The following is a 57,671-nucleotide window of genomic DNA, read 5'->3' on the forward strand; positions in this document are numbered from 1 at the left end:
TAACAAGATAATATTACCGTCGGCATCGGTACGGGCATACCGTCTGGATTCATGCAGCAACATTAAGGCTAACAGCCCCATAACTTCTGAGTCGGGCAATAACGATAAAACTAAGCGGGCAAGGCGAATAGCTTCATTAGACAGGTCGACACGTAACAGCGAGTCGCCATTTGACGCTGCATAGCCTTCGTTAAAGACTAAATAGATCACCAATAAAACCCCTTCGAGTCGCTCTGGCAATTCAGTAATCTCCGGAATAACAAAAGGTATTTTCGCTTTCTGAATTTTATTTTTCCCTCTGACAATACGTTGTGCCATTGTAGAAGGCGATACCAGGTATGCGCTGGCAATTTCTTCTGTAGATAAGCCGCACACTTCACGTAAGGTCAAAGGGATTTGAATTTTCGGATCTATAGCCGGATGACAACATGTAAAGATCATACGCAATTGATCGTCTTCAATCTCTTGTGTGCTGACTTCGTGATTGTATTCTTCAAGCTCGTTGATTAATCGTTGCACGTCAGCTTCTAGTTCACTAAAACGTTTGTTGCGTCTGAAGGTATCTATGGCTTTAAAACGAGCAGTTGAGATTAACCAGGGGGTAGGGTTGGCCGGTATTCCCTTATTACCCCAAGAATCGAGGGCGACTGAAAACGCTTCGTGCATGGCTTCTTCGGCTAGCTCAAAATCACCGAGCAAGCGCACTAACGTGGCAAGTACTTTACCAGATTGCTCTTTGTATAGCTGAGATAGCTGCTGATTAATTGCGGTATTTACTGGCTTCAATTTTGAGTGACAACTAAAAGGCCTGAGCTTATTTGAGCAACTATCTACCCAACAATCAAGCAGTTGGTAAGCAGTAATATTGGGTTGGGGCGTAATACCAAGGTTCGGTTCTTTAGTCCGGCACCTTAAAAATTACCAAGGCCCAGATACAACACTATTTTGTCTGGGACAAAATAGGACCGCTTTAGCTGGCTTGCGAAGCAAGTGAGTATCAAGGACGATACGAACAAAACCCGCGCTTTTTTAATTTCCAGGCACAAATAAAACGACATAGCGTCGGTCTAATATGCTCTTGTAAAGAGATGGCACCAGAGGCCGGAGCACGATTGTCTGGAACAATCGTCAACATGCATAGCATGGTCCGAAGGGTGAAATAGCTGGATGTATTTGATACCTGAACCGGCACAGTATTGCTACCGGCGGATTTTGAAAAACTTGTGTCTTTGTTAGTTTAATTAAATCAACAGGTTATAAATGCGAAAAGAGACTTTGCAAATTCTTTGCACATCTAAAATTCCATTTTCCGCTTTACTGCTCTGCATGATGATGACTAACAGACTCATGTGCCAACGCATTTGTCCTTAATTTAATAATCCAATAAATCATTGTACCGAGCACAAAAACCACGGGTGCCAGTAAATATCCAATGTTCTGTAATACCTCAGGAAGATGTCGTGCCTGGCCTAGGAAAAAAGCGGCAGTGGACATTAATAAAGGGAAAAACATACGCCAAAAATGTCTGACTAATCGACTCTTTCCATTTAGTCCACCACGCTTCAAATAGCCAGCATCACCAATACAACAAAAGAGCATGACGCTGCCGAAAACCAGATAAGCTTGAATACCAAATCCGCCCAACTGCCCTCCTTCTACCTCACTTGCCTGATAGGCAAACCAAGCAAACCCCGACGTTATCAGAAGAACAAAAGCGAATAGTATTTTATCCCAAACATTGGTGTTTCCTGGAGGTTGCCACATGAGATTTAGGGCGGACAACACGAAGTAACAAAGTACCAATCCATTCAGAATTGATAGAGGTACTTCTCTCGAAACTGCGATGAATGTACCGGTCAAACCAAGTGCAAGCATTGCGATCACATAGCTCCTGCCTAGGTATTTGTGAGCGGTTCCTCCTTTCTTAATTACAATCACTGAATACCCAGCTAAAAGAGCTACGGCCCCCGAAAATATATGAAATATGAGTAGCGAGGAAAACATAAATTGAGACCTTTCGTCCTAGCTAAATTGTTCGGTATTGTTTGTGCTACTTACTTGAATACTTCGAAATCCGAAAAGGATTAAGTAAATAGGAACAATAAGCTGAGTAAGAGCAAGGGGAGCCTGAATAATATTGGGAATCGATAATGCAAAGAAAGTGTGGCTTACCGCAATAAGCTGCAACACTACTGCCATCAAAGCAAAGCCGGCCAGAAGAGATGGAAGCATTTTGGCTCTCAGCATCAAGCCATAGAAAAAAATCAAACTGAAGCTAGAGATAAATATGGAAATGAAGTGCGCTTCATTTCGCCCCGTGGCAAGCATTTCTTTTAAGGGCGTTAACGTCGGATCATTTGATGCGTCATTGATAAAATCGGTAGATGTTAAGAAGGTTACATATTCTGCGAGCCTGGCGTACTCAACGGCACAAAGTGTAATCCCAGCGGTAGCAAAAACAATGATAGGGACAAATATCTCAGTATGTTCAATCACCCTCTCTTTTGGCAGCAGCAGAGCGAAAATCAAATTAATTGAGCTTATAAGTAAAGCTACTAACGTCGCACAACCCAAAATGAAATTTAGTTCTTCAGAAGTAGCTGAACCGTCAAAACGCAATATTGGTTTAAGAAAGTGAAAGTTCAAAATCAGGCCCATGGCCATTTGAATCAGCATTAGGCTGGCTAATATTTTTGCTGCGCGATTATCTGAAAAGTAGTTTGTAGTTGACATAGAAAGCTCCAATCAATTAATTTCAAATCGATCATACTTTCTTCTCCTACCTTGTTGGGTAACATAGTGTAACAATCAGCTGTAATGGTTTGTTTTTACTTTTTTGATGATGGAGTATTACATCAAGCAAATGTATTAATCGTTTTGTATGACTAAGATATTTATGATTGATGACGACGAAGAACTTACAGCCAACTTACGCGTGTTCTTCAAAAATCATCATTTCGAACTTTGTTTTGCCAATGATCCTCTTGAAGGTCTTGCGAAGTTAGAAAAGGAGGAGCCTCGACTCCTGCTGCTGGACGTCATGATGCCAAAAGTAGATGGCTTTTCTTTATGCAAACAAATCAGAGAAAAATACTCTTTGCCCATCATTATGCTTACTGCAAGAGGTAGGTTGGAAGACAAAGTCCACGGCTTTGAAATAGGAGTAGACGACTATTTACCAAAGCCATTTGAGCCCCTGGAATTATTAGCGAGAGTTCAGGCCTTACTGCGCCGAACCGAGAGTGAAGAAAAGGCAGAATCTAATGTAAATGAACACATTCAGTTTTCTGGCTTGGACATTTATCCAGCACAGCAGTTGGTGAAAGTAGATGGTGCCGAGATATCACTTTCTGGAATGGAATTTCTTTTGCTTCATACTCTGGCAACAAATCCAGGAAAAGTATTTAATCGAGAACAAATTACGGGCGCTCTCAAAGGTGTGGAGGTAGATCTTTTCGGACGTGCCGTCGACATCCTACTTAGTCGACTCAGGCAGAAGCTAGAAGACTCCGCATCATCCCCTAGATTTATTAAGACCATCAGGGGTATTGGATACACCTTTATCGCGACTCCCATATGACCCTACCCAACCTAAACCTGTACACCAGATTTTTCTTACTATTCACTTTCACAACTATTTTGTTGGTCATGTTAGTGGTGCTTGGTTGTTTTGCTTTATCTGAAGAAGAGGCACAAAAAATTGTTGAAGATCGCAATGAAACGCTGCATGAAATGATGGCAAAACTGGTCTCTGGTCCAATTGATATCGAGTACCTCAAAATAGAAGCAAAAAGTAATCGCGTTGCCATACAAATACATCGCGGAAATGAGGTCTGGAAAACAGGCGAGTCTCTTCCGGAGCCATCTGAATTGATGGAAAACGCCATACCTCTGGGTAAATTGTTTTTTTCAAAAGTTGGCTCGAAATACTTCATATTTACATCATCAAACGAAACAACAATTGCCGTAACTTCACAGATAGCGAATTTAATTATTTATCCCAACTGGCTGGTATTCTGGCCCTGGTTAGGAGTCCTGTGCGTGCTGGTGGTCAGCTACAAGATGTTGAATGCTCAATTGAGTCCAATAAAAAGTGCCATCGACAGTGCGACACACATCAGTCGCGGTAATCTCAAGTATCGTATTGTTCGTCATCCTCGAAATGATTTAGGTAAACTGACGCACGGCTTAAATAAAATGGCGGAAAATCTAGAGGAGCTTTTTGCTTCCAAGAATGAATTATTGCTCTCCGTAAGCCACGAATTGAGATCACCTATGGCCAGAATGAAAGTGTTGCTTGCATTACTGAGCAAAGATGAGACTGTTTCAAAGCTCAATCGTGAAATTAATAAAATGGATGACATTGTAGAGCAATTACTTGAGAGTGAACGCCTGCGAGACTCCCAAAAACTTCTAAATCTGGAAACCTACTTCTTTCCCAATGTTTTAATGGACATCATTGGGAGCTTTGATAATGCCGAGAACATTAGTTTGGAAGGTTCAATCCCTGAAATAACCATAGATATTGACATTGGTCGTTTTAAGTTTTTGATCCGGAATTTGATTGAAAATGCGCTCAAACATTCAGACACTGCAAGTCCGGTATTAATTAGGTGTAGACGAGAACAGGCCAAACTTTTCATTGTCGTACGAGACTTTGGTTCCGGGATCGATGCCAACTTTTTGTCAAAGATCTTCGAGCCTTTTTCTCAGTCAGATGATATCAATAACAGAGGAAACCAAGGTATTGGTTTGGGGTTGTTCTTATGCAAGCGGATCGCACTGGCTCATAACGGAGCTCTAACGGTAAAAAGCGAATCAGGTAAAGGCAGTGAGTTCACCTTTTGGTTGCCAGTGACCAGCTTGGATTGAAAAACAGGGATATGAACAGACTCAGGCAACCCTTGTGGGCTGCATGGCTCATGCCAGACGTAAGTTCATGGAAGCAAAACAGTCACAGGTAAAAGGGAAATCTGGCAAGGCTGATATGGCCCTTGAATCAGATACAACAGCTTTATGCCATTGAAAGACGCATCAAAGACAAAATCCCGGAGGAAAAGCAGTCAATACGGATGGAAAAGGCCGTGCCGCTGCTGAATAAATTCCGCACCTGGCTGTAGAAGTCATCATTGCAGCTGCCCCTCAAATCCAAAATGGGGGAAGCCGTAAGTTACAGCCTGAACCAGTGGGAGAAGCTTCTCCGTTACACTGAGGATGGCCGACTCAGCATTGACAACAACCGCGCAGAAAGAGCAATTAAACCCTTCGTCATCGGGCGGAAAGACTGGTTGTTCAGCAACACCGCCAGTGGTGCCAGAGCCAGTGCTACACTCTACAGCATAATCGAAACTGCCAAAGCCAACGGTCTGGTACCGTTCGATTATCTGGATCTGCTATTTAAAGAGTTACCGAAAAGAAAATCAGGCAACGATCTGGCAGATCTCCTACCGTGGGAGATCTTACCAAACGAAACTAAACCCGTTTAGGCGTAATTCACCGGACGCTTACAAAGAATGGTACCAGAGGCCGAACTTGAACCGGCACAGTATTGCTACCGGCGGATTTTGAAAAGTTTGTGTCTATTTTAATTTATATAAATCAATAGTTTAAAAATCGAGAAAGACACTTTGCAATTTCTTTGCGTGGCCAGCAAAGTATTCAACTCGGTCTCTTAGTCAACAAGCTTAATAAAAGTGCGATGTTCACATCATAATTTTAAATTAGAAAAATTGTCATAATGTGCGCATAATATAAGCATATAATGTGGAGGTGTTTATGAATGTTACTCTTGGTTCAGAATTTGAAAAACGCATAAATGAGAAGGTTGCCTCTGGCCTTTATACATCTGCCAGCGAAGTAATCAGAGATGGTTTGAGATTGCTTTTTGAAAAAGATGTATCAAAGCAACAACAACTAGAAATATTACGTGAAGAAGTTGGCAAAGGCTTTCAGCAGTTGTCTAACGGGCAAACTTCCGATAAGTCTGCACTGGATATTTTTGCTGATGTGAGCAAGGAACTCGATGGCAAGCTATAAACTTTCTGAGTTTGCAGAAGAAGACTTGCGACTCATCTCTGCAAGAACCATTGAAGATTGGGGTAGACCCCAGGCAGAAAAATATGTGTTGCTTCTTCATGAAGCAATGACAAAAATCGCCAATACTCCTTCTATTGGTAAAAACAGGCCTGAAATATTTCCTGAGGCGAAGAGTTTTCCTGCGCAAAAACATATTGTCTATTATTGGAAGTCTGATGTAGGGATAGAAGTTGCGAGGATTTTGCACCAAAGAATGGACCCACTTTCAGCTTTCGAATGAGTTCAATTAGCGAACAATTACAAGCTATAGAGGAAGAACTCGCTGACCTTGAGAGTCGAAAGCAAGTTTTAATAGTGCGTAAAGCTAGCCTTGAGAAAACCTACCAATCACAGAATCCTTCAAGCACCGACAAAATATCTGCTGAAGAAAGAATATCTATATTTACGGATCTGTTCACGGGAAGGAGTGATGTTTTTGCTTTAAAGTGGGAGAACCTGAAAAGTGGAAAGTCTGGTTATTCTCCAGCGTGTCATAATGAGTGGATACAAGGGATTTGTAACAAGCCCTATACCAAATGTACAGATTGCAAAAATCAAAACTTTAAAGAGCTAAACGAGCAGGAAATCTATAAACATCTCACCGGAATGCAGGTGATTGGAACCTATGCTCTCGGACATTCAGGTGCGTGTAGGTTTTTGGCAATTGATTTTGATAAATCCGATTGGCAACTCGCGGTTAAATCGACAGCTCAGGCTGCAATTACCCTGGAAATTCCGCATGCTGTCGAAATCTCACAATCCGGTAACGGTGCCCACCTATGGGTATTCTTCAGCGAAAATGTTCCAGCAAAGCTTGCCCGTCGCCTTGGTTTCTTGCTCTTAGATAAAGCAATGGAATTGTGTTCAAGCTTAACGTTTGATTCTTATGATCGCCTGTTCCCCAACCAAGATTTATTGCCAGAAGGCGGATTTGGGAATTTGATTGGTTTGCCTTTACAACAAAAGCGCAGAAAAAGTGGCTTCACTGAATTTGTTACAGCCAATTTGGCTCAAATAGAAGATCAATGGCAGTTCTTAAAACATTTGCCGAGAATGAGCCATTTAGAAGTTGCTCAGATGGTCAAATCAGAATCTGATGATAAACACATGGATGAGCTGCCGTGGGAAAGGCAATCGGTATCAACAGTAATAATTCCAGACTGCCCTCAGGAATTAACGATTGTGAGAGCAAATCGGTTGTTTATTTCAGTAGCGAGTTTACCTTCCAAGTTGGTTAGTTGCATTCGAAGAATAGCCAGTTTCTCCAATCCTGAATTTTTCAAAAAACAGGCGTTACGGTTTTCTACTTACGACACACCAAGATTTATCAGTCTGGCCCGAATAGAAGGAGACTACCTTTCAATACCTCGCGGCTGCGAGGATGACTTGATTGATTTGCTACGGTCCCAAAACATTAAGCCACATTTCGATACAAAAACAGTAAAGGGGAACAGGCTAACCAAAATCAAGATGACTTGCAGGTTGAGGAAGGAGCAAGCCAAAGCCGTTAATAAGATTTTAAAGCACGACATTGGTATCTTGCATGCTCCTACAGCTTTTGGCAAAACGGTCACTGCTATAGGTATCATCGAAAAGCGAAAAACCAATACCTTGGTTCTTGTCCACAACAAACAATTAATCGATCAATGGCGGGAGCGTATAACCACCTTTACTAATGGCATTCAATGTGGAGTGCATATGGGCACTAAGAAGTCTTTATCGAATGAAGTGGATATCGCGACCTACCAGAGCTTGATAAATCGGAAAGACAACAAGGTAAATTCAATACTACATAACTATGGACAAATCATCATAGACGAATGCCACCATGTTCCAGCGGCAAGTTTCGAGCTGGTTCTTTCTGAAACTTCTGCAAGGTACATTGTTGGACTAACCGCAACGCCCAACAGGCAAGATGGCTTGCAGAAAATCATGTTTATGTTAGCGGGCAAAGTGAGGCATCGCGTTTTAGATGAAGCTGATAAAAGCTTCACACAGACAGTGTTTGTCAAAACTAGAAGTGCTGAGTTTGCTAGGTCAAACGAGGACGATTCGAAGCTGCATATCAGCGAAATTTACCAATGGCTGAGTGAGGATGAACAGCGCAATGTCATGATTATTGATGATGTTATTGCCTCAGCAAATGAAGGCCGCTATTGTCTTCTGTTAAGCGAAAGGCGTGGTCATGCAGAAAAACTGTTGAATATGTTGGTTGAACAGGGTTTGAGGTGTGTTTTATTAACAGGTGGCATGAGCGCCAGGCAAAGAAAGGAAGCAAATGAAAGACTGCCCAACTCACAAGTGTTGGTTGCAACCGGAAAATACATAGGTGAAGGTTTTGATTTTCCCCGACTGGACACTCTTTTTATTACATTACCGATTTCGTGGAAAGGCACACTTGCTCAATACGCTGGTCGTATTCATCGTACTTTTGATGATAAAGAAGAAGTTCGCATTTATGATTATGCAGAAATCAACGAGCCAATGTTAAATCGTATGTATCAAAAGAGAGAAAAAGGGTATTTGGCGTTAGGCTACGAAATTAATAAAGCTTGACTATTTGAAGCCCAAAACACGGCTAAATACGGTTCTTTAGGTCAGCTAAAATTACTAAGGCCCAGATACAACAAAACCCGCTAAAAAGCAGGTTTGAAGTATGGTACCAGAGGCCGGACTTGAACCGGCACAGTATTGCTACCGGCGGATTTTGAAAAGTTTGTGTTTACTTTGGGCTTTTATTTACAGTACCTGTAGCTGTGCGCTAGCCACTTTGCAAAAACTTTGCAAAAAGATCTTAGATTTTCAATTGCTAAAATCATGAAAATTAGAAGCAGCTCGACACCGGACTGCCTTAACAATGCCGTCCATTCATAGGACCTGACATTGCGCTTCGCGAGTGTGTGTAACTGCCTACAGTCATTAACGGTGGGTCGATGCGAAGTAGAACTAATATACTTCGTCGCTTTGTTTTGAGTCAAGTTCCTCAGCGAAGCTGAAGTCTTTCCATTTCGTAAACCAATTGTCCCTCAAAGCCATAATCTCGCTTTGTAGTTTTCTTTTTCCTATTCCAAAATGCTTAAGTAATGTGCGTTTGAAGTTATCTTCCAAGTACGGACAACTAATACAATCCATTAGAAGAAGAAACGCCTCGGTGTCTTTTCGTATTGAGATACCAGGTGCGGTCAACTTCGTTTTGATGATTCTCTTTATCCCCTTTCTGGCCCTGTCATATCTTTTCTTATTCTTCATATAAAAGAGGATAACTGTTATTGAGAAGTAATTGAGGCTACCATCAAATGATATTGTTCTCTTTGTCTCATACCTGCCACCAAAATACTTCACTAAGGTAGGCTCTGTTAGCCAATAGTCTTTTCCGAGTTCGGATATGACTGTCAACAAGTAAAGCGTTTCAACTTGCGTATAGTTTTGTGTTTCGTATTTGTGAATCACAAATGATACGTTATCTGAGATGCTTTTAAATACGTGATGCATCTCATCGATCTCAACAAGTCTACTCTTGCAGAACTCAATAATCTGTTTAAGTACACGGCTCAGTTTAATTGTTGTGTTAGCTCTTGGGGCGACGTTGTATATGAAGAAGCAAAACTCTATGCAAGCATCAATTGCATCTAATAAGTCTCTCTGAGTTTTGTATTCATATTCTATTTCTGAATATTTTTTGAAAATTGATTTTAACTTTGACTCAACAATCGTCAATGTATAGTTAATGACACTTTTATATTCGGTTCCGCTTTCAGATAGTATTGATTTGTATGACGTAATAAGAGTTTTCCCGTGAATAAAAATCTTACCAGTCTTAATTGGTCTACCTTGGTCATCGAAACGATCGTCAACTGTCTCAACTTCAATCTTTATCTTGTCATTTAGCAATTCAGAAATTTTTCTCTTTGCAATAGTTATCTCTGTGATGATTGGTTTCGAATATATTAGTTCCTTTTCTGTGTTAAGACCCAACTTATAACTTGAAAGACAATCCACAAGTGAATCAACAATGACCTTGTAGACCTTTTTATCATTGAAGAAGACAAAGTAATCGTCAACATACCTAAAAATAGAATAATGTACATCTCTATAGATTGATGATTTTCCTAAAGTTCCCTCAAGATTGAAATCAACTTTCTGAAGAATCAACTCTGCAAAAATCCTAGAAATCTCTGGTCCAATTAATATTCCATTCGTCTCATTATAGTTTTGCTTTTGCATCAATAAATCAAACTCGCTTGCAAAACTATTATTCAAAGACTTAATACCTGAATTGGCCAATTCATCTTTAACAACAACTTTACCTAGTGTTGCCCATGCTATTGAGTGAGTGTAAATTGAGTCAAAACACTTTGAAACATCAAGTTGAGCCATTGAGTTATAACGTTTTTCGCACTGATGGTAAGTTGATGACTCAAAAAACTCGTGGATATTTCGTATTTTTTGATACCCAAAAAATGACTTAATATGTTTATTCTTATAGGCAATACTTTTATCGAATTGATTTGACAGAATTACAGATGCACTCTTTCTCTCATCATCGAATAGTCTTGTGTTAGCTATTCTAGAGGGGTGTCTCAGACTAAAGTTGGATCTAATCGAGTAGTACAAGATTAGCTCTTTGAATTTATCATAGAATTCTATGACTTGAAGTTGGTTCCGAGGGTGCGGAACAGAAAGCTTTCTATAACTATCTTCTTTGTGACTGATTCCATACTGGAACGGCACAGTTATTGGTGTTCCATTTTTTATTTCAAAGCTTCTAAATTCACCATCTTCTGCAATGTCATTTTTTTCCTCTTCACTGAGTCCAAATAGTAGATGAATTACCGCATCATTAGCATCATCCAACTTTTTCCAAGCAACTTTTCCATTTATGCAGCCCAGACTATTACCAACAATAAAATCATAAAAAAAGCGGTTTGAAAAAGTAATAGGAGTTTCATAAGGAAGTGTGTCAGAAAGTATTGCTCTTTCTTTTTTTAGTTTTATTCGCAGTACCTTTTTCACTACGACCACACCTTTGTAATTGTAGAGAAATCGGCAGCAGTAAAGTTTGCAAACAATCGCTGATCAAATCCCTTTTTAAATGAATATTTAGAAATTCTTGCTTTCAAGCTTGGGCTAGCTAAAGAACGCGAAAGACCTATTAGCTTTTGATCTAATACTTCTAAACAATCTGAGTTCGTTATCCATTGATTTGAGTTGTAGATCCCTACAACTGCATTGCCTTTGTTATTCGAAAGCTTGGTGTTGTAAGTTAAAAACTTTAGACGCAACAACAACTCTCTTCTTGCCTTTTTAGGTTGCTTGCGAAAATTCCGTTTGTATGCATTTATCACGTCTAAGATTCTTTTTTGGTATTTAGTTATTTTCTTACTCGAAAGTTCTAGCCTGATTCTGCCGCCTGAGTAGTTAAACCTATAGCCCAAATAATCAAATGAATAATTTGCATACCCATTGCTCAAATCAATAACTTTAGTTTTATCTCCATCTTGATTAATTTCCAGGCACTCCTTTCTCAATTGTGACTCAATATTAGTCAAAAAATCTTGAGCCACACTTCCAGCTTGAGGAGTTAGCACCAGAACTATATCGTCAACATATCTAGCGTAGTAAATGAGGTTTGGTAGGCTTCCCATCTCTAAATCAAACCGTTTTAAATATAGCTCTGACAAGTATGCACTTACACCTACGCCTCTCGGTATACCTTGAGCGGCTCCTGAGACTGATTCATATGACTTGAAGAGCCTAGCAATAAGTTTTCTTGTTGTAAGACTTAATATAGGACTTTCATTCAATTTTTTTAAAAGAACATCCCTATCAATACTTTCATAAAATGATTTAATATCTGTCTTAATAATGATCTTTGGAAAAGAATCATCCAAAACTGAACGAAGCTGCGGAATAATTAGATCTCTATCAGCTTGTTTCACACCGTAAGTGTACTTAATATTTCTTTGTATTTGCTTTTCGGAAAAGAACGAATCAGCAGACGAGCCGGTGACATAAACATCTTTTCCATTTACTTTATTGGGTGATTTTGAAATAACAAAGTTGAAGCTTCTATTAGAGATATTATTAGAAATTATCTTTAAATATTGTCTAACCGCATGTTTTTTGCGTTCTTTAAAATGACGTAGCAATCGATATAGAAACAAAATCCTATTCTCAAAGAAGCTTCTCGAATAGAAACGTTTTCTAGTATAAGTTCGTCGTATTAGCTTTCTGACCCGGTTGATATATCCATATTCAACGCTTACATTTTGGAAAAATCTGTCAGCAAGATTATTGCCCTTATTATTTTCTGATGAATATATTTTAAATAAGTTTTGTTCTGAAAAAGACTGGTCAAACATAATCATCCCTAATTGAGTACACTACGTGTTGATTTTGGCGCACTAACTGTCACGATGTACCAAATTACGCCTCATTTCAAGGGATTTGGGAAGACTTGAAGTTTAAATGCATCCTCTACGTTTATAGTTTGAACTCCACTCTTTTGCTCGTTTGGTGTAAGTGGCTACTGCTCTCTCATTCGACAATGCGAACCTATTTTTGACCTGTTTGATCTCGTCCATCTCAATGCCTGACAATTGGTTACCAAACATCTTCGGGATAACATGGCTGTAGTGCTGCTCTATCATTGATATTGATGTACCACACTGCTTAGCTAGTATTTCCATACTTACACGTTGAGCCATTAGCTCCCATGTAATGTAACTATGACGGAGTGAGTACATTGTACGAGTACCATGTGGCGATTCCTTAATCCCCAGTTCATCGAGGACTGCCGTGAATGTCCTTCCAAGCTCTTTGGTTGTCTGACCATTTTTCAAACGGAAGATAAGATCAGTTGGTTTGCGTTTAGGAAAATCTTGAGTTAACAGCCATATAGCATCATAGATATTTGCATTGCACACCACTTCACGAGTGCCCGTAAATTTAGTGGTTTTACCTTTTCTTACGGTGATATAGAAACGAGCCATATGCTCTTGGGTTTGGATGTGAAGATCACCCCATGTTAATTGGTCTAATTCAGACCCGGGCCGTAGACCAGTATTGATGGCGAACTCTATGTAGAAGAAAAGACATCGCCGGATCTGAGCTGTCACTTCCTTTCTGGCATTCTTTTCCATCTCCAAAAGCTTGTCACAGATACGCTCGTATTCTTCTGGTGTAAACGAAGCTCGTCTCGTTCCTGCTTTACCGACGTTGTTTAAGTTGGGAACTTGTATCGGTGCCATCCACTGATTGTCTAAAGCAATCTTGAAGACCATATTTAATGCAGCATTGTGATTGAGGATGGTGGATTTAGATAAATCTTTCTTTGCTATTTCCTTACGCCTGACATTAAAGTCTCTAAGTTTATCTTGGTCGATTGAAGTGATATAGGTTCGATCAAAAATCGGTATGTGGTATTTGGTAAGTGCGCTTATGTAATCCTTGTAAGCGACCTTTCCTGTCCCCATTTCAAGTTCATGTTCCATATTCTTGATAGCTTTCTCAGCAACATCACGGAACCGCTTGCTCGTCGATAGCGTTCCAGTTTCTATTTTGATTTTGTATTCGGTACGTAAGTAACGGGCAGTTGCCTTAGCTTCTTCTAAGTCCTTTTGCTTGGTTGATTTGCAGTACCATTTACCGAACAGCTGGAATCGGGCATACCAGCGCAAACTATTGTCCTGTAAAAAAACATATAAAGTATCGTCTATATCGTGTCGCTCAAGCTGCGTTGTCATTAGCGCCTACTACCATGCAAAGAAAAATAACGTGCCTACTTGCATGTTACGCGAATAGCTGGCAGTAGCAATCGAAAGTTTGGAGAGAATAAATCACGTTAATAACTATTAACACTACCTACTCGGCTCTTGTATAAATCACCTCCAACCAAAAGTAGCTATTTTTATGTAATTTGCTATTATGATTACTTAAAGGAGACCACTATGAACAATCAAGCTATTGCTCACAATCTAAAGCGATTGCGCTCCAATGCGCGATACAATCAGTCAGATCTAGCTGAAAAAGCTGGAATGTCTCTCAGTGGTTATCAAAAGCTAGAACGAGGCAAAGCTACTCCAAGAGCTGACTCAATCCGTTCTCTAGCAATTGCATTACGAGTACCAATTCAAGAAATTTTGGCAGAAGTTAAGCCCCTAAAGCACATTCGATTTAGATCACTTAAAAGGCTTAAAACTAGAGAGCAGATCATCTCCGATGTGGTTACTTGGTTGTATGACTTTAATTCTCTCGAAGAGCTAACTGAGGACAAACAGGTAGCAGACTTACATGAATTTTATGCCTACAAAGGAAGTAACTCCGTCAGTATTCCTGACCTTGCAAGCTACTGTAGAGACAAGTTTGGATTAGGTTCCAAAGAGCCGGTTTTGGACATCTGCGGACTACTTGAGGCAAGAGGAATTAAAGTTCGTTCCATTGAAGTGGAAACCGACTCTTTTTTAGGTTTATCAGTTAGCGAACAAGAGGAAGGGGGACCAGCCGTAATAGTCAATACCTGGAAAAGGCTGCCGGTGGAAACTTGGATATTTAGTGCCGCTCATGAACTTGGTCACCTTCTAATGCATCTCAATGCATATGATATTGACCAAACTACCGAAATTGATGAGCAAGAATCAGAGGCTGATCAGTTTGCATCACACTTTCTTATGCCACAAGAAGCTTTTGAAAGAGAATGGAATGAAGCGGCGGGTTTGAGCTTTGTTGATCGAGTATTGAAGGTCAAAAAAGTTTTTAAAGTCAGTTGGAGGACTGTTCTTTACCGGTATGCTGAAAATATGCCATCAGATAAGAAAAATAAGCTTTGGATGAATTTCAATATCGAGTTTAAAACCCGTTACGGGAAATCTCTTCAGAAGCATACTGAACCGGTCGGCATTGAAAGCGACAATTATAGAATTAACCATAGGTATACCACTGCAAGTGAGCCCTTCAATCTTGATGTATTTGATTTTAGGGAAGATCGTTTACCATTCCTTGTCAGAAAGGCAGTCGAGAATGGGAATATTTCACTATCTCGCGGAGCAGAAATATTAAGATTGCAAAACAAAGAAATGCGTCAGTTGGCGTCTTCTTGGGTTGGTTGATTCAGGATTAAACCGTGCCAGTAATAACAGATGCAAACGTCCTAATAGACTATGCCGACGCTGATATAACGATGCTGGCATTGTATTCAGAAAAAATTGAAAGGGTGATTATACCTTCGGTTATTCTGGATGAGGTAGACCAACTTACCCATGATGACTGTTTACAATATGGTTTTGAAATAATTGATGAGGAACTTGAGATCCTATCAGAAGCTTCAAACGCTCAACATGGTCCATTATCCTTCCAAGACAAAGTTTGCTTATACTTGGCCAAAAGCATCGGCGGTGTCACTTGTATAACGAATGAAAAAGCACTCTTAAAATTTTGCGAGGAAGACAACATACCAACAAAGAGAGGATTGAGGTTATTACTTGAACTAGCCGAACACAGCCATATTTCCAGAGATGATGCTATTGGGATGGTCTACGCTATAAATGAGTACAATCCTCTCCACATACATCAGGGGGTCATTGACGACTTCATTCAGCTCCTTGATCAATACAATATATGAGTGGTGTTAGGTGTGGTGGCTCATTCCAGAGTTGAACTGGAACCCTCCCCTTCAAGAAAACTCATTGTTCAAAAGCCCTCTTGAAGGGGGATGCTCTACCGTTAAGCTAATGAGCCAGTACTTTCAACGCTCTGCTATGATCAATTCCATATTCATTCTTAAGAAAACCTAATGCAGCATTTTGTTTCCTTGATTCATTGTAGTTCGGCCAATTTTCAAAAGGAATTAATGACTTAAGCTTTTTGTCACCCGGATCTAAAGTAGCATCAAATTCGGGAAGAAGATCTAAAAGGGTTCTCGCAAAAAGCTTAACATCATGAAAATCTAGCTCTTCATAGCTATTTGGTGCGCCAGTCATCCCGTAGTAAGACTTGACTTCGAACATACTGTTCTTGTGCTCTTGAAAATAAATACAAACTGTTTTTTCATTCTCTTTTGACGGATGGACGATGACATTTCTAGCCAATCGATAGTAATCAATCAAATTAATTTGATGCTGTACAATCTCACTTAGCTTTTTAATATCATTTAGCGAAATATTTCTCTGAAATTCGTCAAAGGGAGTATCTTTTCTTTCCGAAGACCATTCTTTTCCCTGAAGCTCAAAAAAGACTCTCCTATAGGAGCTTAGGTATAGATCGAATCCGCTATAAATGTTGACAATATTAAGACGCGCAGCACTACTCAGCACACGTGTTGACTTCAAACCGCCCACCTTAACATTATATCGTTTGGCTGCTTCAGCCCACGGATCGTCATTATCCATGTCTAACCCAACGTCATCCATGTACTTTATAGCGACATAAATACCAGCTGATGTCGCAGTTAACTCACCTATGAATTTCTTGAAGCCTCTATAGCAATGCGTTGAAAACTTACCCAAGCCTTGAACTCCATTTGACAGCTAAAAGTGAATTGAAGCGGGCAAGGAAGTCGGACTTCCTTGCCGTTTAGATTACCTCGTACCTATTAAAAGTCCAAGATTCGCCGTTGTCTCAAAAAATAAGTGATGGAAATAATTGTTAACGTGACTTATTTGGAGCAGTAGATAATGAACCAATAGGCGCTACAGAAAATTCAATTATTGAATGTATTCCGTTAACGCCGGATCCGTGCCAATAACCCATATCACCGAGGCAACAAAGAGCAAGAAAATAACAAAACCGTTGCTAAAAACTTCTGGAAGCCCTTTATACATTTTTTCATTTACCACCTTTAACCTGTAGTAATCGTATTTAGCTAGTGTGCCGAAGAGCACAGGGGCTATTAATACGTTAGCAGTATTGTATAGAGTTGCGCTAATCGTTCCATGTAGTAAGTTTAATATCCCCATAATAATTAGAGTGCAAGATATCAGTAAAAATGACTTTGCCCACATACCTCTATAGAAATAATAAAACTGGACAAATACAAACCCCCAAATGCTGAAATTTACTTTCATTTTTTGACTAAAGGTAAAGTTTTGGTATGTCTCACTCTTTTTCATTTGAGTCAGATCAGCTGACGGGCCACCCATACGATCAAAGAGATCAAATACAGTCCTCCAAGAAAGCTTTACTTCCACATTTGTTGACGTGGTATTAGGTTGCTCATTCATAGAAGGCGCCTTCAGCAAATCTCCACCACAGTGAGGACAATGTGAAATAGCCTGCCGCTGAGCACTCGACGACTTAGCTTCTTCATGCTGTGTCGTAATGCCTTCGGTTACTGCTTCTTCATATATTAAATGGGATACCAAGCCGATTTTGTCGAGTGAAGCATGAAGTTTTTGTGCGGTTTCTTCTGACAAACCTTTTTTCAATAAAAACGCTTTACCAGAAAATAAGATATCCGCCTTTTCTATAGACACTTTTAAGAATTTACATAGTGGAGCTTTCAGTTTCTCCTTATTGTGGCCATCCTTAATCTGGCCTTTAAAAACAATTTTATATGTACCCATAACAGCTCTTTTCATTAGCAATACTTAAGGGTTATAACTAATAAGGAACGCTGTTAATGTAGGAAATTTTCTTACGAGAAAAATACAGACACGACGGTTCCTTTTGGTTCACTGCGAAGTACAAGTTCACCACCTGTAGCCAAGGCTCGCTCTTTCATCCCTACAAGCCCGAACCCATCTGTAGCAGCTTCCATATCAAAACCACGGCCATCGTCGGAAATGGTCAATTGCAGCTTGTCAGAAGTCGAATCCATTACAATACGGATACTACTGGCATGGGCATGTTTAATGGTGTTGTTAACAGATTCCTGGCAGATGCGGTATAAACCAATGGCTTGCTCATGTGTTAAGTCAGGCTCACTACCTATCAATTGAACTGACCATGTAAGACCAGAAGCTTTAGCCAATTTTGCTAAATCACCTTGTTTTAACGTTTCGATAAGGCCTGTTTCATCAAGCTCTGCTGGCCTTAAGGTACCCAAACTGCTTTTCAGTGATTGGTACAATTCATCCGCTTTTGCGATGATTTCGGTAAACAGTACTGTGGCTTTGTTGGTGTCTCGTCGGCCGATGGATGACTTTAATTTTATTTCGGTAATACGCTGCCCAAAGTCATCATGCAGCTCACGTGAAAGGCGATACCGCTCGTGTTCTTGTGCCTGTATCAATCGACTGGATAGTTGCCGGTTGGTTGTGACCATATTCGACAGTTTCTGGTTCGTACTGGCCAGCTCTGAATTAGCGGACGTAATGCTTCGATGCAGTACGGTTTGTTCGCTAATTGCTGCGCCCAGAAACAGACAACACATGCTCATGGATATAATGTAAAACTGATTCTCAACTGTCGCACCATCACTGTATAAGGCAGAGGTGTAAGTCATCAGGCAGATAAAGAATGCCGATGTTGCAGCACCTCGCCAGCCAAATCGGTAAGAAAAGTAAATAGCAGGCAGAATGGTTAGTACCTTGGTGTAATAGTCTAGGTTCAGCGTAAAGCCCGAGAAATAAACAACTGCCGCGATGAGTCCAATCCATACTATTGCCGTTTGGCCTAGCTCTACAGCGTGTTCTTTGCGTCGATTCTGATAAAGCTCACAAATGACCAGTACAATAGGTAACAACGCCAGAATGCCAACCAAGTCACCAAGGAAAAAGCTGAACAACTGGCTGCCAAAGTCTGTTGTAAACTCAGGGTTATCAATGGCCTTTCTGCCGAGAAAGATGGTGCCAAGACCAAAACTCATCAAAACCGACAAAACCAGTAATGCAACGGTACTGCGAACCGTATCAAGATAAGGTACTTGAAAGTACTTACGGTAGTACCAAACCAGTAACATGGTTATGCCCGGCACAAGGATTAAGTGGCCTAAATACCACAATAGCGAATCTGCAACGTAGTTAGGGTTGTTCAGCAGTCCGCTGTCACCGAACATCCAAATATAAAATGCACGGTCAATCACATAGACAAAAGGCCAACTACGAAACGGCGTGAGTAAGTAAACGGCGAGCCTGAACCCGGCAGGTAAGTACCAACTGATGGTATTGGGTAGAGTTTCCAATTGCGTACTGGCAAGCCAAAGCAGATGAAAGCCAGCCGCATAAAATAGCCCCAGTGCGCTAAATCTAATCCATTCCCTTTTTGTATACATGCCTTAACCGGTTGTTTTTTATGAGTATCCAACTTTATACTTTAAGAGCATATAGGAAATCGGCTTAGAAGGCAGAGTACTTTGATCCGCGTAGCATTATTAGATGACCATGAACTTGTCCGCACTGGATTCGTACAACTGCTTGAGCAAGAAGCAGATATCGCCGTTGTGTTTCACACCTCAACCGTAGCCGATGCAATAACACTGTTATGCCAGCACCCGGTAGACATCGTGGTAACTGACATTTCACTGCAATCTGACAATGGCTTTACCTTGTTAGAGCATATTGCTGGCATTGATAATCCACCAAAATCCATCGTCCTGAGTATGCATGACTCTGCGCCTTATGCTCGCAAGGCGCTGGATATTGGCGCTCAGGGTTACCTGTCAAAGGCATCAGCACCGGAAGCGTTAATCGATGCCATTCACGCCGTGCATCAAGGCCAAACTTTTATTGATGAATGCGTCCACCAAGCGTTAGATAACAGTGACGTTAATGAACTGGACTCCATCAATCAGCTAACCGAGCGTGAGCGGCAAATATTCGACTGTTTGGCCAAAGGCATGGAAATCAAGCATATTGCCAGAGAGTTAGATATTGCCGTAAAAACCGTGCATGTACACCGCACTCGCTTGCTCAATAAGCTGGGTGCCTTCAACTCGTTTGAACTGACTAAGATGGCGTTACGTAACGGCCTATTAGAAGCCGAATCGTTGCACAATTAGCCACCTTCTCAATTCATGCATACTAATTTCTCGATAAGAAAATTTCCTATCCTGTAACGCCGTATCTGCGTCGATAGCTCAAGTGTCTGGTCATGGCGTATTCCATTGACCTTTTACTCACAACGCTACTACGCAGGAATGGCATGAGCTTATTTGTAAACACCAATGTGTCCGCCCTACAGGCAAACCGGCAACTGTTTAATTCAAGTGCCGCATTGGATGTGTCATTCCAGCGATTATCTTCAGGCTTTCGTATTGACAGCGCAGCCGATGATGCGGCGGGTTTGCAAATATCTAATCGAATGACATCGTCAGTTTTAGGTGATGGGCAGGTCGTGCGGAATCTCAATGATGGTATAAGTTACGCGCAAATTGCGGAAGGTGGTTTGGCCGAGACTACGCAAATATTACAGCGTATGCGACAACTCGCAGTACAGGCTCAGAACGGCATCATGACCGAAGCTGATAGGGAAGCACTAAATAAAGAGGTGCTGCAATTAAAAACAGAAATGGATCGCATCGCCAATACCACCCAAGCATTTGGCCGTTATCCGTTACTGGGTGAAAGCATTAATAATGTGCCGCCTATCCAAAGTATTGGTGACGTACTTGCTAATGGTGTTGAGAATACAGGGTTACCATCAGGGCTTACGCCATTTGGGTACATTCCGGCAGGCTCAACCAATGTGAATATTGAGATTGATGGCCTGCCAGGTGCAGAGGATGATATTCAAATATTCACCGTTAACGGAACACATTTGGTCGGAACTGAGCTGGGTAACCACAGTTGGACATCAAATGGCGTAGCGAATAGTAGCGATTTCAAAGATAAAGTCTTCACCTCTGAAAATGGTTTCGCCGACCATGCAAGCTATAACGACACGCTGTTAAATACCGGCGGCGTTCAAGCGGTCAGCGGTTACGGGAACTTTACTTATTCGGGGGAAAATGACCTGAATAATAATGGCTCTACACCCGATGCAGGTGCTGGCGAAACCACTAACATCGAAACCTTACATATAGACACTGTCGGCGAAAACCTCATCCTGATGGCCACAGGACAGGGCGTTTTCAATATCACAGCCTCTTGGGACGCTTTAGGTAATGGCCAAGGTAAATACTCTACCCTGGCTGGAAATGTCAGGATAACCGCCACCAATACTGCCGATACTGATTTGGAATTTATTGGTATCAATGATACGCCAGCCACTACTGCAGCCTTGGGGCTTGCCACATTGGATATCAGCAGTGCCGAGAACGCAGAAAAGTCTTTGGCGCTTATCGATAATGCAATCGAGACTGTTGGCAGCTACAGAGGTAGCTACGGTGCCAACGTCAATGAAATGCAATCGACACTGCGTAATATTCAGACTCAACAAGAAAATGTATCCGCTGCCAGAAGTCGCATCCGAGACACCGACTATGCCAGCGAAACCGCTGAACTAACCCAAAATCAAATCGTCCAGCAAGCTTCGACCAGTATTCTGGCTCAAGCTAATAACCAACCACAACTTGCCCTGAGTTTGTTGGGGTAAGTCGGTTATGAGCTTGTTCGTTAACTCCAATATATCTTCACTGACCGCCCAACGGAACATCACAAATATTGGTAATAGCCTGTCTACTTCCTTTGAGCGTCTATCGTCAGGGTTTCGTATTAACAGTGCTGCCGACGATGCTGCCGGGCTACAAATATCCGACAGAATGAGCAGTCAGATAGCCGGACTAGACCAAGCGGTAAGAAACGCCAATGACGGTATTTCTGTCGTTCAAACCGCAGATGGCGCACTGGAAGAAATAGTTACGATTGCACAACGTATGAGAACGTTAGTCATCCAATCCAGAGATGGCACTAATTCAAAACCTGACAAGAATGCACTCCAAGAAGAAGTAGATGAGCTAAATAAAGAAATAACTCGCATATCCAATACTTCCGAATTTGCTGGGCAGAATCTATTAGATGGTACTTACAACGAAAACTTTCTAGTCGGTGCAAATTCTGGGCAAACAATTAATGTAGATATAACAAGAGAAAGCGGATTTACTGCAGATGCACTGGGCCTTTCCAAACTGGTATTAGATGGCAGTAAAAGTATTAGTGAAGATTCAGTTGAAGGTATTCAAAACTCCCTAGGCACGACGTTTACGTTACCTAACCCTCCTCAATTAGGCACCATCACAGGATTACAGTTTAGTCTCAATGGTGGCGAATATCGGTACATCAATGAACCTTTTTCGAATCCCTATTCAATAGGCCATACACCGGGGCAAATAACATTTGGGGCTGATACTAGTATAAATATGATAATGCTCGGACTTTCAATACGCTTAGTCGACAATTCATTTCAGGCAAGTATCGACAACGTCAACAACTCCTTCACAACAACAAATGTAGAGTCTCTTAGCTTTCGATTAGCTGGTGAAGTTAACAATTTAGAAACCGCAAAAGCCAACCAGATACTCGCTGCCAGTTTAACCGGCCTTAGTCCTGAACAAGTAGGCCTGCAAGGTTATCCAATAATTCCACCTGAAGATGAAGAAAGAGCATCTATATACAATTTAGCCGTTATTGATTCCGCTATATCAACAATTAATGGATATCGCGCTGATTTAGGGGCGCTACAAAATCGCTTCCAATCAACACTCCGCAACCTGAGCAACATCAGTGAAAACGTCAGTGCTGCACGAAGCCAAATCCGGGATACTGACTATGCTCTGGAAACGGCCAACCTGACCAGAAACCAGATCATTCAACAGGCTTCGGTCAGTGTATTAGCGCAGGCCAATAACAGACCTCAGGCAGCTCTATCGTTGTTGTCTTAGTTCCGAGTTGTTCAATTTAGTCAGTCGCGAATTCGCGACTGATACATTTCAATCAGCAAATCGTTGAGGTTCTACAAGAAGAAGTTTCAGTTCTTCCATTTTATTCTGATAAACCTGCTCCAGCGATTTTTTGAACACAGTCCCTCTGACAAGACGATATTTTTCCATGCGTTTGTGCAGCTTTCTTTGGTCAGGTTCATCAAGTAACGACAGAGCCTTGCCAATACCATATTGTTCAATGAGCGTAGTCACTCGACTTGGCATATTAATTAAGATCATTGGATCGTAAAAGATAAGGCCTTGAAAGGAGTATTTTTGCTTATCCATGTCCCCAACTTTGAACATAGACTTTGCTCCTCGTGCTCTCGGTTTATGTTGCTTTTCTATTCGAGTGTATTTTGAATAGCCGAGGTATTCACCACCCTGTTCTTTCGCCTTGTCGTACGCAGTGATTGGGCACCCTGTTTTATCACCATATCGAAAGCCAGTTCTTGAATCTTCCTCAAAAAATGGCTCGTAAGGAGGAGAATAAGAATAGTCTGTAATTACATGTTCAAATGGAACATTCGGAAGATCAAACGAGTAATCAACTCGGGTTACATTGCCTCTTAGCATTGAGAGTCGATAATTGCTATGACCTAACAGTTCCTGAATAAGTAGTAGAACCGTTGCAACATTCTGTGCGCTAACATTATTCGGATTAAAGAATATCTTTACTGGATTTTGAAATTCATTCAATCCAAATAAAAATATACTCAGGGTAGAACCATCAGAAAAGTGGGCGTCCAATCTTCGCTTATACTTTTGTTGACCAGCTTCCTTGCCTTCTAACAAGGTTAACTTAAACTGATAGTCTGCCGTCCTATACCTTTGCAAACTAAGCACTTTCCTAGCATGTTCCTTTGGTACAGGTATAGTTACAGAGATCATATCAATAGATAATTTTGAGTGTATATCAGGCTTATCTAACATCTTTGATAAGATAAATGAACTAGCTTCTACATGTCTGTTATTAACTGTTTTCTTCATAACAATCTCACTATTAAATTAGTACAGCGTTAATAATGAAATTACTAAATGTTTACTATTTCGCTATTTTTTTACATTAACTATCTTTTTCTGTGTCATCACAAAGCGTTAGCTTTATCCCTCTATGTTCACCGAACTTAGCCTTCTTGTTAGGTACATCGATTGAATAGCGATACAGCCCAGCAGCAGATATCTTAGACAGCGCAGAACTCATCGCTCCTTTTGTAGGTACAGTCTCCCTACCAGAGTATTCAGCCACCTTTTTAGCCAATGAATGCAAATCTTTGTAAAACACTGATTGAACTATTTTCCTATTTCCTAGAGAAATCAGGTACATGCATATATCCACAGCCAATTTTGAGAGCTTGATATCATTGCTATTGCTTAACCTTATGACTCTGCAAATCAATCGCCCTCTTTCAAGATCTACAAACCTACGGCCTGCTTTCTTTTTACCGTCTAGCATTCTCCCCCTCCAACATCATGAACAACCCCAAAATGTTCTCATAATAAAAACCAAGAACAACAACATGTTTTCATATTAAAAACCTTAAAATTAACACAAAAACCAACACAAACCATTTTACACTTGACTTTTACAAAATATATCACATCATTATAATCAACATAATAATAATTTCAATGACGAGATTTTACGTGAAATACTATATGAGACTGGCAAAAGCGGCGTCCTCAATGGGATATCCCGAAAACATAATCGCATTAAATGAGATTCTAAAAGGAGCACACTATGAGGATACCGGTTGTAAAAGCTTAGAAGCATTTAGAAAGAAGTTCTTTAGAGGCAGAAAGCAGGATTTTGAAGAGCTCAATATCGCTAGACTCATACAACTTCAATTAATTGGCGAGGATCGTATTGGGGAGTGGTCACTTGAGAATTGTTTAGCGCTCGGTGTCGTCTCTACCCATTCTCAGTTATATCAACTAGTTGACGCTCTTGGTGGCATTAATCGAATTAAAAAGGTTTTACCACACACAATTACCAATAAAGCTTGGCAACTTTTTGCTGATACGCTAAGTGCTCGAGATGCTACTGAACGACAAAAAGCACATGAACACATAGCGAAATACAGAAGTAGAGCTGAGTACTACTTTGAGGAGTTACCGATGTCGGATAAGTTTAAATTCTTTCAGAAGTATTATGAGCATTTCTTAGATTATGAATTCCCTAATGAACTAAGGTGGTTTGTGGACTATGTAGAAATCATGCAAGGTCATCTTGCACGATTCAATGCAACAATTTTAGAAGGAACAGAAACCGCAAGAGATCCTTCTTTACGTCAGTTCAAAAGCGTAAGTGAGCAGGAATAGTCATGAGCGATTTTAATTTTCCACCTGATTCACATTTAGAGTTCCATCTTGTCCGCGCAGACGTGCTTGAAACCTATCAAGCAATGGACAAAAAAGCAGTGTTACTCAAAATTAAGAGATTAGGGGAACTATCAAGTGAAAAGAGAAGGCTTATATACATCCTTTTATCGTTCGGTTACCACGAGCGCCTCGGTTACGATACAGTAGCTCAGTTCATCGAAGCAGTGTTTCCAATATGTAAGCAAGAGGCGTATAAGGAGCATGCACGTGCAAGAGTCGAGTTGGTGTTTTTCAAAGGTGACTTGGAAAAAATAGGTACTGTAAGAGCTTACCATTTAGATGAATTAATCTCTTTCACAAGGGGAAAGTTCAGCTCCATTGAAGAACTTAGAGCCTGTTACAACACCATTTGGGAAAGACTAAATTCGAGACAAGCCTACAATTCTAAGAAGTTTAAAAAAGACGACTTCATTGATGAAGTTAAAGTTTATTTGGGTCTTGCTGTGAACAAAGCAGACAATACTGAAAAGAAAGTACCCATTAACAGTTCTCGTCGCACCACTAAAAATGCAAACCCAAAATCCAAAACCAATATAAAATCTCCTGTCTCAAAAACTCCAGCAGAAAGTAAAAATAAGGAAGCATCAAATAATTACCCACCCATGAAACCACCTATTGACCTCGGGATTTTTTCAACTAAAAGTTGTGATGATTTTTCTGATGAAGAATTTAATAAATTGCAGCAAGAACTTTTCGAATGGCTTAGTCATAAACGAAAAAAAGAAATCGCGAATTTTATAAACGCGAAAATTCTCAGAGACGATAAAAGCAAACTATTTTCTTTGCTGCTTGAATATAGAAGAACAGTAAATCAAGAAAAGTATCGAAAGTCTGTTCAGAGTGCTTTACTCATAGCCCCTAATTCACATGGCAAGCGTATAGCATAAAGTAATCGCTTTGGTCGCGAATTCGCGACTGCTTAACCTTTCTATCTCGGTACAAAACAGTCGTATTCCTGTCTTAAATCCTCTGTTAGTTTGTTATCAGCTTATCCAAGCATATACCCCACTTTTTAAGCATTTTTAACCCATTATCGGAGCATTTAATGGATACAGCATGTCCTTACACGCTGTATTTAGGCCGCCTTGCGTCTAATAGTCAGCGTTCCATTGCTTCACAGCTAAACAGCATCGCAGACCTGCTTGATTGGCCTGAGCAGGATCGTAAAGCAATGTTTCATAAAATTGATTATCAACAGGCCAGTCATATCAAGGCAATGTTAATGAGTGCCGGTTGGTCAGCCAGGTCAATCAACCGTGCCATAACGGCAATACGTAATATCGTCAAAGTGGCCGTGATGTCTGGCATTGCACCAGAAATGCAGGCCGTGCAGTTACAGGCCATCACCAAGGTCAAACACGGTGCCCATAAAGGCACACCACTTAATGCCAAGCAGGTTGAAAAGCTCTTTGGTCAACTTGGTAAAAACCAGTCTGTTACTGGCATTCGTGACCATGCCATCTTCGCACTACTGCTAGGCACTGGCCTTCGGCGTAGTGAGCTGATTGCGCTTAAAGTTTCAAACTACTCGCAAGAGCACAAGACCCTGCATATCGAAAAAGGTAAAGGTAACAAGAGCCGCACGGTATATTTGCCTGATTGGGCATTCGAGGTATTGATTGACTGGCTCAGTCTACGAGGTACAGATGATGGCTACCTGTTCTTGCGCATCGCGCGAGGTGGTCACCTTCAACAAGGTAGCCAGCTATCATCCAGCTTTATCTATTCACTTATTCGTAAAACGTTGTCAGCTATTGGTATAGATGGTGTGTCACCTCACGACCTACGGCGAACCTTTATCACTCGTCTACTTGAGCAGAACGTTGATTTAAATACCGTCCGACAGATGGCCGGTCATGCCGACATTGCGACCACCATCATGTATGACAAACGTGACCAACAGGTCATGCAAAAGGCCGCTGCACAACTGAGCTATCAGAGTAAAGGGAGCCAGTCATGTTAAAGCGCCAGTTAAACAATCCACATTTACTGCACTACATGGCCTGCAAGTGGACCAAACGGTTGTTGCACTACGCCGGTCACATTGATGCTGACTTGATTGATGGTGAGACCATTACCTATCTTCGTGGTCAGAAAGTACCGGCCACTGAGCCATATAGTTATGGTCGGCTCAAAGACTTTGCTCCCGTACTGACAATCAAAGATAGGTATCCACAAACCACCAAGGTATTTTTGAGTAATTGCCAGTTCATCCGGCAATTGCTTAACCTGCCCAAAGCGGCCGAGAAGCTTATTCAATTTGTACTACTCAGCCAGTCAAACCAATGGTTCCAAAACGTGGCGACTATGGTGCATATGCGAACCAGTGAAATCGGGCTAAACAGCATATTGCTGGATATTACCGGCCTTAGCAGCGCCGCATTCAATGACGCTACCGACAAATTAATTCAATTCGGTCTTATCAACGACAAAGAATATGTCGCGATTGATAGCTTCGAAATACCCAAACCAATACTCAACAAGTTGGTTACCGAGACGATTAAAAACCGTGAAGACTTGATTGAACCGATGTTGATGCCAAGTGCTTCTGCCCAGTTTCAGCTAGATGACTTTCCGCAGGTCAATACAGCGTTGTTATCCGACTATCTGGACGCGGCCACTTTCAACCAACAACGTGGCACCAGTATTTTGCTCTATGGCGAGTCAGGTACAGGTAAAACGGAATTGGCTAGAGCACTGGCCGAATATTGCGACCTCGTACTATATGAAGTTCGCTCAACGGGATTGTCTAAACGTCACGGCGAAGATGAGTTTCACAGTCGTTATCCGGGCAAAGAGAGGTTACGCTACCTGTCACTGTTGACCAGTTTATTGACCAATCAATCCAATGCCATGTTGCTGATTGATGAGTGTGAAAGCCTGTTTGAACTGGCTGATATGCACTACAGCAAAGAGCATTTACAACGGTTTATCGAAGACAATGCCATACCCTGCATTTGGATCACCAACCATGTGCAATGTTTGGAGCCAAGTTTTATCCGGCGCTTTAAGTTGGTAAGCGAGGTACCACCTCCAAGGCCAGAAGACATACAGCACGTGTGCAAACGCTATTTTAAAGGGCTTGGCCTGTCAGCATCGTTTAAGCGCAACGTAACGCGCATAAACAACGTATCACCTGCCATTATTGCTAACGCTACGCATGTTGCTAGAACTGTTGGTGCCAAGCGTACAGGCGCACAAAGTACGATGCATGAGGTGGTTGAAAGCACATTGCAAGCCGCAGGGCTATGGGACAGCAAAGCACAGTATCAGGGTGAACTGGACTTTGATGTATCGCTGCTCAATCTAAAGCAGCCCAGTAGCTACCTTGATGAAGTGGGCTATGCACTAAAGCACAATAAACCTGCTCGGGTCTTGTTGTCTGGTCCACCTGGAACCGGTAAAACCGCCTTTGCCCATTACCTGACTGATATCAATCAACGCGACCTCATTCGCGTTAAATGTTCGGATGTCTTAAGCAAGTGGGTTGGCGAAAGCGAGCAGAATGTTGCCGAGCTATTCCACCGTGCGCATACCGAAGAAAAGGTCATTCTGCTTGATGAGGTAGACAGTCTGTTGGTTAGCCGTGAAGCACTGACCGCACACCACGAACTCCAGTTGGTGAACGAGTTTCTGACCCAAATAGAGTGCTTTACCCAACCACTGTTTGCTGCGACCAACTTCGATAGCCGGTTAGACAAGGCCGTGCTTCGCCGTTTTGATTTCAAACTGGAATGTACCTACCTGAAGCCGGAACAGGTAATTCAACTCTATAAGCAGGTACTGGGTATCAACCGGCTAACCGCAGATGAACAACATACACTGACACGGCTTCACCATCTGACACCGGGTGACTTTGCCATATTGGCCAGACGCAAACAGTTCAGGCCAAAACAAAATCATCGACTTTCTGCCATCACCCTGTTGGTAGAAGAAAACCAACGTAAACAACCACAAACCACTATGGGCTTTATACGCCCTCACTAACCCAAAGAGGTAAACATTATGACACCATCAGTATTGAGTTCGCTCAAGGTTATCGCTCGCCCAAAAATCGAGCCAAAACCACCTATCATTGGTAAGCGTTTAAAGCTCATCGAAAAGCTGGAACAACAGCAAGAGATGGCCACCTGCATGATAGAAAAGCGTCCGTTCGAAGCTTACCGCGAAAAGACGGTAAAAGATCCACAAACCGGCGAACGCACCAAACAACGACGACAAATCAACGTCCGGCCTTGGTACTACGACAGTGACGGTCATTACTATCTGGAAGTGAAGGTCAACAACAAGCCGATTGATCTGCAAAAGGACAAACCGGCGATTGATGTGGGTGACAAGTCCAAGCTACCAGAGGTCATAGAAACCATCATCAAGGCCACAGAAAAAGGTGAGCTGGATGCGTTTTTGCAACCACCTCAACAGGTAAAGAAGACACCAGCAAAGCCCGATGCCAGTAAAAAGGCATAAGAAAACAGGTCTGTGGGTTGGTACCCTCCATGACCACAGACCTGCCATTAATGACCTGTAAGTACCATTCAACCAACACGTTGTAACGCGGCATCATTGATGTCTTCAATCCTCGCATGGTCATAGTTGATATCAATCTCATACTGAGCGATATCAGCCAGCACCTTGCGCTGCCAGTATTGAAGTACATCGATTAGTGACCATGACGCTTGGCAGAACTGCAATTGTAATGGTGTACCAAATTCACCATCACTGGCGATAAGTGCCCATACATACCGCTCATGCTTTGACTCTTTGATGCAGTACACCTTTTCAATCAGGTGTGTTGATGAATCAATAGCACGGGTGTGGAGTAAAAAGATGTCCTTGGCTCTGAAATTAGCGTCTGGAAACTGCATTACCAGTTTGTTCTGCGTGGCATGTTCATCGGCTTCTTGCCGGAACACCGCTGAGAGCAAATCTGTCAATTTGCTATCCAGCGGCACGATGATTTTTGAGAAATCGAGTTGAAGCGACATACATATGGCTCCTGATTGTGTATACCGTTAAATTAGTATTCGTAGCAACTGGTACTTACAGGCCTTTCACCTATCCAACTATATAAAGGCCAACAAGATGCGTATTCAATATGATGGGCTTGCTTGGCCCGTATCCAAACGATTGGCTGATGCCATCACAGAACTGTTAACCCAACACGAAGTAACGGGTGATAGCGTCACCATCAACTTTCGTGATCCAAACTACTCAGCCGAAGAGGGTGGTTTTCATCCTGTCGAGATCAGGCTTGAACAACGAGGTGACGATTGGCACTTCTGCTACATCACCGACTTTACCTATGTCGGCATCGGCCCGTATGCCGAACTGGCTAAGGATTTGGACTTCGACTTTCAGGCTGGCATCTTTCAGACCTTGTTTGGTGTCTTTCCTATTGAGCAAGGTAGAGAGATGTACCAGATATGGGAAGGTAACTTCTTGCACTACTGGCAAGAACTTGATCCTTATCTAGTTGTCCTGTCAATATGAACAGATTAGCCCTTAGTTCTTTTAGAATATGGATAAATGCTGTATATTTGATCATGTATTGGGAGAATAAAAATCATGTTCACATCAATTGAACTTTGCGCCGGGGCTGGTGGTCAAGCACTTGGTCTCGAAAAAGCAGGATTTGAGCACTTGTGCCTAGTGGAAAACGACCACCATGCATGCGAAACATTGCGCTTGAATAGAAAGCACTGGCTGGTGCTTGAAGAAGATCTCAGGAAATTTGATGCAAGAGAATTTAGAGGAGTTGATCTTGTAGCCGGGGGCGTTCCTTGTCCTCCATTCTCAGCCGCAGGCAAACAACTTGGTGCTCAGGACGAAAGAAACCTTTTCGATGAAGCTCTTAGAATAGTTGAAGAAGCATCACCTAAAGCCGTGATGTTAGAAAATGTCCGGGGCCTCTTAGATGACAAGTTTACTGAATACAGGAATTCGATAACTCTCAAATTAGAAGAACTTGGTTATAGCTCCGAGTGGAAACTATTAAATGCATCTGACTTTGGTGTACCTCAATTGCGCCCAAGAGTAATTTTAGTTGCAATGAAAACAGAGTATTTTCCGCATTTTAGCTGGCCGGAAGAAGAGCCAAATTCAGCTCCTACTGTCGGAGAAGCTCTATACGACCTCGTGGCTAAGAATGGTTGGCCTCATGCTAAAAAATGGATGCTAAAAGCAAATAAAATAGCTCCTACATTAGTTGGAGGATCTAAGAAACACGGTGGTCCAGATTTAGGACCTACTCGTGCCAAAAAGGCTTGGAAAGAGCTAAATGTGAATGGGCATTTAGTCCAGTATGATTCTCCTACTCAAGACTTTATTGGTAAAGAAGGTTTCGAACATATGCCTTATCTATCTCTAAGAATGGCTGCACGTATCCAAGGCTTTCCAGACAGTTGGGAGTTTTTTGGTAAGAAAACTCATTCATATAGACAGATTGGTAATGCTTTTCCACCACCGGTTGCACACGCTGTAGGAAAGGAAATTTTTAGAGCATTAAGCTTTAATCCTGATATGTATATGCAAGAGTCAAAAGTTGCAGAGACCTCAAAGCAATTTGAGATGGCATAGTAAATTCTTTTCTGGCGTTACTAGCTTCATATAATAATGCCTGATTTTCCTCCCTTATTTTGACATATCGACGATAAAACCTGACACTGGCAGCAATTTAAAATTATTGATGTCAGTGTCATGGATTCGAACAACAATATCATCAAAGACAAAGAGTTAGACTCAGTTTATAAATGGTTTATAAGCCAAACCAACTATGAAAGCCGCTTGATTGATGCCATTAGAAAGGCAATAGATGAAGTGATCGATGGTCCAAGAACAGGACGCTTCACTTATAAACAGTTGGAGAAAACAGAAAAAACGTATTTAGGTACAAAAGTAGAAATCTTGCTCCGTGCAGAGTTTGGGCTTTCCAAAGGTGAGGACATGGACTACCAGGTCAATGGTATCGAAGTGGATTGTAAATACACCGGTCATACTTGGGGATGGTCAATTCCAAGAGAAGCTATGGGTCACATATGCTTGCTTGTTCGAGCTGATGATGAGAAAGGTACAGCTAGTGTTGGCCTTATAAGGATCAGCGAAGAAGTTCTAAATAAAGGGAAAAACCAAGACGGTAAAAGGACGATAAGTAAAGCTGGTCGAGGTGAAATTTTATGGCTAATTGACGACGGTAAGATGTCAATTAACCAACTTTTTATTTGGTCACAAGATGTAATTGAGCAGATATGGTCTAAGGAGTCAGGCCAGCAACGCTTGAATGAATTATTTCGCCTGAAACAAGGTGAGTTGATCGATAGACAAACTATAGCAACAGTTGCTGAAGCCAAGGACGATCCCATGAAACGTGTAAGGGCTAATGGTGGTGCTAGATCCTATCTTAGCAAGGAGGGCATCATTATCTTAGGGCATCAAAATGATCATCCAAGAATATGCCAAGATCTAGGCCTTGAAATACCTAATAAAGGACAAGTTATTTCGATCAGGATTGTTAATGATAAAAATGGCCCATTAGATTTAGCTGGTGAAAAGTGGAGGGTAGCATATCTATCGGACCCCATTAATCCAGCACCAGCGGCATACTAATTACGTCTTATATTTGACTTGATTTTTGCACTTACATTTATGTTAGGGAATGTAATATTTTACCTTTCTAATAGGATTTTTGACTTGGGTACTATAGGGGTGATATTTGGAAAACTTTAATTCAGTGGCAAAGATTCAGCCTAACTTTTTCGAATTAGAATTATCGAGAGAAGCAGTAGATTTATATTCGTGTGAATATAGTGATGAGTTATTCAAAGAATGCGTTAAAGAACAGGATGGATATTTCTATTACAGGAATGGAAGTTATTTGTATGCACTCCCTAGTAAATCTGGACTAAATCGCCCTGTAGGGTTCAACTTACAAAATGTTGAAGTGAAGAAAAATCCTCACTTGATCGCAAAACTTATATCAAACTTATTCAAAATATTTTTTGAGGGTAAAGGTAGAGATGTATACCATCTGAAATACTCTTCGGAATCAACATTTGATATTAGTTCTGAAGAGCCGTCAGAGATAGGCTTATTGAGCTTGGTTCCAGTATGTAAGTATTCAATTAATCCGTTGATTAGCGAAGATAACATAACGTTTGTAATGACCTTATCAAAAGAATATAAGCCTAGATTTGAGCAGTCTGTCGAGGTATATAAGAAAAATGGAATTGATACCAGAGATTGGCAGTTTAAGAATGAATCTATAATCGCTTCGAGAGCAAACATAAAAAAATATCTTGATCGTTCAAGACTCCAGACAAAGTATGACTCTATAGAGGAGAGGCTCCGGGACAAGAGTAAAGAGCTTGAGTTCATTACCAAAACGATTAAGTACTTAAACAATAATATTGATGAGATTTCTTCCGATTTTAAAATTTTCAAGAAGTTTAATTATTTAACACTCCCTAACACACTTTTTGAACAAAGTAAGATTAGAAAGCCAACAAATTTTTATTACAATCACAGAACAACAAGAGGCTTTATAAACACAGCCATACAGCAACTGAAACCGTTGAGTTATGACGTTTTTAGTGGCCAAAAGATAACAATATGCACATTTATTCCTAATACTGAAGCAAAACAATGCGAAAGGCTAATTGCTAACCTTAAAAAAAATCTGTCTGATATTTTCCATTTAGTTCATATAGAAATCACCAATCTGTATGTTGGAAAAGATCGCCGAGAGCATATTGAGCACATTTCTAAGTTTGAAAATAAGCAATATGACCTTGCATTGTTTTTTCTATTTCAAAAAGACAAAACGCAGTCAGCGGAAAAATCAGCTTACAATAGGCTTAAAGCTAAATTAATAAGTAAACAAATCCCATCACAGTCCATGTTGGTTGAAAATGCCAGAAAGAACAATGATTACCATGTTAGAAACTTAGCGCTCAATATTTATTCAAAAATAGGGGGGACACCCTGGGCGATAGAAAAAGACGGCTTTGAGTATCATGAGTTTGTGATTGGCGTAGGATCAACAATAGACGATAAAAAAACGAGAAATATAGGTTTCGCAAGTGTATTCGACCATCATGGTGCTTATATGGTCGGAAGTTGTAGTCCACTGTGCAAGTTGGATGATTACAGAGATAATTTGCGTACTTATCTAACAAGCACGTTGAATGAAATTATTGGTTCAAGAGGTATCACAAAAGGCGCTAAGATCCGATTAATTTTCCACATATTTAAAGATGCCAGTCGGAAATACGAAATATCAGCAATAAAGCAGTGTCTTGAAGAGTTTGTTGAATATGAAATTGAATATGCAATTTTAAGTGTAAGTTTTGACCATCCATACAAGTTTTTTGTAGATGAAAATCAGCAGCTAGAAAGAGGAACATTTGTCAAATTGACATCAAATAGAGCGCTTCTTTGTATGGGAGGCCGAGGAAGCAAACCTCTTCAAATAAAATTGGATTCACGTTCAACTTATCAAGACATCTATGAACTAACTAAACAAGTTTTGTATTTTTCTCATCTCTCTCACAAATCATTCATGCCAGCAATGAAGCCAGTGACCACTACTTACCCACACAAACTTGCACAACTAACCAGTGATTTGTTGAAAATTAACCACTGGGATCCAGACATGCTGCATGGAATGAAAGATAAATTATGGTTCATCTAAAAGACTTGGAGTCTAGTCTATTAAGTAAGGCATCAGATAAAGAGTTGATGCTATACCGATTTTTAAAGGGTCAGAAACACACTGTAAAAGTAAAAGATAATGATTTGCAGACTTCAGTTTGTGTTAAAGCTTTTATGGAAGGTCAAGGAGAAAATGATTTAAGAAATCTCAGAAAAATCAAGCCATTTAAAGGTCTTCACTATACCAACAACCTCGAACTTCTAGTGGCTGCAAGCTTAATAGAAGCCGGTAGTGAAGAAGAAAATATAGAAAAGTATCTCCTGAAACGTACATCTAAAGAATGCTTTATAATAAACAGTGCCTTAACGAAAAACTTTCGAGTTTTAACGTCACCAAATAGTGAAATAGAAAAGCTGGCAAACAAGCTTATGCTCAATGAAAGAATTGAATTACAGGACATCCAATGTTGCATAAATGAAGTATCTGACCTGTATGAATACTATATTTTAGAAAAGGGCATTACAAAGTTTAACTTGGATTTTTCATTTGAAAACAAACAGCAAGAATATGAAACGTTTTATTCTTTTGGTATTAAAGCGATTAAAAGAATCGAAACATTTTTCCTGGTAGGGTTTTACCTTGCACTATTCTTCGTTTGTATAAAAATAGCCCCCGGCATAGCTCAGCAGATTATGTCAAACTGGGACACATTAGAACCACTAGCCTATATGATGGATAAAGTAGTAATTTTCCTTCTTGCGTCTACCGGTTTTTTGCTAACAAACAATATCGCAAAGATTAAAAGTGTCGTTAGGTCTATTATCAGAACATTAGTTTTCAAGCTTCTAGGAATCAATGTAAAACAATACGAAGATATAGTGGAGCGCATAAAAACTCGTTAAATACCTTTTGAATGAATGAAAGCTTTGCGAACTCCATTGTGTATTATGTTTAGTATATGTGCTTTCATTATTTACAAGCACAAAAAAACCGACTCGAAGGTCGGTTTTAATAAGCTAAAATCTCTTGCAAAGAATGGTACCAGAGGCCGGACTTGAACCGGCACAGTGTTGCCACCGGCGGATTTTGAATCCGCTGCGTCTACCAATTTCGCCACTCTGGCATCAAATTTTGATGTCTGCAAAGTACTAAAACTTTGCAAATCTTTGCAAGCAATTTTTTGCTTTTTAAAGTCTAAAGGTGCTTACCTTTCAATGACTTGCCATCTTGATGCCGCTAGACACAGGCAATTTTGAATCCGCTGCGTCTACCAATTTCGCCACTCTGGCACATTATATTGTTTTTTGGTTTCATGGTTACCTGTTAGTCAGGTAATGTCTACCAATTTACTCGCTACCGTCCATGGTGCTCGCCCTTCGGGCCATGCTTCGCATGTTCAAATTTGTTCCCTACAAATTTGTCGCCACTCTGGCACATCATATTGTGTTTTGATTTCTTAGTTACCTGTTAGTCAGGTAATGTCTACCAATTTCTTCTGACCATTAGCCGGTCAGGAGGCGAGAATTATATGCAGTGAGATTTTACATGCAAGTGTTTTATTACGCTTTTTGGTCAGTGTGGTGAAATAATACCCGGATTTTTCGGGTTCTCCTTGTCAAGGGGTTACAGAGGGAGAGCCTCGGGTTAAAAAGCGCAGAAAAACAACCTGGATACTGGTAGACTTTGCGCAAATTTCTCGGAGTATTATGTGTGCCTAAAGAGCAATTGCTAGTCGGATTCCCGCGCGCGGGATTTTTGCGCCGTTTAGCGGCCATGGTTTACGATATCTTAGTTGCCGTCGCGGTAGGTATGGTTGCCGCTATGGTAATGACGGTTACGCTGATCTTGTTGTTTGAAAATGGCGTGCTGGATAAACAAGGCTATGAGCATGTCAGCGACATTATTCAACATTCTGTGCTGTACAAAAGCATTGTTCAGGGCTGGGTGTTTCTCTGGGTGACAGGCTTTTTTGTCTGGTTCTGGCGCAACGGTGGGCAAACCATTGGCATGCGTGCCTGGCGTATGAGGTTGTTCAGCACCAACGATAAACCAATGGGTTATGGCCGTGCCTTTTTGCGCATGGTGTTTTCTTTAGGCGGACTGGGAACGTTGCTGGTATTGCTGGATGTTAAAAATAAACAATCGCTGCAAGACCGACTGGCAAAAACTGAAATGCGCGTACTCACCAAAGAAGCCAATGATCACAAGCAGTGGTAAGCCTAAGCGTCGATATGCAGCCTACCCTCAACATCTTTATTCAATCAGTATAATTTAAATTACTGATTAAAATCTCTGAAACTAATCGTCTATGCTCCGGTCTATGGGAATTGTGCAGTAACTTTAGACACGGAGAACCCGATGACTTTTTTGGAAAGCCTGACCATCAGAAAGCGATTGGCTTATGGATTTGGCGTAATATTATTATTGATGATTGTACTCACCGTTATGGGTATCCAGAAGGTCAATTTCATCGATCATACTTTGGCTGACATTACCGATGTGAACTCGGTGAAACAGCGCTTTGCGATAAACTATCGGGGCAGTGTTCATGATCGCGCCATTGCCATCAGAGACGTTGCGCTGGCGCGTTCTCAAAATGAAGTCAGAGCGATAGAAGCGGATATTATCAGGCTCCAGGCCTTTTATGCTGAATCAGAGCAAAGCATGCAAGCGATGATGGATAGGGGAGTAACCTTTACCCCGGCGGAGCAGCGCATCCTGTCAGATATCCGTAACAAGCAACAACAAACACTGCCGATTGTGCAGGAAGTGTTAGATAGAAAACGTCGCGGTGAAACCCTGAATGATGAAATTCTGGATCATGCCCGGCCGGCCTTTACGGCATGGTTGGCCAGTATCAATGAATTTATCGATTATCAGGAAGCTGCTAATCAACAAGCCACACCGAAAGCCCGAGATGTGGCTGGTAATTTCGAATATCTGATGTTTTGGTTAACGCTGGGAGCGGTGGTTATTAGCGTTGCCGTAGGTGTTTTAATTGAAAAAAGCTTGCGCCACTCGCTTGGAGGGGAGCCATTCCGGGCGGCAGGCGTATTGACCGAAATCGCTCAGGGGAATTTGGCCGAAGAAGTCACAACGGCCTATCCGCAAAGCATGTTGGGGTCTATTCAAAAAATGCGCCTAACCCTTTCTGGCATTGTTGCCAATATAGTTTCAGCTGCAGCAGAGCTCACCAATCAGGCCGGGCAACTGGCTATCGGCTCTGGAGAAATTTACAACGCTGCGCAATCTCAGGCAACCCTGACCCAGCAAACCCACAACCGTCTTGATGCGTTACAACAGGTAACGTTGAAAGTCACTGATATTGCCGCGCGAACAGAAGAAAACTCTTCGCAAACGGTAAACTACGCCAATCAGGGGCGAACAGCCATTGCGGAGTCTTTTGCGGCGATGGAATCTGTGTCGAAAACGGTGAATGAAACAGTGACGCAAATTCGACAGCTTGAGGAACGCACCAAACAGATTGGTGGCATAACCAGTGTGATTAGTGGTATCTCTGAACAAACCAACTTACTGGCGCTCAATGCTGCCATAGAGGCTGCCAGAGCCGGTGAATCTGGACGGGGCTTTGCTGTAGTGGCGGACGAAGTAAGAAATTTGGCAAAACGCACCGGTGAAGCAACAGCAGAAATCGAAGTCATGCTGGGGCAGGTACAGGAAGAAACAGCCGCATCGGTGGCCGCAATGGAAAAAACGCAACCTCAGGTGGAAAGCGGAACAACCCTGATCCAGGAAGCCGCTCAGTTGTTATTACAAATTAACGAGCAGGCCAGCGACTCTCTGGACAGAGTGAAAGATGTAGTGGCAATGACAGCTGAGCAAAAATCAGCCATCAATGAGGCCTCTGAGGCTATGCGGGAGATCTCCCGTATGTCGGAGAATGCGATAGTGGCTTTGGAGCAAAACCGCATGGCAACACAGGCATTGAATGGATTGTCCACTGAACTAAAAGGCAATGTCGCCTTTTTTAAATTGTCACGGGTGTAATCTGCACGGGCGCAGCAGTGATGGAGTCAGCTGCGCCACTATTGCCTTTTCAGCAGTTGCATCGCCACAAAAGCAAACACCACACTGGGTAACAGTGCGCCTAAAAAGGGTGGCACCTGGTAAACAATACTTAGCGGCCCAAACACTTCGTTGCTGATGAAAAAACCAAAGCCCGTCAGCACACCCATAATGATTCTGGCACCCATAGTCACACTGCGCAGCGGTCCAAACACGAACGATAGTGCCATCAGTAACATCACACCTACTGAAACCGGTTGCAATACCTTGCGCCAGAAGGCCAGGTCATAACGGGATGCGTCCTGACTATTGTTGTCCAGGTACTGAATATAATCCCGCAGTCCGGAAATAGACAAGGCTTCGGGTTTGACCGTCACCACGCCCAATTTGTCGGGGGTTAATGTGGACTCCCATTGCACTTCATAGAATGACGAGGTAGTCACCCGGCCATTGAGTTTAGTGCGTCTGACTCGCTCCAGGCGCCAGGCCTGTTGAGTAAAATGAGCTTCTTTAGCCACCGTGATTTCGGTAAGCTTGCGCTGCTCGTTAAACACGTAAATGGTGATATCGCGCAAGGTATCTTTATCGACAACTTCGCCAATACTGACAAACTTGTCGCCATCTTTTGCCCAGGTAAGTCGGTCGGTGGCAAACAGGCTACCCCCTGATATAGCCTGGGCACGGATTTCTTTAGCTTTGGCTTCGGCATTAGGCGCCACCCATTCACCCAGCGCCATCACAAATAACACCATGACCAGTGCAGATTTCATGGCAGACATGATGATATTCCAGCGGCTTAGTCCGGCGGCCTGCATCACCGTTAATTCACTGCTGCTGGCTAACATGCCCATACCGGTTAAACCACCAATCAGGGTTGCCATGGGAAAGAATTGTTCTATTTCGCGCGGCATGGATAACAGCACGTAGATCCCGGCTACGATAAGGTCATAGTTTCCGGTGCCTACTTTCTTCAACTGTTCGATAAAGCTGATCAGGGTGCTCAAACCTACCAGCACCGACAGGCTTAAAAAGGTGGTGCCTAACAGGGTGCGGGCCAGATACCAGTCGATAATCTTAAACATGGCGTAACCCCCGGAAGCGGGCGCGTACTTTTACCCCGAAGGTGCGACCTTTTAAAATCAACATCATACCGACAAGCAGCATCACCAGGTGCACCCACCAGAGCCCCAGAGTGGTGGGGATCTTGCCATCTTCCAGCACTTCCCGGCCCATCATCAGCAACAGAAAATAGCCCAGATAGAGCAGGATTGCCGGGAATAACTTACCAAAGCGCCCCTGACGAGGGTCTACTGAACTGAGCGGTACGGCGATGATCACTAAAAACGGGATCGACAGCGGAATGGCGATGCGCCACTGAAACTCGGCAATGGCCGCCAGGCTTTCTTCTTCCATCAAGGCTTCTGTGGGGAAGGCGCTGAGTTTGCGTCGTTTTTGAACGGCCTGCTCTTCGCCCAATGCGATCTGTACCTGATACTCTTCAAACTCCACCACACGATAGTCGCGCAGTCCCAATTTGCCTTCGTACTGATTGCCAGATGTCAGGATCAGCTTTTGCGAGCCATCCGGGCTTTCAGAAATATAACCGCCTTCAGAATGCACTATGTGCACCAGTTCGCCGGCTTTTTCCGGATCGTGCTGTGCCACAAACACATTCTTAAGCTTATTGTCGCTGTCGATCTCTTGTACAAACAGCACCGCCTTTTTATTGGCGGTTTCTTCAAAGCGGCCGGGTAATAAGGCGGATAAGCCGGATTCGGCAGAGAGCTGTTCTTCCAGCTGATATTCGATTTCAGTGGCCAGTGGTGCCAGCCATAAAGTCAGGGAAGCACTGAGTAGTGACATGATAACAGCGAGCACCAACATCACTCGCGCCACATACCATTCGCTAATACCACAGGCCCGCATTACCGCCATTTCACTGTCTACGTGCAGGCGGCCATGGGCCAGCATAATGCCAAGAAAAACACTTAACGGCAGGATCAGGGCGGCCAGCACCGGCATCTTCAATGCCAGAAAATTCAATACCAGTCCGGCTGGGATATCACCATTAGAGGCTTCGGCCAGCACCCGGACAAATTTTTGAGTAACAAAGATCGCCATTAAAACCAGAAAAACGGCGAGTTGGGATTTGAAGGTTTCCTTCAACAGATATCTGAATATGAGCACGATTTATCCGGTCGAAAAGATGTATTTTTACTGGCAAGCACAGGAATTTTAAGTAAACTAAGTATTTTTATAAGTTTAAAAAATAAAAACTGCACCCTGCCTGAATAAAAAAGCCAACCTTATTATTATGAACGTTGAATCAGGGGCTTGTAAACCTGCCATGTTCGACAACGTAAGACTTTTTTTGTTCAGTCGTAAGTAACGCGAGTTCGAAATAGCATTATTTCGGACATTTTGTTGCTGGTTTGAGAGAGGAATAATGATGGAATTTCACGTAAAAAGCGGTAGCCCGGAAAAACAACGTAGCGCCTGTATTGTGGTGGGCGTTTTCGAACCTCGCCGTTTGACTGCTGTGGCCGAACAATTAGATGTGATCAGCGAGGGTTACATCAGTAATTTGCTGCGTCGCGGAGATTTGGAAGGCAAGCCGGGTCAAATGCTGTTGCTGCATCATGTTCCCAATGTCTTAAGCGAGCGCATTTTGCTGGTGGGCTGCGGTAAAGAGCGAGAGCTGGACGAGCGCCAGTACAAGCAAATCATCGCCAAAACCATTTCTACCCTGAACGAAACCGGTTCTATGGAAGCAGTTTGCTTCTTAACGGAACTGCATGTTAAAGGTCGCGATACTTACTGGAAAGTGCGTCAGGCGGTTGAAAGTACCAATGATGCCTTGTACCGCTTCACGCAAATGAAGTCCAAAAAAGACGAAGCACGTCGTCCACTGCGTAAAATCGTATTTAATGTACCAACCCGTCGCGAGTTACCTGTGGGGGAGCGCGCTGTGGAGCACGGTCTGGCGATCTCCAAAGGTATGAATACCTGTAAAGATGTGGCCAACATGCCGCCCAATATCTGTAATCCTGAATACCTGTATCAGCAAGCTGTGGAGCTGGAAAAGCAATACCAGAACGTCAGCATTGAGCGGGTTGGCGAAAAGGAAATGGAAAACCTGGGCATGAACTCCTACCTGGCAGTGGGCAGAGGCTCCCATAATGAGTCAGTGATGACCATCATCAACTATCGCGGTGGCGCTGCCAGTCACGATCCAATCGTGTTGGTGGGTAAAGGCCTGACTTTTGATTCCGGTGGTATTTCTCTAAAACCAGGCGAAGGCATGGATGAAATGAAATACGACATGGGCGGCGCGGCAGGTGTTCTTGGTGCAATGCACGCAATTTTAGAACTGCAACCTTCAGTCAATGTCATCGGCATTTTGGCGGGGTGTGAAAACATGCCAGACGCCAATGCTTATCGTCCAGGCGATATACTGACTACTATGTCGGGTCAAACCGTTGAAGTACTCAACACTGACGCTGAAGGTCGCCTGGTATTGTGTGATGCCCTGACCTATGTGGAGCGTTTTGATCCGGATACGGTGATTGATGTGGCCACCTTAACCGGCGCCTGTGTGATTGCCTTAGGTAAACACGCCACCGGTTTAATGAGTAGTCATAATCCTCTGGCGCACGAACTGATCAATGCCTCCGAGCAAAGTGGTGATCGCGCCTGGCGTCTGCCTTTGTGGGATGATTATCAGGAGCAGATCGAAAGTCCGTTTGCCGATATGGCCAATATCGGTGGTCGTCCGGCGGGGACTATCACTGCTGCCTGCTTCTTATCGCGCTTCACCAAGAAATATCACTGGGCCCACTTAGACGTGGCGGGTACGGCCTGGAACAGTGGTAAAAATAAAGGCTCAACCGGACGTCCGGTGCCGATGCTGACCCAGTTTGTGATGAACCGGGCCGGTATTGAGATGGAAGATTAAGCGCGGCTATGCCAGGCGTTATTTTTTATCTGCTGTCTGAGCACAATGAAAGCCTTCAACATGACCCGCTGGAGGCTTTTGCCTGTCAGGTAGCGGCCCATTATTACCGACAAAAACAAAAGCTGTTTATTTACTGTCAGGATAAAGCGCAGGCCGAAAAAATGGACGAACTGCTGTGGCAATTGCCCGCAGATGCTTTTGTGCCCCATAATTTACCGGGTGAAGGCCCGGAAAACGGCACCCCGGTGGAAATAAACTGGCAAAAACCAGCCCGGATGAATCGTCAGGTATGCATTAATTTGCAGACCACAATGCCAGAATTCGCCGGACAATTCCGCACAGTCATCGACTTTGTGCCCTTTGATGATGCCAGGAAGCAACTGGCTCGAGAACGCTATAAACATTACCGCGCGGCGGGGTTTGCTTTGGATACCCGGCCCGCAGAAAAATTGAATGAGACCCCGAATGGATAAAACTTTCAACCCACAAAATATTGAAACCCAGCTGTATCAGGAATGGGAAGAAAAAGGCTATTTTAAGCCCTCCGGAAAAGGAGAAGCCTATTCCATCATGATCCCGCCACCCAATGTGACTGGTAGTCTGCACATGGGCCACGCCTTCCAGGATACCATCATGGATACCCTGATCCGCTACAAGCGTATGGATGGCAATAACACCTTGTGGCAGGTGGGAACCGACCACGCCGGCATCGCAACACAAATGGTGGTAGAGCGCAAGCTTGCCAATGAAGAAGGCAAGACTCGCCACGAACTAGGTCGTGATGAATTTATCAAGCGCATCTGGGACTGGAAAGCGGAATCCGGTGGCACCATCACTAAGCAGTTACGCCGCCTGGGCGCCTCTGTGGATTGGGACCGTGAGCGCTTTACCATGGATGATGGTTTGTCCGAAGCCGTAAAAGAGGTATTTGTACGCCTGTATCAGGATGATCTGATTTATCGCGGCAAACGCCTGGTGAACTGGGACCCGAAATTACACACGGCTATTTCCGATCTGGAAGTAGAGAATAAAGACAAAAAAGGCAACATGTGGCACCTGCGTTATCCGCTGGCGGATGGCGTTACCACCAAAGACGGTAAAGATTATCTGGTGGTGGCAACGACACGTCCTGAGACTATGCTGGGTGATACGGGGGTGGCGGTTAACCCGGATGATGAGCGCTATCAGGATTTGATAGGCAAAGAGGTTATTCTGCCGCTGGTGAATCGCCGTATTCCGATTGTTGCTGATGAACACGCCGATATGGAAAAGGGTACAGGTTGTGTGAAGATCACGCCAGCCCACGATTTTAACGATAACGAAGTGGGTAAACGTCATCAGTTACCCATGATCAACATCTTCAGCAAAGATGCCGCTATTCTGCCCAACGGCGAAGGCTATACCTTTGACGGTAAAGAGTTGAGTCTGGATGCACCGATTCCGGCAGACCTGCATAATCTGGATCGCTTTGAAGCCCGTAAGGCGATAGTGGCCAGTTTTGAAGCTGCTGGTCTGTTGGAAGGTATTGAAGATAACGCCATGACCGTGCCTTATGGTGACCGCTCTGGTGTGGTGATTGAACCACTGTTAACCGACCAATGGTATGTGCGCGTTGCACCCTTGGCAGAGCCTGCCAAAAAAGCCGTTGAAGACGGTGAAATCCAGTTCGTACCTAAGCAATACGAAAACATGTATTTCTCCTGGATGAACGACATTCAGGATTGGTGTATTTCCCGTCAGTTGTGGTGGGGACACCGCATCCCGGCCTGGTATGATGCTGAGGGTAACGTCTATGTTGGCCGCGACGAAGCGGAAGTGCGTCGCGAAAACAATCTGGCAGATGATGTCAGCCTGTCTCAGGATGAAGACGTTCTGGATACCTGGTTTTCATCCGCGCTGTGGACATTCTCTACCCTGGGCTGGCCGGAAAATACCGAAGATATGCAGGTGTTTCACCCCAGTAATACCCTGGTAACCGGTTTTGATATTATTTTCTTCTGGGTAGCCCGCATGATCATGATGACCATGCACTTTATCAAAGATGAAAATGGCAAATCTCAGGTGCCTTTTAAAACGGTTTACGTCACCGGACTGATCCGCGATGAACACGGCGATAAAATGTCGAAGTCGAAGGGTAATGTTTTAGATCCTATCGACATGATCGACGGTATCGACCTGGAAACGCTGGTGCAAAAACGCACCGGAAATCTGATGCAGCCACAACTGGCGCAAAAGATTGAAAAGAACACCCGGAAAACCTTCCCCGGCGGTATTGAAGCCCACGGAACCGACGCTCTGCGTTTTACTCTGGCGGCAATGGCGTCCACCGGACGGGACATCAACTGGGATATGAATCGCCTGGAAGGTTACCGCAACTTCTGTAATAAGCTGTGGAATGCCAGCCGTTACGTGCTGATGAATACCGAAGAGCACGATTGTGGTGCCAATGGCGGTGATATGCAGTTCTCGCTGGCGGATCGCTGGATTCAGGGACAACTGCACAAAACCATCAAGCAGGTTCGACAACACCTGGATGCCTACCGTTTCGACTTAGCCGCTAATACCCTGTATGAGTTTACCTGGAATCAGTTCTGTGACTGGTATCTGGAACTGACCAAACCGGTATTGTTCAAAGGCAACGAAGCGCAGCAGCGCGCGACCCGTAAAACCCTGGTCAGCACCCTGGAAACCTTATTGCGTTTGATGCACCCGCTGATGCCTTACATCACGGAAACCATCTGGCGCAATGTGGCACCGCTGGCCAACATAGATGGCGACAGCATCATGCTGCAAAGCTATCCCGCGTTTGATGAAAGCCTGGTGAATCAGCAAGCCATCGATGACCTGGAATGGCTTAAGCAGTTTGTTGTCGGTATTCGTAACATTCGCGGTGAAATGGATATTTCTCCCAGCAAGCCGTTATCGGTATTGGTGAAAAACGCCAGTGGTGAACATCAGCGTCGCATGGACGAAAACCTGACCTTCCTGCAAGCGATGGCGAAACTGGACGAAATTACGGTATTAGCCGCAGGTGAAAAAGGGCCGGCGTCTTCGACTGCGCTGGTAGGCGACATGGAAATTCTTGTACCTATGGCGGGGCTGATTGATAAGGATGCAGAACTGGCCCGTATTACCAAAGCGCTGGATAAAGCTGAAAAAGACTTTGCCCGCACACAAGGTAAGTTGTCTAACGAGAAGTTCGTCAGCAACGCACCGGAAGCGGTTATCAATAAAGAGCGGGAAAAACTGGAAGAATTCCGTTTGGCCATGGAAAAACTGAAAGAGCAAAAAGCGACGATTGAGTCGTTATAATTCGGTTAAATGGATTGAAAACGCCAGCAACATGCTGGCGTTTTGCTATGACTGAGTTGTTAGCCCACCTGCTTAAAATCAGCACGGTAGCGACGGCTGAAGGGGAGTTCCTGACCAGAAAGTAGTTGCAGGCTGGCATCGCCGCTTTCCAGCGGTTGAATCGACTGGATCTGATTATAGTTCACCATGAAAGAGCGGTGCACCCGCAGGAATTGTTGTTCATCCAGTTGCGCCTGTAAGGATTTCATGGTGCCGCGATAGGGATAGGTTCGACCGGCGACATGCAGGTTAACGTAGTTGCCGCAGGCTTCCAGCCATTCGATATCCTGAATTTTAACCAGGAACTCCTTGCCCAGCTTTTTCACCAGCAAATGCTGTTTAACGGCAACCGGGTTGCTATCCGGGACTTCATCCTCAGACGTGGCGGGCACCGAAGCTTCCCCCTGGATGCGAAACAGGATAAGGCGATACAAATACAGGATACCCAACAGGTAAAAATAAGTGCGAAAATCCTTGGTGTATTCGTACAAAAACTCCCGGCCCCAATCTCCGAACGAATAATCACTGCCCATCCACCAGTAACCCACTTCCCGAATGGCCACCATCCCCAAAACATGCAACGCGGCAAAGGGCAGGGTAAATAACAGGTGCAGTGGTAGGCCGCGCTTTAGTGCAGCAATACTAAGGGGAACACGATTATCAAACCAGAGTAAAAGAGGCACCAGCACTGCAAACATCAGGGTGCTGGAACTTTCCCACAACACCGGCTCCCAGACATGGACGTTGGCCGATTCGGTGTCAATCACCGCCACGTATATATTGGCCGTCATTTGCCAGACGATGAACAGGGTCCAGAGCAAGACTTCATAGCGGGTTTTGTATTTCAGGTAATGTTGAATATTCATGACGATTTAATAATGCAGCTGACCCATGTTCAGTTGTAATCCCCTCATCCCAGCATACCACCGTTAATCACTGACGGGGAACGATTTAGCCTTTTGCACTATTTTCTGAGAGTCGGGTTGCGCACATTGTAACCGAAATCGTTTTGGGAAGACCGCAATGCAAATTACTACAAATGAGCAAACTCATTTTTTGTCCGGGCGTCGTTACGATATTGATGCCATCCGGGTTTTGGCTTTTGGCTTATTAATTTTATATCACGTGGGAATGTTTTATGTACTGGAATGGGGATGGCATATAAAAAGCGAGTATCAGTATGCCTGGTTGCAACCCGTCATGGGGTTCTTTAATCAATGGCGCATGGCGTTATTGTTCCTGATTTCCGGTATGGCCACGGCCATTCTGGTGCACAAATCAGATCGGGGATTTTTGGGGGGGGCGAATGCGGCGTCTGGGATTACCCCTGGTATTTGGGATGCTGGTGATTGTGGTTCCCCAGGCCTACTTTGAAGCAAAGGCGAACGGCATTGAGACGGGCAATTATGTGGCGTTTTGGTGGGCCTATCTGACGTTGCAACCCTGGCCTGATAATGCGTTTTCAGGCAGTGATCCCGGATACACCTGGAATCATCTTTGGTATTTGCCTTACATTATGTTTTATACCCTAGCGCTGGTGGCGCTTCGCGCAGTGCTCAAGGCATTCTCTGTCAAGCCAGTCGGCAGCATCGCCACGAGCAATCTGCTGTACTGGATTGCCGGCATGGTAACGGTGCTGATGCTGTGTGGCTATTTTATCTTTCCGCTGTTTCCTAACCGCACCCACGCATTAACGGATGACTGGTATACCCACAGTCTGTTTTTCAGCTTTTTTGTGTTTGGTTATCTGTTAATTCGCAGCGCTGCGGTTTGGCCTTCCTTGAAAGCAAAGCGTTGGTGGTTACTGGCGCTGGCGATGGTGGCTTTTGTGGGTTTTAAAACCATGAATGCCTTGGTGGAAGAGGACAGCCACTTTTTGCTGAGTTTTACCCAGATGCTGTTTATCTATCTGAACCGGGTAAGCTGGATACTGGTTATTCTGGCTTTTGGTTATACCTGGCTTAACAAACCATTCGGGTGGTTGCGTTATTGCAATCAGGCCGTGTTTAGCTGGTATATATTACATCAGACTGTCATCGTTATTCTGGGGGGCATGCTTTCAGCTTATCAATTTGGCGGTCTGACCGAATCTGCTCTGGTACTCATTGGTACGGTTGTGTTGTGCCTGGCAATACATCACTTCCTTGTGTTGCCACTGCGCTTCCTGCATCCGGTGTTGGGTGTACCGCACCCGGTAAAGCCAACCGAAGTGTTGCCGGAAACGTCCCGCCAGACCTGTTAACCGGCGGCGGGAGTATCACTGTGATCTGCTGCGAGCAGTTTGATTTTTAACGGTCGTAGCAACCCTTCCGCAATCATGGTGGCGTACAGCAGGGGCAGCAAATTAACGCCAAGTCCTGCTATCGCCCCTTGTTCAAAACCGGCGGCCTGGTCAGCGGCCACATCCAAAATGGCGACGCAGCCAATCAAAAACAAAATAACGCCTGCGCCATAGCAAAACTGGATCTGACTTTGGTAAGTACCGGCCAGTTGTTTGGCCCCTGAGCCACCGATGATGTCCTGGCTGAACAGGTATTTTATGCCTTTTAAGGCAGATATCAGCCTGTCCAGGTCGTAGGTCAGTAGGGTCATTGCCAGGGTAAAAAACACGACAAAGAGTACGTTAGGCAAGTTAAAAAAATCGGTAAAATCACCGTTCATTGCCATCATTCCTACAATGATGAGCTTTAAAATTATAATGGCGGCTAAGGCTTTCATGATCATATCTCCTGTCCAGTTGGCCTCCACTTCCGTGGATTCAGATTTTAGTGCGGATAAAGGCACATCCAGAGCACTCAGCAAAGACAGGCAGGACTCATTAGAGGCATTGCCGGTTTTTTCGATGCGTTGAATGGTTCTTAACGAAAGACCACTGGCGGTGGCAAGCACTTCCTGAGACCAGTTTTTCTGCATTCGAAGATTTTTTAGTTTTCATACCAGTTCCATTATATATTTACCCACCTCAGTGGGAGATGAAAAGCATTTAGGCAAGGCGGATGTTTACAGGTTTAGCGGGTCTAAATCAAAAACATCCAACACAGCATAAATGCTTTTCAGCCCCATCGTAGACGCGCCTCAGGAACATTATTTCTTTGTTGTGCGAAGTTCACAAGACCACCAGTATTCTTTCATTCGCACGCCTCGAACTAATGTCCCTGAGGCTGCGCTGAGAGGGCAAATATATACTGGAACTGGTATCTTTACTGAGTCGCATCGGGATTTCCTTTTGTATCGCCGGACAAATGTTAGCCGCATAGTGACTATAGGCCAGACAATCCTTACGACAAAAGGACGACAGTGAAGAAATATATTAATGAATCATGGTCAGTTAAACTGTCTGGCAGCCGCTACAGTGATTTTTCGCACAGATTGAAAAAGAAAGAGCAGGCCCTGGCAATTTTGCGCAGAGTGACTTCATCTTCCTTTGTCCAGTCCACCGTGCGTGCAACGCTTTCACAACAAATAATGCCTCTGGGTTCAAAATCTCTGTGCAGAACATAATCCAACAGAGACTGGATGTTGAGTGGTCTGAAATAGGATTCAGCAAAACAACTGGTTACCGGGTCCAGCGCGGCATCCGGTGCATTGACAATTTCCCGGTCCAGAATGGCATCAAAATACGAGCCAAAGTCCTGTCGGGTTAAAACCGTGCCTGAGGAATATTGCTGTTGCAGAGCATCAAAACATATCAGAGAGGTAATTTGGGTTTGGTTGTTATCGAATAGCCATAGGCTTACTCTGTCTGCCCCCGGCACTAACGCCTGAGTGACAGCGCAAACACAATGCAGTTTCTCTTGCTGGGATAAATTAGGGTTGGTGAGTACTGTATTGAGCTTAAATAAATGATCCATAACACCAAATTACAATTGCGGGTCTGTGCCACCGATAGCCAGGAGATTTCAGTATAGTAAAAAATCTCAGTTGTGGAGGGCAAAAAAACGAATAATTATTGTTTCTATGGCTTACCTGTCTTCCATTTTTGTGCGTATGCCGTGCAAGTGAGCTGTTGTTTACCATTTGCTGTCATTCCACATTATGTTTACCCTGTTCCCCTACAGTAAGAAAATGAAAGCAGGGATTCGAAAAGTAATGGCATTGCCTATCGATAAATTGCCTCCCCCCTCTGAAATGTGGGGAGTAAATGATGATAATTTTCAGGAGAAAGTGGCAAGTTTGCACTCTCCGGTTGTTTTAAGAGAATTTGTCTGCGATTGGCCGTTGGTTGGCGAAGCATTGATATCAGACCAACATGCGTTGAGCTATTTGAAAAAATACGCAAGCAGCGAAAAACACAACCTGGTGTCGCTTGACAAAAAACATGATGGCAGAATGTTTTACGGCAATGAGGATTTAACACAATTCAATTTTCAGTACGAAAACGTCAGTATTCAGCATGGCCTTGAGCTGATGCAACAAAGGTTAAGCGGCAGCGATTCAGCGAGCCTTTGTTTTCAATGCCTTCCTTTAAAAAAAGCTTTCCCTGGATTGGTACCGCAACTTGTTAATCCTGTTCTCAAAGAGCGAGGCAGTGCCTTTGTCTGGTTCGGGTCAGAGTTTAAAGTGGCGCCTCATTTTGACGAAGCGCAAAATATTGCCATCGTCGCGGCGGGAAAAAGAAGGTTCACTTTGTTTCCCCCGGAACAAATTGAGAATTTATACATAGGTCCCCTTGAGCACACACCGGCGGGACAACCTATCAGTCTGGTAGACTTACATAACCCTAACCTGGAAGTGCACCCCCGTTACGCAATCGCTTATCAACATGCCATGTCAGTAGTACTTAATCCAGGTGATGCCATTTATATTCCATCACCATGGTGGCACCACGTGGAATCCCTTTCGAACTTTAATTTGCTGGTTAACTATTGGTGGAGTGACAATCAGACATCAACAGAGCTACCGTTCCCGGCTTTGATTCATGCATTTCAGGCATTTAACAACATGAACCCGGGCGAAAAGGCTGCATGGCATAGCTTTATGAAACACTTCGTTTTTAATGATGACTCAACGAAATTCGATCACATCCCAGATCGCGGTAAAGGTGTTTTAGGAAAAGGATTGAAGAATAAGGCCGCGACTATTCATAATTGGATAGCGCAACAGCTACGTTGATTTCTGGACAGAGGTGCAGTTTTTGTAGCTTTCAGCAGTGTTAGTTGGACGGCCCGGTACTTTGATGTTGCTGCTTCGAAGGGCCTGATACCCACGGACTTGGCACCTGCACCGGCGGATTGTTTTACAATTTTAAAGTGGGCAATTTTAAAATGGGTGTCATGGTAACTTCTTAAAGTGAGTGTCATGGTAATTCCGCTTTACGATAGCCTGGTGTTTGCTTTTTAAACAGTTCAATTAATTCACAAATCAGTTGACCCCTTTATGGAAGCTCCGGCGTTATGTGCAAAACGCAGGAGAGAAAGCATGACTGAGATAACTTATTCACAAGCAACAGCAACCGCTGTTTCAGCTCAACAGGCCAGTAAAGTGGCTAAGTTTGCTTTGTTACTTTGCTTGGCATCGGGTATTACCCTGGCGTTGTTTTACGCCATGGCCCAGCTGATAGCGCAGCAAAATATTCGCCCCACTGAATTACCCCCGTTGATCACCATTGATCCGGCTTTTCGCGAGCCAGATGAGAAGATCACCGAGCGACAAACACTACCGGAAAAACCTGAAACGCTGGAGCCGCCTAAAGTCCTGCCAAGCCAGCTGGAGCCGGACAGTGGCGGTGATGACCTCAATGGCTTTCCGTTAGATATTGCGCTGACGGGTCCCAACATTAACACGGATGCCAATACCAGCCTGGATGTCAGTGGCGGTGAAGCGCGCCCTGTGGTCAGAATATCACCACAATATCCCGCAACAGCGGCGCGGGATGGCATTGAGGGATGGGTTGTCTTATCCTTTTCTATCAATCAGACTGGTGGGGTTGAGGATGTGGAAATACTGGATGCCGAGCCGAAACGGGTGTTTAATCGCGAAGCCATCAGGGCCTTGAGAAAATGGAAATACCGTCCCAAGGTGGTGGATGGTAAACTGGTAAAACAAACGCAGATCACTGTACAACTGGACTTTAAATTAGAGCAATAGGAAGTCTGCCTATGAGCCTTGTTCTGGCACTTAAAAATTTGTTTCCCGCCAAAGCGGACAATGAATGGCTGATGGAGCAATATCGGCTGACGCAGGAAGCCCGGTATATCGAATTGCTCTACACGGAGTGTGGTGATGATCTCTATCACTATATCTTGTCGCAAACAGACCGCCAGTTGGCACAGGAAGTCTGCCAACTGACCTGGTTAAGGGTGATAGAAAGACGCAATAGTTATCGCAGTAGCGGCAAGTTTAAAGGCTGGTTGTTTGCCATCGCACGTAATTTACTGATCGACGAATTACGGCGATTGCAGCGCTGGCAATACGAGGATGACGCACAACTGGTTCAGCCTGAAACCGGCGACCTCAATGCCGGTACAAGATCACTGACTGAGGCGTTGCAGCGACTGCCCTTTCATCAAAGAGAAGCGATAGTGTTGCAGCAGGAAGGCTTTAGTCTGCAGGAAATTGCGGCAATTGCCGGTGAAGAAACAGAAACCATCAAGAGTCGACTCCGCTATGGTAAGTCAAAGCTTAAAAAAATCTGGAGGGTAGAGCATGTCTGAATCTCATGATGATTTTGAACGCGCCTTGCAGCAACAGTTTCAACATCAAAAAAAGCGGGTGAAGGCCCCGGATGCAATAAAACGCAACCTGTTGGCTAAAGCCCGGCGCAATGCAGGCAGCCGTCAACCGGTATTTTCACTGGTTAACTTTCAGGCCGTCGCCGTTTTGGCGTCGTTGTTTGTTTTTGGGTGGATATTCTGGTGGCCCGGTGATGCTCCTTCTTCACAACCAGACATGGCGATGCTGGAGTACCATATTCTGGAATCGGAACAGGCGACAGCGAATGCCGGCGCGCTGAGTTATGGCTCACTCAGTGACCTGGCCGTACAAAACAGCACTTTATTGGCTGATAACCGAAAGCACGTCAGACTGGCCATACAACCCGATGGTGCCTGGCAACTGCGCTCCTGCGAACACAACGACATGTTGTTATCCAAAGAACTGGTGGCAATGTTGCAGGAATATAAACGGGTTCCGCTGGCTGTCAGTCCCGATAAACCTTTTGATGTGTTGTTAGCGGCAGACGGCAAAATTATGCAACTACGGGAAAGTACAGAGCCACTAATCTGCGACTAAGTATCAGGGTCTGTTTCACGACTAAAACACGCCTGTTTTAAGCAAAACCTGTTTTGCAAAGGTCAACAGACCCTACTAACTACCAAATAAACGCTTGTCGCTATCTGTGGCGCTTTCCTGGCATTCGCCCCGGATCTCCACTGAGCCAAATTGATTGTAATTGCCTAAGATAAAGTAGCCATCGCGACAGTAACCACTGGTCAGCAGCTTGTATTCCAGGGCTTCAATTGCCATTTCTTCCTGGCGCAGGGCCATCTCACTGCGCAGTTGACTCATGCTGACTGGCGGTGCCGGATTGTTATTGCCGCCGCGATGAACCGCAGGGGCCTGGCCCCGGAAATTAGCGATATAAACAAAGAGTTTTGCACCATTTTCTTTGATATCGGTAAGGAAAGACTCATTGGTAATACTCTTGGCACGTTGTGGACCAGAAGCACAGGATAGAGTCAAAAACAAAGCCGTGGCTAAAATAACGATCCTGTAAGCCAAAACGCGCCTCCAAAGCTGCCTGAATAATAGTTTGCTTCGGAAAATATACACCTGCTGGCGACAAAACTAAAATGGCATTTTTCTTCTCATCAGGAATATGCAGGCTAAGCCCAGTAATGAAAACAAGCCGGCACTGCCACCGTGCTCGGTGGTAATGACTACCTGGCCACCATGTGAGCCGCTGTGTTCATACTCATTGCTTTCCAGTGGCAGCAGATATAAATCGTTATCGTTGAGGTGATCATAACTGTCGTGCAGTTCGTCGGTGTCGGCATCGTATATTTCAATCAGCAGGTCGTAGTCATTACTGGCGAAGCCCTCCAGTAACTCAGAGTTGATGACAAATTCATCCTGACTATTATCGCCATGTACATGGAAAACCGAGGTGGTATGGATTTCTCTGAAGAGGTGCCCGTCACCCAAAAAAATGCGGGCATAGACTTCAGCGTAAGAATATCGGGTGTCCACATCAAAACCCAGTTCAAATTCGCTGTAGTAACTGTCGTGATCATAGTCGCCTTTCAACACCACCCAGGCGTCGTATACCCAAATTTCATGGTCCTGTGCAACCGGTGAATGATCTTGCACCGGTTTGCTTTGCGCCGGTTGAGCTTGTCTGGCACTCAGATTTTGATTCTTTTCCTGGGGTTGTGAGGATTTCACGACTTTAAGGTTGTTGCTGTCGGCCTGTTTTTCAGTGTTTCTGGTTTGCCAGAACGTTTTACTGACCGGGGCCGCACCACCTGATGCTGGCGTCGGCTGAGATTCTGGTTCAGCAAAACTCAATCCGGGTAATAAAACGAACAGTGACACAACGGTTAAGCGATTCATGGCATTCTCCTGATGGTTACCTTAGAAGGTTATGTTGAGTTTGGGCGGATGAGCATGAATCGGGAGTGAACTTTAAGTGAACAACCCCGGGGTGCGGCACTCTGAGGGCATCGCAAGGCAAATAAATATTGATTTTCCCCGGGCAGCGTCCATATTGAATCTTCCCGGTGGCGTTTTTCAGGCGACGGTTTCAGGCAACGATTTCAGGCAAAACATTATGCAACAACTTACTCATCAGCAGGCGATGCGTTACAACCGCCAGATTTCGCTAAAAGACGTTGATCTGGAAGGGCAGGAGCGCTGGTTGAATGCCAGGGTACTGCTTATCGGCGTTGGCGGGTTAGGATGCAGTGCGGCGCAGAGTTTAGTGGGCGCAGGTATCGGTGAACTGACGTTGGTGGATGATGATGTAGTGGAACTTTCCAACCTGCATCGTCAGGTACTGCATTACGAACCGGATGTTGGCAGGCACAAGGTGGATTCTGCCAGGGAAACCTTATTGCAGATAAACGGTCAGTGTCGGATTCATAGCATTCACTTCCGGTTGTCAGAGCAACAGCTTTGCGCTGAAGTTAAAAAAGCGGATATCGTGCTGGATTGCTGCGACAACCTGAATACCCGAAACCTAATCAATAAAGTGTGCTGGCAGCAAAAGACACCGCTGGTATCCGGTGCTGCGATCCGCCTGGAAGGGCAGGTTTGTTGCTTTCAAAATGGCCCGGAGTTGCCTTGTTACGAATGTTTCAGTGCGCTTTTTCCGGAGCAGTCTTTGTCTTGTGCTGAGGCCGGGGTGTTGCCTCCGGTGGTTGCTATTATCGGTGCGATGCAGGCAATGGAAACCCTGAAAATGTTGTTAGGATTAGGACAGTCTCCACTGGGAAAAATGTTGTTGTTTGACTTTAAATCCTGTGACTGGCGTACTTTTACTGTGCCCAAAAATCCGACCTGCGCGGTTTGTGGCAATTAAGTCGCAAGCGCAACAGGCAGGCCGGAATATGCAGTAAATCAGTGCTAAATCAGCGGGGTTGAATAAAAAATTAGGAAATCCCCTGCTTGATGTTAGACAGTGAATTCCCCCAGAGTTATGCTTCGGGTATCTGAATAATTTTTACCGGGCAATATGGACTTTCCACGTATTCCGAAGCTGATGCTTTTCAGTATCTTGCTGATCATAACTCTCCCTGTCACAGCGCGTAGTGAATGTACCGATGCCGTGCCGGTTCAACCTGATCTAAAGTTAGGTATGAGTACCGCACTCAGTGGGCCCGCCCAGTACCTCGGGCAGTCGATGCGCGACGGCATGTTGGCCTATTTCGCTAAAGTTAATTGTGCCGGTGGTTTGCGCGGGCACCGTATTGAGTTGGTGGTCAGAGATGATGGTTATCAACCGGAAAGCGCCTTAAACAACGTTAAAAAGTTGGTGCAACAGGATCAGGTGATGGCGGTGGTGGGCAATGTGGGTACACCAACGGCAAAACTGGTGGCCCCGTACCTGCAGGAACACAAAACCGTCTTGTTCGCGCCCTACACAGGGGCCGATATTCTGCGGGAATCACCACCTCAAAGTCACATCTTTAATTTTCGGGCCAGCTATGAACAGGAACTGCAGGCCATCGTCAATTTCATTATTCACTCCGGAATTAAACCGGGGCGCATTGCCTTCTTTTTACAGGATGATGCCTACGGGACGGCCGGGTTTATGGCCGCCAGCAGTGTATTGCAACAAAAGGGCTACACGCGCGTTGAAGAACTCCTGGTGACGCGCTATCCACGGAATTCCTTGCAGGTAGAAGATGCCATTTTAAACATGTTGGATATGCCCAAACCACCGAAAGCCGTGATAATTGTAGGTGCCTATGCGGCCTCGGCCAAGTTCATTAATTACAGTCATAACCTGTTTCCGGAAACCCTCTATTTTAACTTGTCCTTTACCGGGGCGTCTGCTCTGGGGGCGAGTCTGAATATCGCCAGCAACCGGGTCTTTGTTTCGCAGGTTGTGCCTTATCTGGGCAATGGACTGGCGTTGTCCCACGATTTTCGCCAGGACATGGCCACGTTTGTGCCGGATGGTCAGATCAATGAAATCAGTTTTGAAGGCTATATTGCGGCGCGTTTACTGGTGGAGAGTTTACGCCAGCAAAAAACGGCGCTGGATCGCAAGGGGATCCGAGACGCGTTAGAGCAAACGAGCGAAATAGAAATTGGATTCGGTGTGCCACTGCGTTTTTCGGCCTATGACCATCAGGCCAGCAATCAGGTTTGGTTACTGCAATATCAGCAAGGGCAAGGATTTACTAAAAAAGTGTCAGGAGCATCGGATGAATAGCGAACTGTTTCCCCCCGGGCTTGCCAGTCAAAGTGCCAAGAAAAAGTGGTTTCGCTTTATAATTACCGCAACCTTGCTCACCACTCTGATCAGTGTGGTGTTAATTCATTCCTATTCCGGCTTGCGCAAAACCATGCATCAGGAAACCCGGCTGTATCTGGATAACAACACGCGGGTCATAAAAAGTTCTATTTTGCAGCATCTGAATGGCATTGAAGCCATTGCACAGGAGCTGGCAGATAACATCGTTAATTCCTCCTTAGAGCCGGAAGAAATTCGTGCGATTCTGGAAAATACCGGTGCGATTTACGACGGATTTGTGGCCATTGGTGCAGCCTTTGAACCCTATGCGTTGGATGACAGTTTACGCCTCTTTGCCCCGTACATTGTTCATTATGAAGGGGGGTATCGCACCGAACGACTTGATGCCTGGTACGACTATTATGCCCAGCAGGCGGATAATAAATGTACTTCCAATAACTGGTATCAGTGTGCCAGAACCTCAGAACAACGTTGGCTGCCTTTGCGTTTTGATGAGATAAGCAATGCCTGGATTGTGCAACATGTT

The 57,671-nt window shown here is 43.8% G+C and carries 52 protein-coding genes, 2 tRNA genes and 2 pseudogenes (2 of these 56 running past the window's edge); 35 read left to right on the forward strand and 21 right to left on the reverse strand.

Annotation, left to right across the window (positions count from 1 at the left end):
* The 3 genes from LJ740_RS15525 to LJ740_RS15535 all read right to left on the reverse strand — a co-directional run.
* Nucleotides 1-786, reverse strand: the 5' portion of a protein-coding gene (locus tag LJ740_RS15525) for an RNA polymerase sigma factor (protein WP_229530024.1). 462 nt of this gene lie to the left of the window's left edge; 786 of the gene's 1,248 nt are visible here — the first part of the coding sequence; it begins with the start codon at nucleotides 784-786; the stop codon falls past the left edge of the window.
* 528 nt (nucleotides 787-1,314) lie between these two features.
* Nucleotides 1,315-2,004: a DUF2306 domain-containing protein gene (locus LJ740_RS15530; protein WP_229530025.1), complete on the reverse strand. Its 690-nt coding sequence runs from the start codon at nucleotides 2,002-2,004 to the stop codon at nucleotides 1,315-1,317.
* An 18-nt stretch (nucleotides 2,005-2,022) separates the two neighbouring features.
* Nucleotides 2,023-2,733 (reverse strand): hypothetical protein, encoded by a 711-nt coding sequence (locus tag LJ740_RS15535; protein ID WP_229530026.1) that lies wholly within the window; start codon nucleotides 2,731-2,733, stop codon nucleotides 2,023-2,025.
* 163 nt (nucleotides 2,734-2,896) lie between these two features.
* Here LJ740_RS15535 and LJ740_RS15540 point away from each other — a divergent pair, with 163 nt between their 5' ends.
* From LJ740_RS15540 to LJ740_RS15565, 6 genes and pseudogenes are all read left to right on the forward strand, one after another.
* Nucleotides 2,897-3,580 carry a response regulator transcription factor gene (locus LJ740_RS15540; protein ID WP_229530027.1) on the forward strand — a complete coding sequence of 228 codons (684 nt, stop codon included), beginning with the start codon at nucleotides 2,897-2,899 and terminating at the stop codon, nucleotides 3,578-3,580.
* Nucleotides 3,581-3,648: 68 nt separating this feature from the next.
* Nucleotides 3,649-4,872 carry a HAMP domain-containing sensor histidine kinase gene (locus LJ740_RS15545; RefSeq protein WP_229530028.1) on the forward strand — a complete coding sequence of 408 codons (1,224 nt, stop codon included), beginning with the start codon at nucleotides 3,649-3,651 and terminating at the stop codon, nucleotides 4,870-4,872.
* Between the two features lie 7 nt (nucleotides 4,873-4,879).
* A pseudogene (tnpC, locus tag LJ740_RS15550) lies at nucleotides 4,880-5,486 on the forward strand (IS66 family transposase); the annotation flags it as partial.
* A 289-nt stretch (nucleotides 5,487-5,775) separates the two neighbouring features.
* Nucleotides 5,776-6,036 carry a type II toxin-antitoxin system ParD family antitoxin gene (locus tag LJ740_RS15555; RefSeq protein ID WP_229530029.1) on the forward strand — a complete coding sequence of 87 codons (261 nt, stop codon included), beginning with the start codon at nucleotides 5,776-5,778 and terminating at the stop codon, nucleotides 6,034-6,036.
* Entirely contained in the window at nucleotides 6,023-6,316 is a 294-nt protein-coding gene (locus tag LJ740_RS15560; RefSeq protein ID WP_229530030.1) for a type II toxin-antitoxin system RelE/ParE family toxin, read from the forward strand. The genes LJ740_RS15555 and LJ740_RS15560 overlap by 14 nt, the downstream gene beginning before the upstream one ends.
* Nucleotides 6,313-8,631, forward strand: coding sequence for a TOTE conflict system archaeo-eukaryotic primase domain-containing protein (locus tag LJ740_RS15565; protein ID WP_229530031.1), 2,319 nt, complete (start codon nucleotides 6,313-6,315; stop codon nucleotides 8,629-8,631). The genes LJ740_RS15560 and LJ740_RS15565 overlap by 4 nt, the downstream gene beginning before the upstream one ends.
* A gap of 390 nt (nucleotides 8,632-9,021) precedes the next feature.
* On the opposite strand, the gene drt3b is transcribed toward LJ740_RS15565, so the two are convergent.
* The 3 genes from drt3b to LJ740_RS15580 form a co-directional block, all read right to left on the reverse strand.
* Nucleotides 9,022-11,088, reverse strand: a complete 2,067-nt coding sequence (gene drt3b, locus LJ740_RS15570) for an antiviral reverse transcriptase Drt3b (RefSeq protein WP_229530032.1) — start codon at nucleotides 11,086-11,088, stop codon at nucleotides 9,022-9,024.
* A complete protein-coding gene (gene drt3a, locus LJ740_RS15575) occupies nucleotides 11,088-12,437 on the reverse strand; it encodes an antiviral reverse transcriptase Drt3a (protein WP_229530033.1) in 1,350 nt (449 codons plus the stop codon). Before drt3a ends, drt3b begins: the two co-directional genes overlap by 1 nt.
* Nucleotides 12,438-12,539: 102 nt before the next feature.
* Complete coding sequence (locus LJ740_RS15580; protein WP_229530034.1) at nucleotides 12,540-13,820, reverse strand: tyrosine-type recombinase/integrase; 1,281 nt, start codon at nucleotides 13,818-13,820, stop codon at nucleotides 12,540-12,542.
* Between the two features lie 204 nt (nucleotides 13,821-14,024).
* Between LJ740_RS15580 and LJ740_RS15585 the strand changes: the two genes are divergently transcribed.
* Nucleotides 14,025-15,182, forward strand: coding sequence for a helix-turn-helix domain-containing protein (locus LJ740_RS15585; RefSeq protein WP_229530035.1), 1,158 nt, complete (start codon nucleotides 14,025-14,027; stop codon nucleotides 15,180-15,182).
* Between the two features lie 14 nt (nucleotides 15,183-15,196).
* On the forward strand, nucleotides 15,197-15,694 hold the full coding sequence (locus LJ740_RS15590) for a hypothetical protein (protein WP_229530036.1): 498 nt from the start codon (nucleotides 15,197-15,199) through the stop codon (nucleotides 15,692-15,694).
* 13 nt (nucleotides 15,695-15,707) lie between these two features.
* Here LJ740_RS15590 and LJ740_RS15595 read toward each other — a convergent pair.
* The 4 genes from LJ740_RS15595 to LJ740_RS15610 form a co-directional block, all read right to left on the reverse strand.
* Nucleotides 15,708-15,810: transfer RNA gene (locus LJ740_RS15595), tRNA-OTHER, on the reverse strand.
* A complete protein-coding gene (locus LJ740_RS15600) occupies nucleotides 15,801-16,577 on the reverse strand; it encodes a hypothetical protein (RefSeq protein WP_229530037.1) in 777 nt (258 codons plus the stop codon). Before LJ740_RS15600 ends, LJ740_RS15595 begins: the two co-directional genes overlap by 10 nt.
* Nucleotides 16,578-16,775: 198 nt before the next feature.
* On the reverse strand, nucleotides 16,776-17,648 hold the full coding sequence (locus LJ740_RS15605) for a DUF2628 domain-containing protein (RefSeq protein ID WP_229530038.1): 873 nt from the start codon (nucleotides 17,646-17,648) through the stop codon (nucleotides 16,776-16,778).
* A gap of 56 nt (nucleotides 17,649-17,704) precedes the next feature.
* Nucleotides 17,705-19,282 carry an MASE1 domain-containing protein gene (locus tag LJ740_RS15610; RefSeq protein ID WP_229530039.1) on the reverse strand — a complete coding sequence of 526 codons (1,578 nt, stop codon included), beginning with the start codon at nucleotides 19,280-19,282 and terminating at the stop codon, nucleotides 17,705-17,707.
* Between the two features lie 81 nt (nucleotides 19,283-19,363).
* On the opposite strand from LJ740_RS15610, the gene LJ740_RS15615 reads away from it, so the two are divergent.
* The 3 genes from LJ740_RS15615 to LJ740_RS15625 all read left to right on the forward strand — a co-directional run bounded on the left by LJ740_RS15615 (nucleotide 19,364) and on the right by LJ740_RS15625 (nucleotide 22,828).
* The gene (locus LJ740_RS15615; protein WP_229530040.1) at nucleotides 19,364-20,008 is read left to right on the forward strand and encodes a response regulator; all 645 of its coding nucleotides are present in this window, start codon (nucleotides 19,364-19,366) and stop codon (nucleotides 20,006-20,008) included.
* Between the two features lie 143 nt (nucleotides 20,009-20,151).
* Nucleotides 20,152-21,543 (forward strand): flagellin N-terminal helical domain-containing protein, encoded by a 1,392-nt coding sequence (locus LJ740_RS15620; protein WP_229530041.1) that lies wholly within the window; start codon nucleotides 20,152-20,154, stop codon nucleotides 21,541-21,543.
* Nucleotides 21,544-21,550: 7 nt separating this feature from the next.
* Nucleotides 21,551-22,828 carry a flagellin N-terminal helical domain-containing protein gene (locus LJ740_RS15625; protein WP_229530042.1) on the forward strand — a complete coding sequence of 426 codons (1,278 nt, stop codon included), beginning with the start codon at nucleotides 21,551-21,553 and terminating at the stop codon, nucleotides 22,826-22,828.
* Nucleotides 22,829-22,876: 48 nt separating this feature from the next.
* On the opposite strand, the gene LJ740_RS15630 is transcribed toward LJ740_RS15625, so the two are convergent.
* Both LJ740_RS15630 and LJ740_RS15635 read right to left on the reverse strand, forming a co-directional pair.
* Nucleotides 22,877-23,857 (reverse strand): hypothetical protein, encoded by a 981-nt coding sequence (locus LJ740_RS15630; RefSeq protein WP_229530043.1) that lies wholly within the window; start codon nucleotides 23,855-23,857, stop codon nucleotides 22,877-22,879.
* A 76-nt stretch (nucleotides 23,858-23,933) separates the two neighbouring features.
* On the reverse strand, nucleotides 23,934-24,323 hold the full coding sequence (locus tag LJ740_RS15635; RefSeq protein ID WP_229530044.1) for a hypothetical protein: 390 nt from the start codon (nucleotides 24,321-24,323) through the stop codon (nucleotides 23,934-23,936).
* Between the two features lie 203 nt (nucleotides 24,324-24,526).
* On the opposite strand from LJ740_RS15635, the gene LJ740_RS15640 reads away from it, so the two are divergent.
* From LJ740_RS15640 to LJ740_RS15660, 5 genes are all read left to right on the forward strand, one after another.
* Nucleotides 24,527-25,189 carry a hypothetical protein gene (locus LJ740_RS15640; protein WP_229530045.1) on the forward strand — a complete coding sequence of 221 codons (663 nt, stop codon included), beginning with the start codon at nucleotides 24,527-24,529 and terminating at the stop codon, nucleotides 25,187-25,189.
* A gap of 2 nt (nucleotides 25,190-25,191) precedes the next feature.
* Nucleotides 25,192-26,136 (forward strand): hypothetical protein, encoded by a 945-nt coding sequence (locus LJ740_RS15645; protein ID WP_229530046.1) that lies wholly within the window; start codon nucleotides 25,192-25,194, stop codon nucleotides 26,134-26,136.
* A gap of 158 nt (nucleotides 26,137-26,294) precedes the next feature.
* Nucleotides 26,295-27,212, forward strand: a complete 918-nt coding sequence (locus LJ740_RS15650) for a tyrosine-type recombinase/integrase (RefSeq protein ID WP_229530047.1) — start codon at nucleotides 26,295-26,297, stop codon at nucleotides 27,210-27,212.
* Complete coding sequence (locus LJ740_RS15655; protein ID WP_229530048.1) at nucleotides 27,206-29,236, forward strand: AAA family ATPase; 2,031 nt, start codon at nucleotides 27,206-27,208, stop codon at nucleotides 29,234-29,236. Before LJ740_RS15650 ends, LJ740_RS15655 begins: the two co-directional genes overlap by 7 nt.
* Nucleotides 29,237-29,254: 18 nt before the next feature.
* Nucleotides 29,255-29,716, forward strand: a complete 462-nt coding sequence (locus LJ740_RS15660; protein WP_229530049.1) for a DUF6641 family protein — start codon at nucleotides 29,255-29,257, stop codon at nucleotides 29,714-29,716.
* Nucleotides 29,717-29,784: 68 nt separating this feature from the next.
* Here the strand turns inward: LJ740_RS15660 and LJ740_RS15665 are convergent, their stop codons facing one another.
* The gene (locus LJ740_RS15665) at nucleotides 29,785-30,234 is read right to left on the reverse strand and encodes a hypothetical protein (protein WP_229530050.1); all 450 of its coding nucleotides are present in this window, start codon (nucleotides 30,232-30,234) and stop codon (nucleotides 29,785-29,787) included.
* Nucleotides 30,235-30,331: 97 nt separating this feature from the next.
* Here LJ740_RS15665 and LJ740_RS15670 point away from each other — a divergent pair, with 97 nt between their 5' ends.
* The 5 genes from LJ740_RS15670 (at nucleotide 30,332) to LJ740_RS15690 (ending at nucleotide 35,797) form a co-directional block, all read left to right on the forward strand.
* The gene (locus LJ740_RS15670) at nucleotides 30,332-30,739 is read left to right on the forward strand and encodes a DUF2787 family protein (protein WP_229530051.1); all 408 of its coding nucleotides are present in this window, start codon (nucleotides 30,332-30,334) and stop codon (nucleotides 30,737-30,739) included.
* A 75-nt stretch (nucleotides 30,740-30,814) separates the two neighbouring features.
* Nucleotides 30,815-31,825, forward strand: coding sequence for a DNA cytosine methyltransferase (locus tag LJ740_RS15675; protein WP_229530052.1), 1,011 nt, complete (start codon nucleotides 30,815-30,817; stop codon nucleotides 31,823-31,825).
* Between the two features lie 120 nt (nucleotides 31,826-31,945).
* Nucleotides 31,946-32,851, forward strand: coding sequence for a NaeI family type II restriction endonuclease (locus tag LJ740_RS15680; RefSeq protein ID WP_229530053.1), 906 nt, complete (start codon nucleotides 31,946-31,948; stop codon nucleotides 32,849-32,851).
* A 106-nt stretch (nucleotides 32,852-32,957) separates the two neighbouring features.
* Nucleotides 32,958-34,934, forward strand: a complete 1,977-nt coding sequence (locus LJ740_RS15685) for a Piwi domain-containing protein (protein ID WP_229530054.1) — start codon at nucleotides 32,958-32,960, stop codon at nucleotides 34,932-34,934.
* On the forward strand, nucleotides 34,922-35,797 hold the full coding sequence (locus LJ740_RS15690) for a hypothetical protein (protein ID WP_229530055.1): 876 nt from the start codon (nucleotides 34,922-34,924) through the stop codon (nucleotides 35,795-35,797). The genes LJ740_RS15685 and LJ740_RS15690 overlap by 13 nt, the downstream gene beginning before the upstream one ends.
* A 134-nt stretch (nucleotides 35,798-35,931) precedes the next feature.
* Here LJ740_RS15690 and LJ740_RS15695 read toward each other — a convergent pair.
* Nucleotides 35,932-36,018 (reverse strand) — tRNA-Leu (locus tag LJ740_RS15695).
* A 587-nt stretch (nucleotides 36,019-36,605) separates the two neighbouring features.
* On the opposite strand from LJ740_RS15695, the gene LJ740_RS15700 reads away from it, so the two are divergent.
* Both LJ740_RS15700 and LJ740_RS15705 read left to right on the forward strand, forming a co-directional pair.
* Entirely contained in the window at nucleotides 36,606-37,112 is a 507-nt protein-coding gene (locus LJ740_RS15700) for an RDD family protein (protein ID WP_324255621.1), read from the forward strand.
* A 141-nt stretch (nucleotides 37,113-37,253) separates the two neighbouring features.
* A complete protein-coding gene (locus tag LJ740_RS15705) occupies nucleotides 37,254-38,903 on the forward strand; it encodes a methyl-accepting chemotaxis protein (RefSeq protein WP_229530056.1) in 1,650 nt (549 codons plus the stop codon).
* A gap of 38 nt (nucleotides 38,904-38,941) precedes the next feature.
* Here the strand turns inward: LJ740_RS15705 and lptG are convergent, their stop codons facing one another.
* Together lptG and lptF are read right to left on the reverse strand one after the other, a co-directional pair.
* Nucleotides 38,942-40,003 (reverse strand): LPS export ABC transporter permease LptG, encoded by a 1,062-nt coding sequence (gene lptG / locus LJ740_RS15710; protein ID WP_229530057.1) that lies wholly within the window; start codon nucleotides 40,001-40,003, stop codon nucleotides 38,942-38,944.
* The gene (lptF, locus tag LJ740_RS15715) at nucleotides 39,996-41,108 is read right to left on the reverse strand and encodes an LPS export ABC transporter permease LptF (protein ID WP_229530058.1); all 1,113 of its coding nucleotides are present in this window, start codon (nucleotides 41,106-41,108) and stop codon (nucleotides 39,996-39,998) included. The genes lptG and lptF overlap by 8 nt, the downstream gene beginning before the upstream one ends.
* A 262-nt stretch (nucleotides 41,109-41,370) precedes the next feature.
* Here lptF and pepA point away from each other — a divergent pair, with 262 nt between their 5' ends.
* From pepA to LJ740_RS15730, 3 genes are read left to right on the forward strand one after another with little or no spacing between them, the layout of a single operon-like run.
* Entirely contained in the window at nucleotides 41,371-42,876 is a 1,506-nt protein-coding gene (gene pepA, locus LJ740_RS15720) for a leucyl aminopeptidase (RefSeq protein WP_229530059.1), read from the forward strand.
* An 8-nt stretch (nucleotides 42,877-42,884) separates the two neighbouring features.
* Nucleotides 42,885-43,349 carry a DNA polymerase III subunit chi gene (locus tag LJ740_RS15725; protein WP_229530060.1) on the forward strand — a complete coding sequence of 155 codons (465 nt, stop codon included), beginning with the start codon at nucleotides 42,885-42,887 and terminating at the stop codon, nucleotides 43,347-43,349.
* On the forward strand, nucleotides 43,342-46,188 hold the full coding sequence (locus LJ740_RS15730; RefSeq protein WP_229530061.1) for a valine--tRNA ligase: 2,847 nt from the start codon (nucleotides 43,342-43,344) through the stop codon (nucleotides 46,186-46,188). Before LJ740_RS15725 ends, LJ740_RS15730 begins: the two co-directional genes overlap by 8 nt.
* Nucleotides 46,189-46,247: 59 nt before the next feature.
* On the opposite strand, the gene LJ740_RS15735 is transcribed toward LJ740_RS15730, so the two are convergent.
* Complete coding sequence (locus tag LJ740_RS15735) at nucleotides 46,248-47,093, reverse strand: LytR/AlgR family response regulator transcription factor (protein ID WP_229530062.1); 846 nt, start codon at nucleotides 47,091-47,093, stop codon at nucleotides 46,248-46,250.
* Between the two features lie 157 nt (nucleotides 47,094-47,250).
* Between LJ740_RS15735 and LJ740_RS15740 the strand changes: the two genes are divergently transcribed.
* Both LJ740_RS15740 and LJ740_RS15745 read left to right on the forward strand, forming a co-directional pair.
* Nucleotides 47,251-47,601 (forward strand): acyltransferase family protein, encoded by a 351-nt coding sequence (locus LJ740_RS15740; protein ID WP_229530063.1) that lies wholly within the window; start codon nucleotides 47,251-47,253, stop codon nucleotides 47,599-47,601.
* Nucleotides 47,534-48,469 (forward strand): acyltransferase family protein, encoded by a 936-nt coding sequence (locus LJ740_RS15745; protein WP_229530064.1) that lies wholly within the window; start codon nucleotides 47,534-47,536, stop codon nucleotides 48,467-48,469. The genes LJ740_RS15740 and LJ740_RS15745 overlap by 68 nt, the downstream gene beginning before the upstream one ends.
* Here LJ740_RS15745 and LJ740_RS15750 read toward each other — a convergent pair.
* A pseudogene (locus tag LJ740_RS15750) lies at nucleotides 48,466-49,143 on the reverse strand (helix-turn-helix domain-containing protein); the annotation flags it as partial. The gene LJ740_RS15745 and the pseudogene LJ740_RS15750 overlap by 4 nt on opposite strands.
* 431 nt (nucleotides 49,144-49,574) lie before the next feature.
* A complete protein-coding gene (locus LJ740_RS15755) occupies nucleotides 49,575-50,078 on the reverse strand; it encodes a GAF domain-containing protein (protein WP_229530066.1) in 504 nt (167 codons plus the stop codon).
* A gap of 214 nt (nucleotides 50,079-50,292) precedes the next feature.
* Here LJ740_RS15755 and LJ740_RS15760 point away from each other — a divergent pair, with 214 nt between their 5' ends.
* From LJ740_RS15760 to LJ740_RS15775, 4 genes are all read left to right on the forward strand, one after another.
* On the forward strand, nucleotides 50,293-51,339 hold the full coding sequence (locus LJ740_RS15760) for a cupin-like domain-containing protein (protein WP_229530067.1): 1,047 nt from the start codon (nucleotides 50,293-50,295) through the stop codon (nucleotides 51,337-51,339).
* A 369-nt stretch (nucleotides 51,340-51,708) separates the two neighbouring features.
* Nucleotides 51,709-52,314 (forward strand): energy transducer TonB, encoded by a 606-nt coding sequence (locus tag LJ740_RS15765; protein ID WP_377307087.1) that lies wholly within the window; start codon nucleotides 51,709-51,711, stop codon nucleotides 52,312-52,314.
* An 11-nt stretch (nucleotides 52,315-52,325) separates the two neighbouring features.
* Nucleotides 52,326-52,880: a sigma-70 family RNA polymerase sigma factor gene (locus LJ740_RS15770; RefSeq protein WP_229530069.1), complete on the forward strand. Its 555-nt coding sequence runs from the start codon at nucleotides 52,326-52,328 to the stop codon at nucleotides 52,878-52,880.
* Complete coding sequence (locus tag LJ740_RS15775) at nucleotides 52,873-53,457, forward strand: hypothetical protein (RefSeq protein ID WP_229530070.1); 585 nt, start codon at nucleotides 52,873-52,875, stop codon at nucleotides 53,455-53,457. The genes LJ740_RS15770 and LJ740_RS15775 overlap by 8 nt, the downstream gene beginning before the upstream one ends.
* Before the next feature lie 75 nt (nucleotides 53,458-53,532).
* Here LJ740_RS15775 and LJ740_RS15780 read toward each other — a convergent pair whose 3' ends face one another.
* Both LJ740_RS15780 and LJ740_RS15785 read right to left on the reverse strand, forming a co-directional pair.
* Nucleotides 53,533-53,946, reverse strand: coding sequence for a hypothetical protein (locus tag LJ740_RS15780; protein WP_229530071.1), 414 nt, complete (start codon nucleotides 53,944-53,946; stop codon nucleotides 53,533-53,535).
* Between the two features lie 66 nt (nucleotides 53,947-54,012).
* Nucleotides 54,013-54,777 (reverse strand): choice-of-anchor H family protein, encoded by a 765-nt coding sequence (locus LJ740_RS15785; protein WP_229530072.1) that lies wholly within the window; start codon nucleotides 54,775-54,777, stop codon nucleotides 54,013-54,015.
* A gap of 217 nt (nucleotides 54,778-54,994) precedes the next feature.
* Between LJ740_RS15785 and LJ740_RS15790 the strand changes: the two genes are divergently transcribed.
* From LJ740_RS15790 to LJ740_RS15800, 3 genes are all read left to right on the forward strand, one after another.
* Entirely contained in the window at nucleotides 54,995-55,744 is a 750-nt protein-coding gene (locus tag LJ740_RS15790) for a HesA/MoeB/ThiF family protein (protein ID WP_229530179.1), read from the forward strand.
* Between the two features lie 153 nt (nucleotides 55,745-55,897).
* Nucleotides 55,898-57,103: an ABC transporter substrate-binding protein gene (locus LJ740_RS15795; protein WP_229530073.1), complete on the forward strand. Its 1,206-nt coding sequence runs from the start codon at nucleotides 55,898-55,900 to the stop codon at nucleotides 57,101-57,103.
* A protein-coding gene (locus tag LJ740_RS15800; RefSeq protein ID WP_229530074.1) for a PDC sensor domain-containing protein crosses the window boundary here: on the forward strand, nucleotides 57,096-57,671 show its start. The gene runs 1,605 nt beyond the window's last position; the window shows 576 of its 2,181 coding nt (coding positions 1-576); its start codon is at nucleotides 57,096-57,098; its stop codon lies beyond the right edge, outside the window. Before LJ740_RS15795 ends, LJ740_RS15800 begins: the two co-directional genes overlap by 8 nt.

The organism is Planctobacterium marinum (assembly GCF_020687805.1).
Classification (GTDB): Bacteria; Pseudomonadota; Gammaproteobacteria; order Enterobacterales; family Alteromonadaceae; genus Planctobacterium; species Planctobacterium marinum.

Bases quoted from the DNA above. Each gene is read 5' to 3' on its own strand.
- LJ740_RS15530 (WP_229530025.1), bottom strand. From the start codon at position 2,004: ATGTTTTCCTCGCTACTCATATTTCATATATTTTCGGGGGCCGTAGCT.
- LJ740_RS15535 (WP_229530026.1), bottom strand. From the start codon at position 2,733: ATGTCAACTACAAACTACTTTTCAGATAATCGCGCAGCAAAAATATTA.
- LJ740_RS15540 (WP_229530027.1), top strand. From the start codon at position 2,897: ATGATTGATGACGACGAAGAACTTACAGCCAACTTACGCGTGTTCTTC.
- LJ740_RS15545 (WP_229530028.1), top strand. From the start codon at position 3,649: ATGTTAGTGGTGCTTGGTTGTTTTGCTTTATCTGAAGAAGAGGCACAA.
- LJ740_RS15555 (WP_229530029.1), top strand. From the start codon at position 5,776: ATGAATGTTACTCTTGGTTCAGAATTTGAAAAACGCATAAATGAGAAG.
- LJ740_RS15560 (WP_229530030.1), top strand. From the start codon at position 6,023: ATGGCAAGCTATAAACTTTCTGAGTTTGCAGAAGAAGACTTGCGACTC.
- LJ740_RS15565 (WP_229530031.1), top strand. From the start codon at position 6,313: ATGAGTTCAATTAGCGAACAATTACAAGCTATAGAGGAAGAACTCGCT.
- drt3a (WP_229530033.1), bottom strand. From the start codon at position 12,437: ATGTTTGACCAGTCTTTTTCAGAACAAAACTTATTTAAAATATATTCA.
- LJ740_RS15580 (WP_229530034.1), bottom strand. From the start codon at position 13,820: ATGACAACGCAGCTTGAGCGACACGATATAGACGATACTTTATATGTT.
- LJ740_RS15585 (WP_229530035.1), top strand. From the start codon at position 14,025: ATGAACAATCAAGCTATTGCTCACAATCTAAAGCGATTGCGCTCCAAT.
- LJ740_RS15605 (WP_229530038.1), bottom strand. From the start codon at position 17,648: ATGAAAAGAGCTGTTATGGGTACATATAAAATTGTTTTTAAAGGCCAG.
- LJ740_RS15610 (WP_229530039.1), bottom strand. From the start codon at position 19,282: ATGTATACAAAAAGGGAATGGATTAGATTTAGCGCACTGGGGCTATTT.
- LJ740_RS15620 (WP_229530041.1), top strand. From the start codon at position 20,152: ATGAGCTTATTTGTAAACACCAATGTGTCCGCCCTACAGGCAAACCGG.
- LJ740_RS15625 (WP_229530042.1), top strand. From the start codon at position 21,551: ATGAGCTTGTTCGTTAACTCCAATATATCTTCACTGACCGCCCAACGG.
- LJ740_RS15630 (WP_229530043.1), bottom strand. From the start codon at position 23,857: ATGAAGAAAACAGTTAATAACAGACATGTAGAAGCTAGTTCATTTATC.
- LJ740_RS15635 (WP_229530044.1), bottom strand. From the start codon at position 24,323: ATGCTAGACGGTAAAAAGAAAGCAGGCCGTAGGTTTGTAGATCTTGAA.
- LJ740_RS15640 (WP_229530045.1), top strand. From the start codon at position 24,527: ATGAGACTGGCAAAAGCGGCGTCCTCAATGGGATATCCCGAAAACATA.
- LJ740_RS15645 (WP_229530046.1), top strand. From the start codon at position 25,192: ATGAGCGATTTTAATTTTCCACCTGATTCACATTTAGAGTTCCATCTT.
- LJ740_RS15650 (WP_229530047.1), top strand. From the start codon at position 26,295: ATGGATACAGCATGTCCTTACACGCTGTATTTAGGCCGCCTTGCGTCT.
- LJ740_RS15655 (WP_229530048.1), top strand. From the start codon at position 27,206: ATGTTAAAGCGCCAGTTAAACAATCCACATTTACTGCACTACATGGCC.
- LJ740_RS15660 (WP_229530049.1), top strand. From the start codon at position 29,255: ATGACACCATCAGTATTGAGTTCGCTCAAGGTTATCGCTCGCCCAAAA.
- LJ740_RS15665 (WP_229530050.1), bottom strand. From the start codon at position 30,234: ATGTCGCTTCAACTCGATTTCTCAAAAATCATCGTGCCGCTGGATAGC.
- LJ740_RS15670 (WP_229530051.1), top strand. From the start codon at position 30,332: ATGCGTATTCAATATGATGGGCTTGCTTGGCCCGTATCCAAACGATTG.
- LJ740_RS15675 (WP_229530052.1), top strand. From the start codon at position 30,815: ATGTTCACATCAATTGAACTTTGCGCCGGGGCTGGTGGTCAAGCACTT.
- LJ740_RS15680 (WP_229530053.1), top strand. From the start codon at position 31,946: ATGGATTCGAACAACAATATCATCAAAGACAAAGAGTTAGACTCAGTT.
- LJ740_RS15690 (WP_229530055.1), top strand. From the start codon at position 34,922: ATGGTTCATCTAAAAGACTTGGAGTCTAGTCTATTAAGTAAGGCATCA.
- LJ740_RS15705 (WP_229530056.1), top strand. From the start codon at position 37,254: ATGACTTTTTTGGAAAGCCTGACCATCAGAAAGCGATTGGCTTATGGA.
- lptG (WP_229530057.1), bottom strand. From the start codon at position 40,003: ATGTTTAAGATTATCGACTGGTATCTGGCCCGCACCCTGTTAGGCACC.
- pepA (WP_229530059.1), top strand. From the start codon at position 41,371: ATGGAATTTCACGTAAAAAGCGGTAGCCCGGAAAAACAACGTAGCGCC.
- LJ740_RS15725 (WP_229530060.1), top strand. From the start codon at position 42,885: ATGCCAGGCGTTATTTTTTATCTGCTGTCTGAGCACAATGAAAGCCTT.
- LJ740_RS15730 (WP_229530061.1), top strand. From the start codon at position 43,342: ATGGATAAAACTTTCAACCCACAAAATATTGAAACCCAGCTGTATCAG.
- LJ740_RS15735 (WP_229530062.1), bottom strand. From the start codon at position 47,093: ATGAATATTCAACATTACCTGAAATACAAAACCCGCTATGAAGTCTTG.
- LJ740_RS15740 (WP_229530063.1), top strand. From the start codon at position 47,251: ATGCAAATTACTACAAATGAGCAAACTCATTTTTTGTCCGGGCGTCGT.
- LJ740_RS15745 (WP_229530064.1), top strand. From the start codon at position 47,534: ATGCGGCGTCTGGGATTACCCCTGGTATTTGGGATGCTGGTGATTGTG.
- LJ740_RS15755 (WP_229530066.1), bottom strand. From the start codon at position 50,078: ATGGATCATTTATTTAAGCTCAATACAGTACTCACCAACCCTAATTTA.
- LJ740_RS15760 (WP_229530067.1), top strand. From the start codon at position 50,293: ATGAAAGCAGGGATTCGAAAAGTAATGGCATTGCCTATCGATAAATTG.
- LJ740_RS15770 (WP_229530069.1), top strand. From the start codon at position 52,326: ATGAGCCTTGTTCTGGCACTTAAAAATTTGTTTCCCGCCAAAGCGGAC.
- LJ740_RS15775 (WP_229530070.1), top strand. From the start codon at position 52,873: ATGTCTGAATCTCATGATGATTTTGAACGCGCCTTGCAGCAACAGTTT.
- LJ740_RS15785 (WP_229530072.1), bottom strand. From the start codon at position 54,777: ATGAATCGCTTAACCGTTGTGTCACTGTTCGTTTTATTACCCGGATTG.
- LJ740_RS15790 (WP_229530179.1), top strand. From the start codon at position 54,995: ATGCAACAACTTACTCATCAGCAGGCGATGCGTTACAACCGCCAGATT.
- LJ740_RS15795 (WP_229530073.1), top strand. From the start codon at position 55,898: ATGGACTTTCCACGTATTCCGAAGCTGATGCTTTTCAGTATCTTGCTG.